General features: G+C 57.4%; 61 protein-coding genes, 5 tRNA genes and 1 pseudogene (1 of these 67 only partly in view). 6 read left to right on the top strand and 61 right to left on the bottom strand.

Annotation, left to right across the window (positions count from 1 at the left end; genetic code table 11):
* Together ACQRAX_RS11140 and ACQRAX_RS11135 are read left to right on the top strand one after the other, a co-directional pair.
* Positions 1-66, top strand: partial view of a DUF3299 domain-containing protein gene (locus ACQRAX_RS11140; RefSeq protein WP_412040165.1) — the 3' portion only. Its footprint begins 447 nt before the window's first position; 66 of the gene's 513 nt are visible here — the last part of the coding sequence; its start codon lies off the left edge, out of view; it ends in the stop codon at positions 64-66.
* A 110-nt stretch (positions 67-176) separates the two neighbouring features.
* Positions 177-860 (top strand): OmpW/AlkL family protein, encoded by a 684-nt coding sequence (locus ACQRAX_RS11135; RefSeq protein WP_045182522.1) that lies wholly within the window; start codon positions 177-179, stop codon positions 858-860.
* 50 nt (positions 861-910) lie between these two features.
* On the opposite strand, the gene ACQRAX_RS11130 is transcribed toward ACQRAX_RS11135, so the two are convergent.
* Positions 911-1,843, bottom strand: a complete 933-nt coding sequence (locus ACQRAX_RS11130) for an NAD-dependent epimerase/dehydratase family protein (RefSeq protein WP_412040164.1) — start codon at positions 1,841-1,843, stop codon at positions 911-913.
* Entirely contained in the window at positions 1,836-2,720 is an 885-nt protein-coding gene (locus tag ACQRAX_RS11125) for a sugar nucleotide-binding protein (protein ID WP_412040163.1), read from the bottom strand. Before ACQRAX_RS11125 ends, ACQRAX_RS11130 begins: the two co-directional genes overlap by 8 nt.
* Positions 2,721-3,049: 329 nt before the next feature.
* Between ACQRAX_RS11125 and ACQRAX_RS11120 the strand changes: the two are divergent.
* From ACQRAX_RS11120 to ACQRAX_RS11110, 3 genes and pseudogenes are all read left to right on the top strand, one after another.
* Positions 3,050-3,303: pseudogene (locus ACQRAX_RS11120) on the top strand (hypothetical protein); the annotation flags it as partial.
* A 17-nt stretch (positions 3,304-3,320) separates the two neighbouring features.
* Positions 3,321-4,115, top strand: coding sequence for a TSUP family transporter (locus ACQRAX_RS11115; protein WP_412040162.1), 795 nt, complete (start codon positions 3,321-3,323; stop codon positions 4,113-4,115).
* A 9-nt stretch (positions 4,116-4,124) separates the two neighbouring features.
* Positions 4,125-4,970, top strand: a complete 846-nt coding sequence (locus ACQRAX_RS11110; protein WP_412040161.1) for an alpha/beta hydrolase — start codon at positions 4,125-4,127, stop codon at positions 4,968-4,970.
* 30 nt (positions 4,971-5,000) lie between these two features.
* Here ACQRAX_RS11110 and ACQRAX_RS11105 read toward each other — a convergent pair.
* From ACQRAX_RS11105 to ACQRAX_RS11065, 9 genes are all read right to left on the bottom strand, one after another.
* Positions 5,001-5,096 (bottom strand) — tRNA-Sec (locus tag ACQRAX_RS11105).
* A gap of 5 nt (positions 5,097-5,101) precedes the next feature.
* Positions 5,102-7,021, bottom strand: coding sequence for a selenocysteine-specific translation elongation factor (gene selB, locus ACQRAX_RS11100; protein WP_412040324.1), 1,920 nt, complete (start codon positions 7,019-7,021; stop codon positions 5,102-5,104).
* Entirely contained in the window at positions 7,018-8,448 is a 1,431-nt protein-coding gene (gene selA, locus ACQRAX_RS11095; RefSeq protein ID WP_412040160.1) for an L-seryl-tRNA(Sec) selenium transferase, read from the bottom strand. The genes selB and selA overlap by 4 nt, the downstream gene beginning before the upstream one ends.
* 81 nt (positions 8,449-8,529) lie before the next feature.
* On the bottom strand, positions 8,530-9,456 hold the full coding sequence (fdhE, locus tag ACQRAX_RS11090) for a formate dehydrogenase accessory protein FdhE (protein ID WP_412040159.1): 927 nt from the start codon (positions 9,454-9,456) through the stop codon (positions 8,530-8,532).
* Between the two features lie 4 nt (positions 9,457-9,460).
* Complete coding sequence (locus ACQRAX_RS11085) at positions 9,461-10,114, bottom strand: formate dehydrogenase subunit gamma (RefSeq protein WP_412040158.1); 654 nt, start codon at positions 10,112-10,114, stop codon at positions 9,461-9,463.
* A complete protein-coding gene (gene fdxH, locus ACQRAX_RS11080; protein ID WP_412040157.1) occupies positions 10,111-11,061 on the bottom strand; it encodes a formate dehydrogenase subunit beta in 951 nt (316 codons plus the stop codon). Before fdxH ends, ACQRAX_RS11085 begins: the two co-directional genes overlap by 4 nt.
* A complete protein-coding gene (gene fdnG, locus ACQRAX_RS11075; RefSeq protein ID WP_412040156.1) occupies positions 11,061-14,126 on the bottom strand; it encodes a formate dehydrogenase-N subunit alpha in 3,066 nt (1,021 codons plus the stop codon). Before fdnG ends, fdxH begins: the two co-directional genes overlap by 1 nt.
* 210 nt (positions 14,127-14,336) lie before the next feature.
* Positions 14,337-14,852, bottom strand: coding sequence for a single-stranded DNA-binding protein (locus ACQRAX_RS11070; protein WP_412040155.1), 516 nt, complete (start codon positions 14,850-14,852; stop codon positions 14,337-14,339).
* 9 nt (positions 14,853-14,861) lie between these two features.
* Entirely contained in the window at positions 14,862-16,256 is a 1,395-nt protein-coding gene (locus ACQRAX_RS11065) for an MFS transporter (protein ID WP_412040154.1), read from the bottom strand.
* Between the two features lie 129 nt (positions 16,257-16,385).
* Between ACQRAX_RS11065 and uvrA the strand changes: the two genes are divergently transcribed.
* A complete protein-coding gene (gene uvrA, locus ACQRAX_RS11060; protein ID WP_412040153.1) occupies positions 16,386-19,220 on the top strand; it encodes an excinuclease ABC subunit UvrA in 2,835 nt (944 codons plus the stop codon).
* Between the two features lie 62 nt (positions 19,221-19,282).
* Here the strand turns inward: uvrA and bfr are convergent, their stop codons facing one another.
* From bfr to birA, 50 genes are all read right to left on the bottom strand, one after another.
* The gene (gene bfr / locus ACQRAX_RS11055) at positions 19,283-19,747 is read right to left on the bottom strand and encodes a bacterioferritin (protein ID WP_412040152.1); all 465 of its coding nucleotides are present in this window, start codon (positions 19,745-19,747) and stop codon (positions 19,283-19,285) included.
* Between the two features lie 155 nt (positions 19,748-19,902).
* Complete coding sequence (locus ACQRAX_RS11050; protein ID WP_412040151.1) at positions 19,903-21,351, bottom strand: catalase; 1,449 nt, start codon at positions 21,349-21,351, stop codon at positions 19,903-19,905.
* Between the two features lie 188 nt (positions 21,352-21,539).
* Complete coding sequence (rplQ, locus tag ACQRAX_RS11045) at positions 21,540-21,926, bottom strand: 50S ribosomal protein L17 (RefSeq protein ID WP_002555463.1); 387 nt, start codon at positions 21,924-21,926, stop codon at positions 21,540-21,542.
* Between the two features lie 42 nt (positions 21,927-21,968).
* Positions 21,969-22,970: a DNA-directed RNA polymerase subunit alpha gene (locus ACQRAX_RS11040; protein ID WP_003186012.1), complete on the bottom strand. Its 1,002-nt coding sequence runs from the start codon at positions 22,968-22,970 to the stop codon at positions 21,969-21,971.
* A 22-nt stretch (positions 22,971-22,992) separates the two neighbouring features.
* Positions 22,993-23,613: a 30S ribosomal protein S4 gene (rpsD, locus tag ACQRAX_RS11035; protein ID WP_412040150.1), complete on the bottom strand. Its 621-nt coding sequence runs from the start codon at positions 23,611-23,613 to the stop codon at positions 22,993-22,995.
* A 15-nt stretch (positions 23,614-23,628) separates the two neighbouring features.
* Positions 23,629-24,018 (bottom strand): 30S ribosomal protein S11, encoded by a 390-nt coding sequence (gene rpsK, locus ACQRAX_RS11030; RefSeq protein ID WP_002555466.1) that lies wholly within the window; start codon positions 24,016-24,018, stop codon positions 23,629-23,631.
* 30 nt (positions 24,019-24,048) lie between these two features.
* On the bottom strand, positions 24,049-24,405 hold the full coding sequence (gene rpsM / locus ACQRAX_RS11025; RefSeq protein WP_028944477.1) for a 30S ribosomal protein S13: 357 nt from the start codon (positions 24,403-24,405) through the stop codon (positions 24,049-24,051).
* A 131-nt stretch (positions 24,406-24,536) separates the two neighbouring features.
* Positions 24,537-24,653 (bottom strand): 50S ribosomal protein L36, encoded by a 117-nt coding sequence (gene rpmJ, locus ACQRAX_RS11020; protein ID WP_002555468.1) that lies wholly within the window; start codon positions 24,651-24,653, stop codon positions 24,537-24,539.
* Between the two features lie 28 nt (positions 24,654-24,681).
* Complete coding sequence (gene secY, locus ACQRAX_RS11015) at positions 24,682-26,013, bottom strand: preprotein translocase subunit SecY (protein ID WP_010220319.1); 1,332 nt, start codon at positions 26,011-26,013, stop codon at positions 24,682-24,684.
* Complete coding sequence (gene rplO, locus ACQRAX_RS11010) at positions 26,014-26,448, bottom strand: 50S ribosomal protein L15 (protein ID WP_412040149.1); 435 nt, start codon at positions 26,446-26,448, stop codon at positions 26,014-26,016.
* 3 nt (positions 26,449-26,451) lie between these two features.
* Entirely contained in the window at positions 26,452-26,628 is a 177-nt protein-coding gene (rpmD, locus tag ACQRAX_RS11005) for a 50S ribosomal protein L30 (RefSeq protein ID WP_010220317.1), read from the bottom strand.
* A 2-nt stretch (positions 26,629-26,630) separates the two neighbouring features.
* Positions 26,631-27,131 carry a 30S ribosomal protein S5 gene (rpsE, locus tag ACQRAX_RS11000; protein WP_010220316.1) on the bottom strand — a complete coding sequence of 167 codons (501 nt, stop codon included), beginning with the start codon at positions 27,129-27,131 and terminating at the stop codon, positions 26,631-26,633.
* A 3-nt stretch (positions 27,132-27,134) separates the two neighbouring features.
* Complete coding sequence (rplR, locus tag ACQRAX_RS10995; protein ID WP_038606178.1) at positions 27,135-27,485, bottom strand: 50S ribosomal protein L18; 351 nt, start codon at positions 27,483-27,485, stop codon at positions 27,135-27,137.
* 10 nt (positions 27,486-27,495) lie between these two features.
* A complete protein-coding gene (gene rplF / locus ACQRAX_RS10990) occupies positions 27,496-28,029 on the bottom strand; it encodes a 50S ribosomal protein L6 (protein WP_412040148.1) in 534 nt (177 codons plus the stop codon).
* Between the two features lie 12 nt (positions 28,030-28,041).
* Positions 28,042-28,434, bottom strand: a complete 393-nt coding sequence (rpsH, locus tag ACQRAX_RS10985) for a 30S ribosomal protein S8 (protein WP_045182484.1) — start codon at positions 28,432-28,434, stop codon at positions 28,042-28,044.
* Between the two features lie 210 nt (positions 28,435-28,644).
* The gene (gene rpsN / locus ACQRAX_RS10980; RefSeq protein ID WP_203479709.1) at positions 28,645-28,950 is read right to left on the bottom strand and encodes a 30S ribosomal protein S14; all 306 of its coding nucleotides are present in this window, start codon (positions 28,948-28,950) and stop codon (positions 28,645-28,647) included.
* A 13-nt stretch (positions 28,951-28,963) separates the two neighbouring features.
* On the bottom strand, positions 28,964-29,503 hold the full coding sequence (gene rplE / locus ACQRAX_RS10975) for a 50S ribosomal protein L5 (protein WP_028944480.1): 540 nt from the start codon (positions 29,501-29,503) through the stop codon (positions 28,964-28,966).
* A 20-nt stretch (positions 29,504-29,523) separates the two neighbouring features.
* The gene (gene rplX / locus ACQRAX_RS10970; protein ID WP_009397501.1) at positions 29,524-29,838 is read right to left on the bottom strand and encodes a 50S ribosomal protein L24; all 315 of its coding nucleotides are present in this window, start codon (positions 29,836-29,838) and stop codon (positions 29,524-29,526) included.
* A gap of 11 nt (positions 29,839-29,849) precedes the next feature.
* Positions 29,850-30,218: a 50S ribosomal protein L14 gene (gene rplN / locus ACQRAX_RS10965; RefSeq protein ID WP_002555479.1), complete on the bottom strand. Its 369-nt coding sequence runs from the start codon at positions 30,216-30,218 to the stop codon at positions 29,850-29,852.
* Between the two features lie 23 nt (positions 30,219-30,241).
* Positions 30,242-30,508 carry a 30S ribosomal protein S17 gene (gene rpsQ / locus ACQRAX_RS10960; protein ID WP_028944481.1) on the bottom strand — a complete coding sequence of 89 codons (267 nt, stop codon included), beginning with the start codon at positions 30,506-30,508 and terminating at the stop codon, positions 30,242-30,244.
* A gap of 2 nt (positions 30,509-30,510) precedes the next feature.
* Positions 30,511-30,702: a 50S ribosomal protein L29 gene (rpmC, locus tag ACQRAX_RS10955; protein WP_002555481.1), complete on the bottom strand. Its 192-nt coding sequence runs from the start codon at positions 30,700-30,702 to the stop codon at positions 30,511-30,513.
* The gene (rplP, locus tag ACQRAX_RS10950; protein ID WP_003255479.1) at positions 30,702-31,115 is read right to left on the bottom strand and encodes a 50S ribosomal protein L16; all 414 of its coding nucleotides are present in this window, start codon (positions 31,113-31,115) and stop codon (positions 30,702-30,704) included. The genes rpmC and rplP overlap by 1 nt, the downstream gene beginning before the upstream one ends.
* A 12-nt stretch (positions 31,116-31,127) precedes the next feature.
* Complete coding sequence (gene rpsC, locus ACQRAX_RS10945; protein ID WP_010220308.1) at positions 31,128-31,814, bottom strand: 30S ribosomal protein S3; 687 nt, start codon at positions 31,812-31,814, stop codon at positions 31,128-31,130.
* 13 nt (positions 31,815-31,827) lie between these two features.
* A complete protein-coding gene (gene rplV, locus ACQRAX_RS10940) occupies positions 31,828-32,160 on the bottom strand; it encodes a 50S ribosomal protein L22 (RefSeq protein ID WP_003103908.1) in 333 nt (110 codons plus the stop codon).
* Between the two features lie 11 nt (positions 32,161-32,171).
* Complete coding sequence (gene rpsS, locus ACQRAX_RS10935; protein WP_002555486.1) at positions 32,172-32,447, bottom strand: 30S ribosomal protein S19; 276 nt, start codon at positions 32,445-32,447, stop codon at positions 32,172-32,174.
* 16 nt (positions 32,448-32,463) lie between these two features.
* Complete coding sequence (rplB, locus tag ACQRAX_RS10930; protein ID WP_136474255.1) at positions 32,464-33,288, bottom strand: 50S ribosomal protein L2; 825 nt, start codon at positions 33,286-33,288, stop codon at positions 32,464-32,466.
* Between the two features lie 14 nt (positions 33,289-33,302).
* Complete coding sequence (rplW, locus tag ACQRAX_RS10925) at positions 33,303-33,602, bottom strand: 50S ribosomal protein L23 (RefSeq protein WP_412040147.1); 300 nt, start codon at positions 33,600-33,602, stop codon at positions 33,303-33,305.
* Positions 33,599-34,201: a 50S ribosomal protein L4 gene (rplD, locus tag ACQRAX_RS10920; protein WP_010220305.1), complete on the bottom strand. Its 603-nt coding sequence runs from the start codon at positions 34,199-34,201 to the stop codon at positions 33,599-33,601. Before rplD ends, rplW begins: the two co-directional genes overlap by 4 nt.
* A 12-nt stretch (positions 34,202-34,213) precedes the next feature.
* The gene (gene rplC / locus ACQRAX_RS10915) at positions 34,214-34,849 is read right to left on the bottom strand and encodes a 50S ribosomal protein L3 (RefSeq protein WP_028944484.1); all 636 of its coding nucleotides are present in this window, start codon (positions 34,847-34,849) and stop codon (positions 34,214-34,216) included.
* A gap of 80 nt (positions 34,850-34,929) precedes the next feature.
* A complete protein-coding gene (gene rpsJ, locus ACQRAX_RS10910; protein ID WP_003186070.1) occupies positions 34,930-35,241 on the bottom strand; it encodes a 30S ribosomal protein S10 in 312 nt (103 codons plus the stop codon).
* 143 nt (positions 35,242-35,384) lie between these two features.
* Positions 35,385-36,578 (bottom strand): elongation factor Tu, encoded by a 1,194-nt coding sequence (gene tuf, locus ACQRAX_RS10905; RefSeq protein ID WP_412040144.1) that lies wholly within the window; start codon positions 36,576-36,578, stop codon positions 35,385-35,387.
* A gap of 30 nt (positions 36,579-36,608) precedes the next feature.
* Entirely contained in the window at positions 36,609-38,756 is a 2,148-nt protein-coding gene (fusA, locus tag ACQRAX_RS10900) for an elongation factor G (protein WP_412040146.1), read from the bottom strand.
* Positions 38,757-38,786: 30 nt separating this feature from the next.
* On the bottom strand, positions 38,787-39,257 hold the full coding sequence (gene rpsG / locus ACQRAX_RS10895) for a 30S ribosomal protein S7 (RefSeq protein ID WP_008089143.1): 471 nt from the start codon (positions 39,255-39,257) through the stop codon (positions 38,787-38,789).
* A gap of 122 nt (positions 39,258-39,379) precedes the next feature.
* Positions 39,380-39,751: a 30S ribosomal protein S12 gene (gene rpsL, locus ACQRAX_RS10890; RefSeq protein ID WP_003186084.1), complete on the bottom strand. Its 372-nt coding sequence runs from the start codon at positions 39,749-39,751 to the stop codon at positions 39,380-39,382.
* 210 nt (positions 39,752-39,961) lie between these two features.
* Positions 39,962-44,161, bottom strand: a complete 4,200-nt coding sequence (gene rpoC, locus ACQRAX_RS10885) for a DNA-directed RNA polymerase subunit beta' (protein WP_045190253.1) — start codon at positions 44,159-44,161, stop codon at positions 39,962-39,964.
* 64 nt (positions 44,162-44,225) lie between these two features.
* A complete protein-coding gene (gene rpoB, locus ACQRAX_RS10880; RefSeq protein ID WP_412040145.1) occupies positions 44,226-48,299 on the bottom strand; it encodes a DNA-directed RNA polymerase subunit beta in 4,074 nt (1,357 codons plus the stop codon).
* A 219-nt stretch (positions 48,300-48,518) separates the two neighbouring features.
* On the bottom strand, positions 48,519-48,884 hold the full coding sequence (gene rplL / locus ACQRAX_RS10875; RefSeq protein ID WP_043861936.1) for a 50S ribosomal protein L7/L12: 366 nt from the start codon (positions 48,882-48,884) through the stop codon (positions 48,519-48,521).
* 78 nt (positions 48,885-48,962) lie between these two features.
* Positions 48,963-49,463 (bottom strand): 50S ribosomal protein L10, encoded by a 501-nt coding sequence (rplJ, locus tag ACQRAX_RS10870; RefSeq protein WP_045190247.1) that lies wholly within the window; start codon positions 49,461-49,463, stop codon positions 48,963-48,965.
* Between the two features lie 200 nt (positions 49,464-49,663).
* Positions 49,664-50,359, bottom strand: a complete 696-nt coding sequence (gene rplA / locus ACQRAX_RS10865; protein WP_028944938.1) for a 50S ribosomal protein L1 — start codon at positions 50,357-50,359, stop codon at positions 49,664-49,666.
* On the bottom strand, positions 50,359-50,790 hold the full coding sequence (gene rplK, locus ACQRAX_RS10860; RefSeq protein ID WP_017901523.1) for a 50S ribosomal protein L11: 432 nt from the start codon (positions 50,788-50,790) through the stop codon (positions 50,359-50,361). The genes rplA and rplK overlap by 1 nt, the downstream gene beginning before the upstream one ends.
* A gap of 119 nt (positions 50,791-50,909) precedes the next feature.
* Complete coding sequence (nusG, locus tag ACQRAX_RS10855) at positions 50,910-51,443, bottom strand: transcription termination/antitermination protein NusG (RefSeq protein ID WP_010220294.1); 534 nt, start codon at positions 51,441-51,443, stop codon at positions 50,910-50,912.
* Positions 51,444-51,452: 9 nt separating this feature from the next.
* Complete coding sequence (gene secE, locus ACQRAX_RS10850; RefSeq protein WP_045190239.1) at positions 51,453-51,821, bottom strand: preprotein translocase subunit SecE; 369 nt, start codon at positions 51,819-51,821, stop codon at positions 51,453-51,455.
* A 45-nt stretch (positions 51,822-51,866) separates the two neighbouring features.
* A tRNA-Trp gene (locus tag ACQRAX_RS10845) sits at positions 51,867-51,942 on the bottom strand.
* A 53-nt stretch (positions 51,943-51,995) separates the two neighbouring features.
* Entirely contained in the window at positions 51,996-53,189 is a 1,194-nt protein-coding gene (tuf, locus tag ACQRAX_RS10840) for an elongation factor Tu (protein ID WP_412040144.1), read from the bottom strand.
* Positions 53,190-53,274: 85 nt separating this feature from the next.
* Positions 53,275-53,350, bottom strand: a tRNA-Thr gene (locus ACQRAX_RS10835).
* Positions 53,351-53,376: 26 nt separating this feature from the next.
* Positions 53,377-53,450, bottom strand: a tRNA-Gly gene (locus ACQRAX_RS10830).
* A 23-nt stretch (positions 53,451-53,473) separates the two neighbouring features.
* Positions 53,474-53,558: transfer RNA gene (locus ACQRAX_RS10825), tRNA-Tyr, on the bottom strand.
* Positions 53,559-53,701: 143 nt separating this feature from the next.
* Positions 53,702-54,130 (bottom strand): hypothetical protein, encoded by a 429-nt coding sequence (locus ACQRAX_RS10820; protein WP_412040143.1) that lies wholly within the window; start codon positions 54,128-54,130, stop codon positions 53,702-53,704.
* Between the two features lie 7 nt (positions 54,131-54,137).
* Positions 54,138-54,884, bottom strand: coding sequence for a pantothenate kinase (locus ACQRAX_RS10815; protein ID WP_412040142.1), 747 nt, complete (start codon positions 54,882-54,884; stop codon positions 54,138-54,140).
* Positions 54,874-55,833, bottom strand: a complete 960-nt coding sequence (gene birA / locus ACQRAX_RS10810; RefSeq protein WP_412040141.1) for a bifunctional biotin--[acetyl-CoA-carboxylase] ligase/biotin operon repressor BirA — start codon at positions 55,831-55,833, stop codon at positions 54,874-54,876. The genes ACQRAX_RS10815 and birA overlap by 11 nt, the downstream gene beginning before the upstream one ends.
* Positions 55,834-56,061 lie beyond the last annotated feature (228 nt).

Raw genomic sequence — 56,061 nt, 5'->3', positions numbered from 1 at the left:
AGCGAACTGGCCGACGCCGGTTACCAAATGGAAGCCGAGAAAATCTACGCCTATGAGCTAGAGTAAACAGCTTTGAATAGTGCCTTTGACGCTTTCATTGAGCTGGGTCAAATCGCCAAATCAGCGGCTCCTTACCATTGGAGGCACTTAACTCTAAACGTCCTCTGGGAGCTTCCATGAACAAGTCCTTGCTCAGCGCCTCGCTTTTCGCCTTGGCGCTCGCAGCCCCTGTTGCCCACGCCCACCAGGCTGGCGACATCATCGTGCGTGCCGGCGCAATCACTGTTAATCCCAACGAGGAAAGCAGTGACATCAAGCTCGACGGCACCAAGGTGTCCGGTACCAAGGCGACTCTGGATAGCGATACCCAACTGGGCCTGACCTTCGCCTACATGCTGACCGACCACATCGGTCTGGAGCTGCTGGCCGCCACGCCGTTCCACCACACTGTCGGCGTCAAGGGCCTCGGCCCTGGCCTGGATGGCAAACTGGGCGACATCAAGCAACTGCCACCGACCCTGTCGCTGCAGTACTACCCGATGGAACCAAGCTCGAAGTTCCAGCCGTATGCCGGTATCGGTCTGAACTACACCATGTTCTTTGACGAAGATCTGGACAGCAACCGCAAGGCTCAGGGCTTCAGCAACCTGAAAGTCAAAGACTCGTTCGGTCTGGCCGGTCAGTTGGGCATGGACTACATGATCACCGACCACTTCCTGGTCAACGCCGCCGTCTGGTACATCGACATCGACACCAAGGCCACCATGGACGGCCCGACCGCTCTGGGCGTCGGCAAGACCAAGGTCGACGTAGATGTCGATCCATGGGTCTACATGGTCGGTGTAGGTTACAAGTTCTAAGGCTGCGGGGCCTCGGAAAGAAAAAAGCGGCGATTAAATCGCCGCTTTTTTTATTCTTTGCCGAGCAATCGGGCCAGGCCAACGGCCAACGGTGTCGGCTGCGGGAGCTCAAATCGCGCCAGCAGCCGCTGGTTGTTCGCCCGTGAGTGGCGAATATCGCCAGAGCGCGCAGGCCCGTGACTGATCGCCGGTAACTCGCCCAATACTGATTTGAGCGCGTCCAGCAACTGATTCAGTGAAGTCGCCTGGTTCAGGCCGATGTTGATTGCCCCCTCTTCAACTTCCCGCAACTCCAGCGCCTGTACCATTACCGCGACCAGATCGGCGATGTAGAGAAAATCACGGGTCTGCTCGCCATCACCGAACAGCGTGATGGGGGTACCGCTCAAGGCGCGCTCGCAGAAAATGCTGATCACCCCGGAATACGGCGAAGACGGATCCTGGCGTGGCCCGAAGATGTTGAAGAAGCGGAACACCACCGGCTCCAGACCATGCTGGCGACGATAGAAGTCCAGGTATTGCTCACTGGCCAGCTTGTCCACGGCATAGGGCGTGAGAGGCGCTTTGGGTGCATTTTCCTCGACCGCCAGGCCTTCGCCGTTGTTGCCATAGACGGCCGCGCTGGAGGCAAACAGCACCCGCTTGATGCCATTGAGGCGCATGGCTTCGCAGACATTCAAGGTGCCAATGAAGTTGCTCTGGTGAGTTTTCACCGGGTCATCCACCGAGGCCTGCACCGAGGCAACGGCGGCCAGGTGCACAACCGCCTGGCATCCCGCAGCGGCTCGCTTGACCAGTTCAGCGTCGGCGACATCGCCTTCGATCAGCTCAAGCCTGGGGTTGGCCATTTGCAGATTGGCGGCTTTGCCAGTGGACAGATCATCGAGAATCCGTACCGCGCAGCCTTTTTCCAGCAATGCATCGCTCAAGTGAGAGCCGATGAAACCGGCACCGCCGGTGATCAGAATTGGAGCATCAGCCATGACGATAGAATCGATCCAGTAGAGGTGGCAAACCCGAGCGCCAGGCGCGGGGCTTGATACCGAAGGTGTGCAGGATTTTCTTGCAGGCCAGCACTGCATGTTGCGGTTCTTCGCTGGCATCCGGGCGCGCGGCGTGGGCCTGCGCGGTCGGTGCGGTAACCGCCAGTTTGTGCAGCTGCGCCGCCTCACTGAGGATAGCCTGACCGAGCGCCAGTGGCGTGGTGGCTTCGTTACCGGCGTAGTGATAAGTGCCCCACAGTGGCGCAGCGCAATCGAGTTGCTTGAGCACTGAGAGAATCACCCGCGCGGCGTCGTCTACCGGGGTTGGATTGCCGCGGCGGTCGTCGGCCAGCAGCAGTTCCTGAGGCTGTTCGGCGCGGGTCAGAAAGCGCCCGAGTACGCCATCGATGCTCTCATCGAGTAACCAGCCAAAGCGCAGCATCACATGCTGCGGACAGGTCGCCCGGACGCTCTGCTCGATCCGCCAGAGTGCCTGGCCACGCTGGCCGAGCGGCACCGGCTCATCCTTCTCGCTGTAGGCGGTGGCACGTGAGCCATCGAAGACCCGATAGCTCGACGGCTGGATCAGAATGATGTTGTGGTGCTGACACAGTTCAGCCAGACGCTCTACCGCACGCTCCTGCTGGGCCAAACGCTTTTCGCTGACCGACTCGGCCTGGAACCAGTCAAAGTAATAGGCCAGATTCACCAGGGCGTCAGGGCGGGTGTCGTCCAGCAACTGGGTCAGGCTGGCCGGATCCCAGCCATGCTCTGGCGGACGCGGTGCCAGAAAGCCGATATCTTCCTCGGCCCCGAGGCGAATCAGCGCTTGCCCAAGGGCATTTCCACCACCCAACAGCATCAGGCGCATTCGCATAGAGTCAGCAGGTCCGATCAGATTGATTGAGGGAAAGGGTTCATTTTGCTTTTTCCGGCTGGGGAAGTCCAACGCTGGCCTGCCAAAGCACTGCTTGCGCCTGGTGTTCAAGCATTTCTACTTCCAAGCGTGCCATTTAGGAATCTACCTATAGCGCATACGGAATCATCTGACTGCCCTAAATAGATTTTACCGAGTTGAATGACGGGTTCATCCATTCGCCGACTGCCAGGCCCTCCGCACGGGCATCCGGTCGACACGGATTTCCCTATAAGATCAACAACAAGGAATGTTTGCTCATGCAGGATTCGGACGTTGCGCACCTGAGTTTCGATCTCGACCAAGCCCATGCCAGTGAAGCAGCGGCCAGCGCATTCGATCGATTTCAGGCGCTGGTGAACGAAACCGCGCCCCTGCGCTTTGTGCTGCAACCAGACTGTGCCCTGCTGATAAACAACAGCCGCGCACTGCACGCCCGAGACCCCTCAAAGACAATCGACGCCTGCTGATACGCCTGTTCGGCTACTCCCGCTTCGCCCAACCGATTGTGATCACACAAGACCCGCTATTGGTTCGTGGCTGACACCGGAGACCGCCCTAATGCTGGAAATCGATATCACTTTGTTACTGACCCTGGCCAGCGTGGCCCTGATGGCTGGCTTTTTCGACGCCATTGCCGGTGGAGGTGGCCTGATCACCTTACCCGTCCTGTTCGTCGCCGGCATTGACCCCTTGGCGGCAATCGCGACCAACAAGTTCCAGGCCGCTTCAGCCACCGTGTCAGCCACCTATGCCTTCACCCGTAAAGGCATGATCGACTGGACGAGCGGCTTGCCCATGGCCGCCATGTCGTTCGCGGGTGGCGCCTTGGGAGCTTTGTCTGTGAGCCTGGTGCCAAAGGCACTTCTTCAGGCCAGTGTGCCGGTGCTGCTGATTCTGGTAGCCGCCTACTTCGCCTTCAGCCCCAAACAGGACGATCACCAGCGTAAAGCGAAGGTCACCATCAGCCTGTTTTGCCTGGCTGTGGCGCCCGTAATTGGCTTCTACGATGGCGTATTCGGCCCCGGCGTCGGCTCGTTCTTCATGCTTGCCTGTGTCATTTTGCTCGGCCAGCCCTTGCTGCAAGCGGTATGTAATAGCAAGCTACTGAACGCGGCCTGCAACCTCGGTGCGCTGTCGGTGTTTTCCCTGAGTGGCGCAATAGTCTGGCCGCTTGCACTGGCGATGGCCGGCGCGGCTTTTGTAGGCGCGCAATTGGGCGCGCGCTGCGCCGTGCATTTCGGTCCTAGACTGATCAAGCCGTTGCTGGTTTGCGTCTGTTGCATCATGGCGCTCAAGCTATTGCTCAGTGCAGACAATCCGCTCGGCGAATGGCTGCATCATCAGTTCCTTTAGGCGGTGTTCATGCAACTCGACACGGATTCGACCCAACGTTCTGCCTGGCAATACGATGAGCCCAGCCCTGGGGTAGAGCGGTTCATCACCGAAACGTTCGACACTTATCAGCAACAGGCCCGATTGCTAATACCCGATGAGGAGCGTGCGCCACCGCTGTTCGTCGTGGGTGGCGCGCAATCGGATTTCACCCGGCTCAACCCCCTGCTCTACCGCCTACAGGCACTGGGTATCGGTTCGCTGACCGCCAATCTGTCAGGGCACAGCCTGGCCAGCGAACCCGGTGCACGCGAACCGTCTCTGACCACCAACCGTGAAGAAGCACTGCGCTTTCACCGGCATATCGCACCGCGTTGCCAAACCGTGATTGGTCATAGCCTGGGCGCTGCAATTGCCTTGAAGCTGGTGGCGCAGCAAACGGCTGTGGATAAGTTGATTCTGATCTGCCCGGCGGTCTACCCGGACAGCGCCCACAACGCACCCTTTGGTCCGGCCTTCAAATCGGCGATCAGCAAACCTTATGGTTTTCTGGACTGCGACAGTTTTGAGTTTCTGCGCCAGTTCCCAGGCCGTGTTTTGCTGGTAGTGGGTGAGTTCGATGGACTCAACTCCGAGCATCACGGCCAAGGTGCCGGTACTTCAGCCGGCACCCTGTGGCTGGCGGGAGCACAGCGCTATAGCCCGATCCCCGAAGAGGTCACTCGCAGCTTGTTGAAATCGGTGCCGCCACCGCACCTGGAGTGCTTGCTGCTCGCAAACTGCGACCACGGCATTGCGGCGCATTTGCGTACCACACCCGTGGTGGCGGATCAGGTGGCGCAGACGGTGGCGCAATTCATCCTGGCCGACAGCTGATCGCACAGGCGAGGTGAAAGCAGGAGAAAATGGCGGAAGGCAGCGGGAGTCGAACCTGCCCGGGAACGGCTGCCGCCCCCAACCGGGTTTGAAGCCCGGCCGCGCCACCGGGCGCGATTGCCTTCCAAGAATCACTCGCCTGGCGATTGTGCCAAGGCGTTGTCGGCTCGAATTTGACGCCGGTCACCCATGCGTCGAGTCAGGCCGATACGATCAAAGTACTCCAGCACTTGGACGCTGCGCTTGCGACCGATCCCCAGCACATCACGAAAGGCAGCCACTTGTACCACCGGATCGTCGCTGGCCAGCTGCAACAGCATAGCTGCCATTTGTCGGATTGTGGCCTGAGGATAGAACAGATCACGCACCACCTGGTGCACCTGCCCTAATCGCGCCAGCTTGCGCAGCAAAAGACGAACCTGTGACTCCTCTTGGGTAACGACTTTGGCCAGGTCGCGCACCCACGGAGGGTCAAATTGCCCTTGCTCAAGCAGCGGCTGTAATTGCAGCCACAGCGCTGCATCGGCATCGCTCAGGCGAATCTGATGTTCGGGTAGATGTAGCCAGGGGCCGTTGCCAACCACGGCGCCACTGGCGAGCAACTCATCGAGCAGGCTGATAAACGCCGGACGCTCCAGCGCCAAGGCGACAAACCGACGCAGCCGGTCCCGATCCGGCCCGAGCTGGTCCGGTTCCTGCTGATGAAACAGCGCCAGCTGTGCCAGTACTGCCTGCTTCAACGCCTGCCATCGTGCGACGGTGAACAGCAGCGGCCCCTGACGGGTGGCGATCACCTGCACATCGGCGGGTAATTTCCAACTGCTGCGCAGACGATTGAACTGGCGCTCCAAACGCGGTGGATCGAGACCTAGTTCGTCATTGGCCAGCAGCGGCGGCAAGGCCTGTTCCAGGCTATCGACACTGGCCAGCGCCTGCAACTGCGCCAGGCGCGCCGCGCTGCGCCGCTGTCGCGCCGGAGGATAGGGATCCAGCACCCGGCCACCGCCGAGGGTCCGCTGGGCACTGTGGTCACGCAGGACCAGGCGATCGCCATGCACTGCCTGCAGCGGCGCGTTGAGTTGCAACTGGGCAAACATGCGGCCACCGGGAAGCAGCAGTTCTCCCTGCAGCAAGGCCACCCGCGCACTGACATCCTGAGTGCCCAAATGCACATGGACTGGGCTGAAATGGGTGAAGCTGCGGATTTCACTGGCCAGTAATTGCAGCTCGATATCCACCCTCTGCGTCGGCCCGTACAACCATTCAGCGAGCAACCAGTCACCGCGATGAATCTGCGCCAGCTCCAGGCGCTCGGCGCTGATATTCAACGCCACCCGTTGACCCGCCCAGGCTTCGGCTACCCGCTGGTTCTGCGCATGCAGGCCGCGTACCCGCACCGGCTTTCCAGCCCTGCCCAGCGCCAATGTATCGCCCAGTTGCACCTGCCCATCGAGCGCGGTACCGGTGACCACAATGCCGGCGCCCGTCACCGCGAAGGCACGGTCGATAGCCAGACGAAAGCCACCTCGGCGACTGCGTTCGCGGACCACACGCTGAGCCTCGATCAAGGCTTGGCGCAGGGCATCGACACCTTCGCCAGTGACACTGGACAGCGGAAATTGCGCAGCATCGGCATAGGGCCCAGCCGCCAGCAAGATGCTGACTTGTGCTTGAACCTCACGGACCCGGCTCGGCTCGACACGGTCGCATTTGCTGATGGCCACCAACGCCTGGGGAATACCCAGCAGTTGCACAATGGCCAAGTGTTCGCGAGTTTGCGGCATTACCCCGTCGTCGGCAGCGACCACCAGCAGCACCAAGTCGATGCCCTGGGCCCCGGCCAGCATGTTGTGGATAAACCGCTCGTGGCCGGGCACGTCGATAAACCCGGTCAAGGGCGCTCCCACCTGCAGGCTCGCATAGCGATAGCCAAGGTCGATGGTCATGCCGCGCTCACGCTCTTCGCGGCGATGATCGCCCGCCTGGCCGGTCAGGGCTTCGAGCAACGACGTTTTGCCATGGTCGATGTGTCCTGCGGTGCCGACGATCACCTCGGTGCCTGCGTCAGGTGCAAGTCCGGCAATTGCGCCAGCCACCCTGCCTCATCATCCAACTGGCGCAAGTCGAGCCACAGGGCGTCATCATCGATGCGTCCGAGCACCGGGATCGGCAGTGCGCGCAAGGCCTCCTCCAGGCCACGCAAGCTACGCCCGCGTAGGCGCTTGGACAATTGCGGGCGCAGGCACAAGGCTGCACTGGGCAGACGCGCCACCGGCTGGCTGCCGCTACCAATCATGCTCAGGGCCGGCACCGCGGCGACATCCCAGTCGGCGCCCAAAAGCTGCCCCAGCTCCGGCGCCAGGCGCTGAGCCTGGGCCAGAATCTCGGCCCCGGGGCGGGTCAACAAACGCAGACTGGGCAGCCGTTCGGCCAGCAGGTCGGGGTTGCGGTAAAGGCCCAAGACGGCTTCTAAAGCGGCGAGCGTCAGCTTGTCGACCCTGAGTGCACGCTTGAGTGGGTTCTTCTTGATCTTCGCGATCAATTCTTTGCGCCCGACGATAATGCCGGCCTGCGGGCCGCCGAGCAATTTGTCGCCACTGAAGGTGACAATATCCGCACCGTCAGTCAGTGCTTGCCTAACCGTAGGTTCGGCAGGCAGCCCCCAGCGCGTGAGGTCCAGCAAACTGCCGCTGCCCAGGTCCTCCAGCAACGGTAGGCCGTGCTGGTGGGCCAACTGTGCAAGCTGTGCAGTAGCAACCTGAGTGGTGAAACCCTGAATGCTGTAGTTGCTGCAGTGCACCCGCATCAGCAGGCCGCTGCGCGGGCCGATGGCTGCTTCATAGTCGCGGGCGTGGGTACGGTTGGTGGTGCCTACCTCATGCAGCTTGACCCCGGCCCTGGCCATGATGTCCGGTATGCGAAAAGCACCGCCGATCTCGATCAGTTCGCCACGGGAGATGATGCCTTCCTTGCGCGCGCCCAGGCTATTGAGCGCCAGCAACACCGCCGCGGCGTTGTTATTGACCACCGTCACCGCTTCGGCACCGGTCAATTCGCGGATCAGCCCTTCAATCAGGTCATCGCGGTCACCCCGCTTGCCGGTGGCCAGGTCAAACTCGAGGTTCAACGGGTAACGGGCAGCCATTTGCACGGCATCAATGGCTTCCTCAGGCAGCAGCGCCCGCCCCAGATTGGTATGCAGCACCGTGCCGGTAAGGTTGAACACCCGCCGCACCTGGCTGCGGTGCTGGGCAACAAGGCGTTCACCGGCGCGGCCGACCAGCACCGCAGGTGCCAGCTCGGCAGCGTCCAGCTGGCCTTGGCGAGTGGGTTCACGTAGATCATCGAGCAACTGACGCAGTGAGGCCAGCACGGCTTCACGGCCGTAGCGGTCGATCAGCGGCTGGCAAGCAGGATGACGCAGTAGGGTATCGATAGAAGGCAGGCGTGCAGGAAGAGCAGTGACATTCGCAGGCATTCAAAAACTCCAGCCAGTTCCACTGTGGGGGCCGGTATTGCCAGCTCCCACCCCACAAAAATCTCAGTGTAGACGTTGAACTCACTCTCCTCCCGGCGCCAGCATCAGGTTCGGCGCCAGTCGCTGATAGCCTTCTTGGTCCAGACGCAGGTCCAAGGCCAGGCTCGCCAGATCCGCCGATAACGCCTCAGCCTCGGCATCACATTCCAGGTAGATTTGTTTCAGATAACTTTTGCACCCCGGACAGCACTCCGCACGCAATGGCTCCTTGCCAGCAGCATGGCGATCATCTTCGATATTGAAATAGGTAAGCCCCTTGCTCTGTTCGCAATAGACGCATTTGACTCGCACCACATGCCACTCACAAGCACACAACGAACACACCAGATAGCGCAGGCCGTTGTACTTGCCACGATGACGGATTACTCCAGCCATTGCCGGCGAACCACAGCCCGGACACTGACAGAGGTTGTCGCCAGCCTTGAGTTCAGTGTTCGGCAGGCTCAGCAGCCAATGACTCCAGGCCGCCTGCAAGGCCGCCCCGAGAAACGGCACCAGGGCTGCTGGCACCGCGCTGAACTGCCCGGTGAGCAAGGCGATGCCCCAGAGCTTGCGCTGTTCGGCACTGGCATCACGTAAGGTGCTCACGGCAGCACCCAGCTCGGCGCTGGCAGGTACGTGATAACGCTGCAACAACGCATCCAGATAAGCCAGCCAATGCCCTTCGCGCACCAGGCTGTCAGCGGCCAGTGGCGGCAAGCCGTGCTCCAGGCACAGGCGCTGACGCTCAGTTTCGGCAGGTGCTGGCACAGGTGGTTGATCGAGCAGACTTTGCTGGATACGACACAGGCTGGCAATCAAGCGCAGGTAATCACCCAGCGCATTGCCCTCGGCGAGGCTGTCCAGCCGCGCCGCGCGCAAGGCGAACAGGTTGGCGGGTGGCAGGTAGAGAAACGGCGGCGTGCTGGCCGCCGCTTCGATCTGCCCAGGTTCAAGAATGGTGCTCAAGTGTTCATCCTTTTTTGCCTATCTGCGAGTCCGGCGGATCTTCGCGGGTTACTTCCCGATACCAGAGCTCATGGTGCTTCTTCGCCCAGGCACGACTGACCCAACCATGCAACATCGCGCTGACCGAACCCCTGATCCAGATCCCGGCGTAGATGTGCACGATGATGCTCAATACCAGCACAAAGGCCGCCAGGGCGTGCAGCAGGGTTGCCAGGCGAATCGAACCGATATCGAAGTACTGGCTGAACCAGGCCCGCCAGATCACTACACCGCTGAACAACAGTACCAGCATGCACAGCAGCAAGGTCCAGAACAGCAGCTTCTGCCCGGGGTTGTACTTGCCGATGGGGGGGACGCCCTCCTCTTCGTTGCGCATTACCCGGTCAATGCGTCGTAGCCACAAGCGATCATTGCCGCTGATGAAGTTGGCACGCCAGAAACGAAACACCAGGCCGAGGAAAAACACGAACATCGCCAGGCCCAGGAACGGATGCAGGATCCGTGTCCAGGGCCCGCCACCGAACAGGTGGCTGAGCCAGAACAGTGCTGGATGAAACAGCGCCAGCCCCGACAATCCGGCAACGATGAACAGAATCGCCACTATCCAGTGATTGGTCCGTTCATTGGCGTTGTAGCGCTGGATGGGTTTGTCGTTCATGGCCGTTCCTCCCCTTGCGCACCCGGCTTGTTCGGGTCGAACACATGCACGGTCGGGTCCACCACATGCACACTGGTGTCCGGTGCGCTCGGGTGCTCGTCCTCCTCGACCCGGTTCGGACCGATGCGCACATAGTGGAAGAACCCAGCGAGTACCGCCGCGCCCATGGCCAGCAACGCCAGCGGTTTGCTCACGCCTTTCCACAGCCCTACCAATGGGCTGATCACCGGCTGGTCCGGCAGACCGGCGTACAGTTTGGGTTGATCGGCGTGGTGCAGTACGTACATCACATGGGTGCCACCGACCCCATCCGGGTCATACAACCCGGCGTTGTCGAAACCGCGCGACTTGAGGTCGACGATGCGTTCGGCAGCGTGCTCTTTCATGTCCTCCTTGGTGCCGAACACAATCGCCCCGGTGGGGCAGGTCTTCACACAAGCGGGCTCGAGCCCCACCGCGACACGGTCGGAACACAGGGTGCACTTGTAGGCTTTGTGGTCCTTCTGCGAAATCCGCGGAATGTTGAACGGGCAACCGGTAATGCAATAGCCACAACCGATGCAGTGGTCCTGGTTGAAGTCGACGATGCCGTTGGCATGTTTGATGATCGCACCCGGGCTCGGGCAGGCCTTCAGGCAGCCAGGGTCGGCGCAGTGCATGCAGCCATCCTTGCGGATCAGCCACTCCAGGTTGCCGTCGGTGTTTTCATGCTCGGTAAAGCGCATCAAGGTCCAGGTTTCTGCGCTCAGGTCATGTGGGTTGTCGTAAGTGCCATAGCTGTGGCCCACCTCGTCACGTAGCTCGTTCCACTCCGAACAAGCCACCTGACAGGCCTTACAGCCGATGCACTTGGTGGTGTCGATCAGCTTGGCCACCTCCTCCTGATGGCGGATCGACGGCGGCGGTGTGGTGGTGGCCGAACGGGCAATGATGTCTTGGCTAGCCATCAGATTTTCTCCACGTTGACCAGGAACGACTTCGATTCCGGCGTTTGGGTATTGCCGTCACCGAGGAACGGCACCAGGGTGTTGGTCAGGTAGCCGTGCCGGGTCACCCCGGTAAAGCCCCAGTGCAGCGGAATGCCAATCTGGTGCACGGTCTGGTTGTGGACCTGCAGCGGGCGAATACGCTTGGTCACCACTGCCACAGCCTCGATATGCCCGCGCTTGCAGGTGACGCGCACCCGGTCGCCAGCAGCAATGCCTTTTTCTTTGGCCAGCACCTCGCCAATTTCGACAAACTGCTCCGGCTGGGTCACGGCATTGATCGGACAGTGTTTGGTCCAGAAGTGGAAGTGCTCGGTCAACCGGTACGTGGTGGCAGCGTAAGGGAAGTCCTTGGCTTGCCCCAACGTGTCCCAGACCGAATCAAACACCCGCCCCGCCGGGTTACTGGTTGCGTTCTTGTTGTTCGGATGCAGCGGGTTGACGCCAATCGGGGTTTCGAACGGTTCGTAATGCTCCGGGAACGGTCCTTCGGCCATTTTGTCGAGGGCAAAGAAACGCGCAACGCCCTCAGGATTCATGATGAACGGATTCATCCCGGCTTCCGGCGGCACGTCGACCTTGAAGTCCGGCACGTCGGTGCCGCCCCAGGTTTTACCGTTCCACCACACCAGGCGCTTGTCCGGCGACCAGGGTTTGCCTTGCACGTCCGCCGAAGCCCGGTTGTAGAGAATCCGCCGGTTAGCCGGCCAGGCCCAGGCCCAACCGAGGTTCTGCTTCATGCCGAACGGGTCGGCGTTGTCGCGCCGGGCCATCTGGTTGCCCTGCTCGGTCCAGCTGCCACAGAAGATCCAGCACCCAGAGGCGGTACTGCCATCGTCCTTGAGCTGAGCGAAACCAGCCAACTGCTGCCCGGCTTTGATCGTCGCCCCGCTGGCGTCGGTGACATCTGCCACGGCGTAACCGTTGAACTCCTTGGCGATTTCTTCCGGGGTCGGCTCGTGGGCCACCTTGTACGGCCAGCTGAGCTTGAGGATCGACTCGGCCCAGGCGCCGCCGTCACGCTGATAACGCTCGCGCAGGCGCAAGAACAGCGCACTCATGATCCACACGTCGGTGCGCGCCTGACCTGGGCCTTCCGCGCCCTTCCAGTGCCACTGCAACCAACGACTGCTGTTGACCAGCGAGCCGTCTTCTTCGGCAAAGCAGGTGGTGGGCAGACGGATGACTTCGGTTTGCACGTTCGTCGAATCGACATCGTTGTACGGCCCGGCATTACGCCAGAACTCCGACGTCTCGGTGGCCAGCGGGTCCATCACCACCAGCCACTTGAGCTTGCTCAGCGCAGCGGTGACTCGGTTCTTGTCGGGCAAGGCGGCAATCGGGTTGAAGCCTTGGCAGAAATAACCGTTGACCTGCTCCTTGGCCATCATGTCGAACATCTTCAACACGTCGTAACCGGGGATATCCAGCTTCGGCAGGTAGTCGAAGGCCCAGTTGTTCTCCGCCGTGGCATTGGCGCCATACCAGGCCTTCATCAGGCTGACATGGAACTTGCCGTAGTTCTGCCAGTAGGACATCTGCCCCGGCCGCAGCGGCTTGGAGGCGCGCTTGGCGATGTAGGCGTTGTAGTCCTGCTCGCCATCCGCCGGTAAGGTCAGGTAGCCCGGCAGCAAGTTGGACAACAACCCGAGGTCCGTCAGCCCCTGAATGTTGGAGTGACCGCGCAACGCGTTAACCCCGCCACCCGGCATGCCGACGTTGCCCAGCAGTAATTGGACCATCGCCGCACTGCGGATGATCTGCGAGCCGATCGAGTGCTGGGTCCAGCCCAAGGCATAGAGAATCGTCATGGTCTTGCCCGGTTTCGAGCAGGTGGCGATCTCTTCCCAGACCTTACGCATGCTGTCCACCGGCATGCCACAGATCTGGCTGGCCAACTCCGGCGTGTAGCGGCTGTAGTGCTGCTTCATCAGCTGGAACACGCAACGCGGATCTTGCAGGGTCGGGTCGACCTTGGCAAAACCGTCTTCACCGATTTCATAGCTCCAACCGGACTTATCGGTGTAATTGCGCTTGGCTGCGTCGTAGCCGCTGAACAGGCCGTCCTCGAAGCTGTAGCCCTGTTTGACGATGAACGACACGTCGGTGTAATTGCGCACGTACTCGTGCTGAATCTGGTCAGTGCTGATCAGGTAATTGATCAAGCCGCCCATGAAGGCGATATCGGTGCCGGTACGAATTGGCGCGTAATAATCGGCCACCGAAGCGGTTCGGGTAAAACGCGGGTCGACCACGATCAGCCGGGCCTTGTTATGGGCTTTGGCCTCGGTTACCCATTTGAAGCCACACGGATGGGCTTCTGCAGCGTTGCCACCCATCACCAGGATCAGATTCGCGTTAGCGATATCGGTCCAGTGGTTGGTCATGGCACCACGGCCGTACGTCGGGGCAAGACTTGCCACCGTCGGGCCATGTCAGACACGTGCTTGGTTATCAAACCCCAGCATGCCAAGACTGCGAATAACCTTATGGGTCATGTAGCCGGCTTCGTTGGACGAAGCCGAGGCGGCCAGAAAGCCTACACTCAGCCAGCGATTGACTGTCTGGCCTTGGGCGTTCTTCTCAATGAAGTTAGCGTCGCGATCGGCCTTCATCAGATCGGCAATACGATCCAGCGCCTCATCCCAGGACACCCGGGTCCATTCCTTACTACCTGGCTTGCGCACTTGTGGGTACTGCAGGCGGTTAGGGCTGTGGATAAAGTCGAGCAGGCCGGCGCCTTTCGGGCACAGGGTGCCGCGGTTCACCGGGTGGTCGGCGTCGCCTTCGATATGGATGATGTTTTGCGCAACGTTCTTGGCCGCATCACCCTGGCTGTACATGATCAAGCCGCAGCCGACGGAGCAATAAGGACAGGTGTTACGGGCTTCTTTGGTATGCGCCAGCTTGAAGTGACGCACCTGCTCGGCGAAGGCCGGTGTCGGGGCCATGCCCAACGCAGCCAGGCTCGAGCCTCCAAGGCCGATAGCGGCGACCTTGAAGAACTGCCGACGGTTGAGATCCATCGTGCACTCCTGATCAGGTGGTGGACGCGCGGGACGTTGCCGGCGTCTCTTGAACGATCACGGTGGTGACGTTTATAGCAGTCACCAGTTGATACTGTAGTCAAGATTCAGGTTGGTGGTGGTGAAAGCAGTGTAATCGCTGCGGCAGGTCAACAAAAAAGGCCTGTAGCGCAAGCTACAGGCCTTTACGATCAGACACTGGGGTGTCTATCAGAACGGAATATCGTCATCAAAGCTGTCGAAATCCGGAGCTGGCTGCGGTGCGGCCTGCTGAGGCGCCGGACGCTGCTGCGGAGCCGACTGCTGTGGACGCGGAGCCTGCTGGCGTGGCGCCTGGTTGTAGTTGTTGCCGCCCTGCGGCTGCGAGCCATCCTGGTTCTGTGGACGGCCGCCAAGCAGCTGCATGGTGCCCTGCATGTCGACGATGATTTCGGTGGTGTAACGCTTGATGCCGTCTTTTTCCCACTCGCGGGTCTGCAGCTTGCCTTCAATGTAAACCTGCGAACCTTTACGCAGGTACTCACCGGCGATCTCGGCAACCTTGCCGAACATCGACACGCGGTGCCACTCGGTGCGCTCGACCTTCTGGCCAGTTTGCTTGTCGGTCCACTGCTCGCTGGTAGCCAGGCTCAGGTTGGTCACAGCGTTACCGTTGGGCAGGTAGCGGACTTCGGGATCCTGACCGCAAGTACCGACCAGAATGACTTTGTTAACCCCACGGGCCATAACGTTCTCCTAGGCTTCGCACGCTGAGGAGGCTGGGTTTACCAGGCGCTCCAGGGTCGTGCGATCCAAAATTTGTGTATCAAGTTTGATATAGATGGCGGCTTCATCGGCCACCACCACTGCGTCGGTCACACCCGGTACGGCCAACAACCGTTCGGTCAGCCCTGCTTCGCGGACCGCCTCGGCCGACAACGGCATGCGCAGGCTGGTCACGTACGGCGGCTCACGCATGCTCAAGGCAACGATCCACCACACTGCACACAACGCCGCGCAGCCCAGGAATACGGTGCTCAGGCCACCGTGCTGGAACAACCAGCCACCGAGAATTCCTCCCAACGCGGCACCAAGGAACTGACTGGTGGAATACACCCCCATGGCCGTGCCCTTGCCACCGGCGGGCGACACCTTGCTCACCAGCGAAGGCAAGGATGCCTCCAGCAGGTTGAAGGCTGTAAAGAATATCACGGTGCCGATCACCAGTTCGTGCAAGTTGTCAGCCGACAGCCAGAAGAACAGCTCGGTCAACATCAATACACTGACCGCGCCCAGCAGGACACGTTTCATCTTGCGCTTTTTTTCGCCGTAAATAATGAACGGGATCATTGCAAAAAATGAGACCAGCAAGGCGGTCAGGTACACCCACCAATGCTCTTCCTTGGGCAGGCCGCCCCGCTCGACCAATGCCAGCGGCAAGGCGACGAAGCTGGCCATGAGGATCGCATGCAGAACGAAGATGCCGACGTCCAGGCGCAGCAGGTCGGGATGACGCAAAGTCGGTCCCAGAGCTTGCTTGGCCACGCCCGACTCGCGGTGTTGCAAGGCACCGTGCGACGCCGGCACGACAAAGGCAACCAGGGCAATGCCGACCACAGCCAAACCGGCCGTGGCCATGAACAGCCCGGACAGGCCGAAGGCACGGGTCAGCAACGGCCCGACCACCATGGCCACAGCAAACGACAAACCGATGCTCATGCCAATCATGGCCATGGCTTTGGTTCGGTGTTGTTCGCGAGTCAGGTCCGATAGCAGTGCCATCACCGCCGCCGAAATCGCCCCGGCACCTTGCAGGATACGTCCGGCAATTACCCCCCAAATCGAATCGGCCTGGGATGCAAGCACGCTGCCCAGGGCAAAGATCACCAAGCCCAGGTAAATAACCGGACGCCGGCCAATTCGGTCGGAAATAACCCCAAACGGAATTTGCAGGAATGCCTGAGTTAGGCCATAGGCACCAATGGCCAGGCCAATCAGCGCCGGGGTGGCGCCCGCCAGGTCCATGCCATAGGTCGCCAGTACCGGCAGGACCATGAACATGCCCAGCATACGGAAGGCGAACACCAGGGCCAGGCCGCCTGCGGCGCGGGTTTCGCTGCCGCTCATGCGTTCGCTGTGGGTATCGTGCATGGATAAACCTCGTGTGAACCGGCGGCGATTCTACCAGTCCCATCGCGTAACGGCATATACGTGACGCTTTGCCGCGTAATGGCCCAGAGCCGTATACTCATCCGTTTATGCCCGCCAAGCGAGGCCGCAGTGGACAAGATTCTGATTCGTGGGGCACGGACCCACAACTTGAAGAACATCGACCTGACCCTGCCCCGGGACAAGTTGATCGTGATCACCGGCCTGTCCGGTTCCGGCAAGTCGTCGCTGGCTTTCGACACCCTATACGCCGAAGGCCAGCGCCGCTATGTCGAATCGTTGTCGGCCTATGCCCGGCAGTTTCTTTCGATGATGGAAAAGCCTGACGTCGATACCATCGAAGGTCTGTCACCAGCCATTTCCATCGAGCAGAAATCGACCTCGCACAACCCGCGTTCGACTGTCGGGACTATCACCGAGATCTACGACTACCTGCGCCTGCTCTACGCTCGCGTCGGTACGCCACGCTGTCCGGATCACGATATCCCGCTGGAAGCCCAAACCGTCAGCCAAATGGTTGATCTGGTATTGGCCCAGCCTGAGGGCAGCAAACTGATGCTGCTGGCGCCGGTGATTCGCGAGCGCAAGGGTGAACACCTGGCGGTCTTTGATGAACTGCGCGCCCAAGGCTTTGTCCGTGCACGGGTCAACGGCAAGCTGTGCGAACTTGATGAACTGCCCAAGCTGGATAAACAGAAGAAGCACACCATCGAAGTTGTGGTCGACCGCTTCAAGGTCCGTGAAGATCTCCAGCAGCGTCTGGCCGAGTCCTTCGAGACGGCGCTGAAGCTCGCCGACGGTATCGCGCTGGTGGCGACGATGGATGACGAGCCGTTCGAAGAGATGATCTTCTCCGCGCGCTTTGCCTGCCCGATCTGCGGCCACGCCATTAGTGAGCTGGAACCCAAGCTGTTTTCCTTCAACAACCCGGCAGGTGCTTGTCCGACCTGCGACGGGCTGGGAGTCAAACAATTTTTCGATACCAAACGCCTGGTCAACAGTGAACTGACCCTGGCCGAAGGTGCGATTCGCGGCTGGGACCGGCGTAATGTCTATTACTTCCAGATGCTCGGCTCGCTCGCCGCGCACTATGACTTCAGCCTAGAAGTACCCTTTGGTGAGCTGCCGGCCGAACAGCAGAAAGTCATCCTCCACGGCAGCGGCAAGCAGAACGTCGACTTCAAGTACCTCAACGACCGGGGCGACATCGTTAAGCGCTCGCACCCGTTCGAAGGTATCGTGCCGAATCTGGAGCGCCGCTACCGCGAGACCGAATCGGCTACCGTGCGCGAAGAATTGGCAAAGTTCCTCAGCACCCAGCCCTGCCCGGATTGCCGCGGCACACGCTTGCGTCGTGAAGCACGCCACGTCTGGGTCGGCGAAAAGACCTTGCCGGCGGTTACCAACCTGCCTATTGGTGATGCCAGTAGTTACTTTGGCGGTCTGAAGCTGACAGGTCGTCGCGGCGAAATTGCCGACAAAATTCTCAAGGAAATTTGCGAGCGCCTGCAGTTTCTGGTCAATGTCGGTCTGGATTACCTGACCCTCGACCGCAGCGCCGACACTCTCTCCGGCGGTGAAGCGCAGCGCATCCGCCTGGCCAGCCAGATCGGTGCTGGCCTGGTTGGGGTGATGTACATCCTCGATGAGCCATCGATCGGCCTGCACCAGCGCGACAACGACCGCCTGCTTGGCACCCTTAACCACCTGCGCGATATCGGCAATACGGTAATCGTCGTCGAGCATGACGAAGATGCAATACGTATGGCCGACTATGTCGTGGACATCGGTCCAGGTGCCGGTGTGCATGGCGGGCAAATCGTCGCCGAAGGCTCGCCAGCCGAGGTCATGAACCATCCAGACTCACTGACCGGCAAGTACTTGTCCGGACGGGTGAAGATTGCCGTGCCGAGCAAACGCACCCCACGTAACAAGAAGCTCTCGCTCAAGCTCAAGGGCGCGCGAGGCAATAACCTGCAAAATGTCGACCTGGAAATCCCGATCGGTCTGCTGACTTGCGTAACCGGTGTTTCCGGGTCGGGCAAATCGACCTTGATCAACAGTACTCTGTTCCCTTTGAGTGCGACCGCCCTCAACGGCGCCAGCACCCTGGAAGCGGCACCCCACGACAGCTGTGACGGCCTGCAGCACCTGGACAAGGTGGTCGACATCGACCAAAGCCCAATCGGCCGCACTCCGCGCTCGAACCCAGCAACCTACACCGGATTGTTCACACCGATCCGTGAGCTGTTCTCTGGCGTGCCCGAATCGCGTTCGCGCGGCTATGGCCCGGGGCGTTTCTCGTTCAACGTCAAAGGCGGACGCTGCGAAGCTTGTCAGGGCGACGGTTTGATCAAGGTGGAGATGCACTTTCTGCCGGACATCTACGTGCCCTGCGACGTGTGCAAGAGCAAGCGCTATAACCGCGAAACCCTGGAGATCAAATACAAGGGCAAGAATATCCACGAGGTCCTGGAAATGACCATCGAGGAAGCTCGTGAGTTCTTCGACGCGGTGCCGGCCCTGGCGCGTAAGCTGCAAACCCTGATGGATGTCGGCCTGTCCTACATCAAGCTGGGGCAGTCGGCGACCACGCTCTCTGGTGGCGAAGCGCAGCGGGTCAAGCTTTCTCGTGAGCTGTCCAAGCGCGATACCGGCAAAACCCTGTACATCCTCGACGAGCCGACCACGGGCCTGCATTTCGCCGATATCCAGCAGCTGCTTGATGTTCTGCACCGCCTGCGCGACCACGGCAACACGGTGGTGGTGATCGAGCACAATTTGGATGTGATCAAGACCGCCGACTGGATTGTCGACCTTGGCCCCGAAGGCGGCTCAAAGGGCGGCCAGATCATCGCCTTCGGCACGCCGGAAGAAGTGGCTGAGATGAAGCAATCGCATACCGGGCATTACCTCAAACCGCTGCTGTTGCGCGACCGCGCCTAGTCTGTTGCTTCCAGCAGACAACAAAAGCCCCGCACTGGCGGGGCTTTTTTCGTTCTGGGATATTACATCTGCGATTGCAGGTAATTCTCCAGACCAATGGACTTGATCAGTCCCTGCTGCTTTTCCAGCCAATAGGTGTGATCTTCTTCAGTGTCGGCCAACTGCACACGCAGGATATCGCGGCTGATGTAATCCTTGTGCAGCTCGCACAGCTCGATGCCTTTGCACAGTGCGGCACGCACTTTGTACTCCAGGCGCAAGTCGGCAGCGATCATATCCGGGACTGTTGCGCCCACGTCCAGATCGTCCGCGCGCATACGTGGCGTACCTTCGAGCATGAGGATACGACGCATCAGGGCATCGGCGTGTTGGGTCTCTTCTTCCATCTCGTGGTTGATGCGTTCGTAGAGCTTGCTCAAGCCCCAGTCTTCGTACATCCGCGAGTGGATGAAATATTGGTCACGTGCCGCCAGTTCGCCCGTCAGCAACGTGTTGAGATAATCGATTACGTCCGGGTGACCTTGCATCGCCCTGCCTCTCCCTGTGTGAAAGTCATAGTTTGAACCAGGATCAGTGGAAGGTCACTTGAAATTGGGCAAAAAAATGCAAAAAAGTCGGTAAACGGTAGTGATATTCATTGAAAAACCGCCCAAATGAGGGCGGTTCTTCTTATCATTTCGACTTAGGCGAGATTTATGCCCAAAGCCTTGGCAATCCCTTCTCCATAGACCGGATCGGCCTTGAAGAAGTGCTGCAACTGACGCTGAACCACATCATCGGATACCCCGGCCATCGCACCGGCAATGTTGCTGATCAGCAGCGCTTTTTGCTCGGTGCTCATCAAGCGGAACAGCGCGCCGGCGTGACTGTAGTAGTCGGTATCCTCGCGGTGATCGTAACGATCAGCCACACCATTGAGGGTCAAGGCCGGCTCAGCGTATTGCGGTGCCTGTTTAGGCGCGTTGGCGTAGCTATTCGGCTCGTAGTTCGGCGCCGCGCCACCGTTGCTGCCAAACGCCATGGCGCCGTCACGCTGGTAGCTGTTCACCGGGCTGCGTGGGGCGTTCACCGGTAATTGCTGGTGGTTGGTACCGACGCGGTAGCGATGAGCGTCTGCATAAGCGAACACGCGACCCTGGAGCATACGGTCCGGAGACAAGCCTACGCCTGGAACCATGTTGCTCGGCCCAAAAGCGGCCTGCTCGACTTCAGCGAAGTAGTTGAGCGGATTGCGGTTCAGCTCCAGCTCACCGATTTCAATGAGCGGGTAATCCTTCTGCGACCAGGTTTTGGTCACGTCGAAGGGGTTTTCGTCGCGGCTATTGGCTTCTTCTACGCTCATGACCTGGATGCATACCGCCCACTTCGGGAAGTCGCCGCGTTCAATGGCCTCAAATAGGTCGCGTTGAGCGTAGTCAGGGTCAGTACCGGCCAGGCGAGCAGCGTCGGCCGGTGCCAGGTTCTTGATGCCCTGCTTGGTCTTGAAGTGCCACTTGACCCAGGTGCGTTGACCTTCGGCGTTGATCAGGCTGTACGTGTGGCTGCCAAAGCCGTGCATGTGACGGTAACCGTCTGGAATACCCCGATCAGAGAACAGGATGGTGACTTGGTGTAGTGCTTCAGGCGAATGCGACCAGAAGTCCCACATCATTTGCGCGCTTTTCAGGTTACTTTGCGGCAAACGCTTCTGAGTGTGGATAAAGTCTGGGAATTTGAGCGGGTCACGGATGAAGAATACCGGGGTGTTGTTACCAACAATGTCCCAGTTACCCTCTTCGGTGTAGAACTTGAGGGCAAAACCACGCGGATCGCGCTCGGTATCAGCCGAACCACGCTCGCCCCCCACCGTGGAGAAGCGCAGGAAGGTCTCGGTCTGCTTGCCGACAGTGCCGAACAACTTGGCGCAGCTGTATTGGCTGATATCGCGGGTTACCGTAAAGGTGCCATAGGCACCCGAGCCCTTGGCATGCACACGGCGCTCAGGGATGTTCTCGCGGTTGAAGTGCGCGAGCTTCTCGATCAGATGGAAGTCATCCAACAACAGCGGGCCACGCGGGCCTGCCGAACGCGAATTCTGGTTATCAGCGACCGGTGCACCGCTGGCGGTGGTCAGTGTTTTGGTCTGGCTCATGTGCTATCTCCCTTTCGGTCTCGAACTGCGTCGGTCTCAAACTGCCGGCTAATCGGCTTTGGATGAGTATCGACCAGAACTGTGACAGCAACAAATTCATTACATGACTTGGATCAATAGATTGTTTCAATACGTACAGGCACAAAAAACCGGGCACTTGGCCCGGTTTTTTGTTTCAGACTGTCGCCTTACTCAGCAGCTTCTACCGAGCCACCGACAGGACGATCAACCAGCTCGACGTACGCCATAGGTGCGTTATCGCCAGCGCGGAAGCCGCACTTGAGGATACGCAGGTAGCCGCCCTGACGGGTGGCATAGCGCTTGCCCAGATCGTTGAACAGCTTACCGACGATTTCTTTCGAACGGGTACGGTCGAAAGCCAGACGACGGTTAGCTACGCTGTCTTCCTTGGCCAGGGTGATCAGCGGCTCGGCAACGCGGCGCAGTTCCTTGGCTTTTGGCAGGGTAGTTTTGATCAGCTCGTGCTCGAACAGCGACACCGCCATGTTCTGGAACATAGCCTTGCGGTGAGAGCTGGTACGGCTCAGGTGACGTCCACTTTTACGATGACGCATGATTCATTCCTTACCAAACACTACGTTCGGTGATTACGACGATCAGGCAGTCGCCTTGTCGTCTTTCTTAAGACTTGCAGGCGGCCAGTTGTCGAGGCGCATGCCGAGGGACAGACCACGGGAGGCCAGAACGTCCTTGATTTCAGTCAGGGACTTCTTGCCCAGGTTCGGAGTCTTCAACAGTTCTACTTCGGTGCGCTGAATCAGATCGCCGATGTAGTAAATGTTCTCCGCCTTAAGGCAGTTGGCCGAACGCACGGTCAATTCCAGATCGTCAACCGGACGAAGCAGGATCGGATCGATCTCGTCTTCCTGTTCGACTACCACAGGTTCGCTGTCACCTTTGAGGTCGACGAACGCAGCCAGCTGCTGTTGCAGGATGGTTGCAGCACGACGGATAGCCTCTTCAGGATCCAGGGTACCGTTGGTTTCCAGATCAATAACCAGCTTGTCCAGGTTGGTACGCTGTTCGACACGGGCGTTTTCCACCACGTATGCGATACGGCGAACCGGGCTGAACGAAGAGTCGAGCTGCAAGCGACCAATGCTGCGGCTTTCGTCTTCATCGCTCTGACGCGAATCGGCCGGCTCATAACCACGACCACGAGCTACGGTGAGCTTCATGTTCAGGGCGCCGTTAGACGCCAGGTTAGCGATTACGTGATCGGGGTTAACGATCTCGACATCATGATCCAGCTGAATATCGGCAGCGGTAACCACCCCCGAACCCTTCTTCGACAAGGTCAGCGTAACTTCGTCACGACCGTGCAGTTTGATAGCCAGGCCTTTCAGGTTCAACAGGATTTCAATGACATCTTCCTGTACACCTTCGATTGCCGAGTACTCATGGAGTACACCGTCAATCTCGGCCTCGACCACTGCACAGCCAGGCATAGAGGACAACAGGATGCGGCGCAGCGCGTTGCCCAGGGTATGGCCAAAGCCACGCTCGAGAGGCTCGAGCGTGATTTTAGCGCGGGTTGGACTGACGACCTGCACATCGATGTGGCGGGGCGTCAGGAACTCATTTACCGAAATCTGCATGGATGCACCTATTTTCTAGCCCTTACTTGGAGTAGAGCTCGACAATCAGGCTTTCGTTGATGTCGGCGGACAGGTCACTGCGAGCAGGAACGTTCTTGAAAACGCCCGACTTCTTGGCAGTATCCACATCTACCCACTCAACGCGGCCACGCTGGGCGCACAGTTCAAGGGCTTGAACAATGCGCAGCTGGTTCATCGACTTCTCGCGAACCGCGACCACGTCACCCGGACGAACTTGGTAGGACGGAATGTTTACAGTCTTGCCGTTAACGCTGATCGCTTTGTGCGAAACCAGCTGACGGGATTCGGCACGAGTAGCGCCAAAGCCCATACGATAAACGACGTTATCCAGACGGCATTCGAGCAGCTGCAACAGATTCTCGCCGGTTGCACCCTTTTTCGAGGCTGCTTCCTTGTAGTAACCGCTGAACTGACGCTCGAGAACGCCATAGATGCGACGTACTTTTTGTTTCTCACGCAGCTGGGTGCCGTAGTCGGACTGACGGCCACGGCGCTGGCCGTGGATACCTGGGGCTGCTTCGATGTTGCACTTCGATTCCAGAGCGCGAACGCCGCTCTTCAGGAACAGATCGGTGCCTTCACGACGAGACAGTTTGCATTTTGGACCAATGTAACGTGCCATTTATCTGTCTCCTGATTACACGCGGCGCTTCTTCGGCGGACGGCACCCGTTATGCGGGATTGGCGTCACGTCGGTGATGCTGGCGATCTTATAGCCACAACCGTTCAAAGCACGAACAGCGGACTCACGACCTGGACCTGGACCCTTGACGTTGACGTCGAGGTTCTTCAGACCATATTCCAGCGCAGCTTGACCAGCACGTTCAGCAGCTACTTGAGCAGCGAACGGGGTGGACTTGCGAGAACCGCGGAAACCCGAACCGCCAGAGGTAGCCCAAGACAGAGCGTTACCTTGACGATCGGTGATGGTCACGATGGTGTTGTTAAAAGATGCGTGGATGTGGGCGATGCCATCAACCACTGTCTTTTTGACTTTTTTACGAGGACGAGCAGCAGGTTTTGCCATTTCTAAATTCCTGTCGATTCGCTGGTGCGATTACTTGCGGATCGGCTTACGCGGGCCCTTACGGGTACGCGCGTTGGTCTTGGTACGCTGACCGCGTACTGGCAGACCCCGACGATGACGCAGGCCGCGGTAGCAACCCAGGTCCATCAACCGCTTGATTTTCATGTTGATGTCACGGCGCAGATCACCTTCGGTGATGTACTTCGCAACTTCAGTACGCAGCGATTCAACCTGCTCGTCGCTCAGATCTTTGATCTTAGCGGCTGGGTTGACCCCAGTCTCTACACAGATTTTCTGTGCAGTAGTGCGACCAACACCATAGATGTAGGTCAGCGAGATAACAGTGTGCTTGTTATCTGGAATGTTGACGCCTGCAATACGGGCCATTCAGTGGGACTCCAATTGACAGCTACCTACGCCCCGGAAGCCAAGAAATAGGGCGCGAGATAATATCGCTGTAGAAACAAATAATCAACCCAGCAGCGCACTAGCTGCTGGGTTTGTAGCGCAAATCACACTCAGCCTTGGCGCTGCTTGTGACGTGGTTCCGCACTGCAAATTACTCGAACAACACCTTCGCGGCGAATAATTTTGCAGTTACGGCACAGCTTTTTCACCGATGCACGAACTTTCATCACCAACTCCTCGAACCTTAAGGGTCTCTCAGCGCAGCAAACCGCTGCCACCGTAGCCTTTCAGGTTGGCTTTCTTCATCAGGGATTCGTACTGGTGCGAAACGAGGTGCGATTGTACTTGGGACATGAAGTCCATCACAACCACTACCACAATCAGCAACGAGGTCCCGCCAAGGTAGAACGGAACGTTTGCCGCAACCACCAGGAACTGGGGAAGCAGACAGACGGCCGTCATATAAAGAGCACCGAACATGGTCAAGCGGGTCAGAACGCCATCAATATAGCGTGCCGACTGCTCACCTGGACGGATACCCGGAATAAAGGCACCGGACTTCTTCAGGTTCTCCGCTACGTCTTTCGGATTGAACATCAACGCCGTATAGAAGAAGCAGAAGAAAATAATCCCTGCACTAAACAGCAGAATATTCAACGGCTGACCAGGAGCGATCGACTGCGAGATGTCCTGCAACCAGCCCATACCTTCGGACTGACCGAACCAGGCACCCAGCGAAGCCGGGAACAGCAAGATGCTGCTCGCGAAAATGGCAGGAATAACGCCCGCCATGTTCACTTTCAGCGGCAAGTGGCTGGTCTGCGCAGCAAAGACCTTGCGGCCCTGCTGACGCTTGGCGTAGTGAACGGCGATACGACGCTGACCACGCTCAATGAACACCACAAAACCGATAATCGCTACTGCCAGCAAACCGATAGCGACCAGAGCGAAAATGTTGATATCGCCCGTACGTGCAGACTCGAAAGACTGCCCGATTGCTCTCGGAAGACCGGCGACGATACCTGCGAAGATCAACATCGAGATACCGTTGCCTACACCGCGCTCCGTGATCTGCTCGCCCAGCCACATCATGAACATTGCGCCAGCCACAAATGTGGACACCGCAACGAAATGGAAGCCAAAGTCAGCAGAAAACGCCACGCCCTGACCGGCCAGGCCAATGGACATGCCAATGGCCTGGACCAGCGCCAGGATTACGGTGCCGTAGCGGGTGTACTGGCTGATCTTACGACGGCCAGCTTCACCTTCCTTCTTCAACTGCTCCAGCTGCGGGCTGACGGCGGTCATCAGTTGCATGATGATCGATGCCGAAATGTACGGCATGATCCCCAGTGCAAAGATGCTCATCCGCTCCAGCGCGCCGCCGGAAAACATGTTGAACAAGCTAAGAATGGTCCCCTCATTCTGTCGAAACAGTTCCGCCAGCCGGTCCGGATTGATACCTGGAACTGGGATGTGTGCGCCTATCCGATAGACGATGATCGCCAGGAACAGAAAACGCAGACGAGCCCAAAGTTCAGACATCCCGCCTTTGCCGAGCGAAGAGAGAGCACCTTGCTTAGCCATTTATTCCTCGAACTTGCCGCCAGCTGCTTCGATAGCCGCACGCGCACCTTTGGTGGCTGCGATACCCTTGATGGTGACTGCGCGAGTAACTTCGCCCGAGAGCATGATTTTCACACGCTCTACGTTCTGGTTAATCACGTTGGCATCCTTCAGGGATTGCACGGTGACAACGTCGCCTTCCACTTTGGCCAGCTCGGACAGACGCACTTCTGCGCGGTCCATGGCTTTCAGGGAAACGAAGCCGAATTTCGGCAGACGACGGTGCAGCGGCTGTTGACCGCCTTCAAAGCCTGGAGCGATGGTGCCACCGGAGCGGGAGGTTTGACCTTTGTGACCACGGCCACCAGTCTTACCCAAACCACTACCGATACCACGACCCGGACGATGCTTCTCGCGACGGGAACCCGGCGCTGGACTCAGATCATTGAGTTTCATCGATTAACCCTCGACGCGCAGCATGTAGTAAGCCTTGTTGATCATCCCGCGATTCTCGGGAGTATCCAGGACTTCTACAGTGTGACCGATGCGGCGCAGACCCAGACCCTTAACACACAGTTTGTGGTTAGGGAGACGGCCGGCGGTGCTTTTGATCAGCGTTACTTTAACGGTAGCCATGATCAACGGATCTCCTCAACGCTCTTGCCGCGCTTGGCAGCAATGGACTCAGGAGATTGCATAGCCTTCAGACCCTTGAAAGTGGCGTGAACCACGTTTACAGGGTTAGTCGAGCCGTAGCACTTGGCCAGGACGTTCTGAACGCCAGCAACTTCCAGGACGGCACGCATGGCGCCACCGGCGATGATACCGGTACCTTCAGAGGCAGGCTGCATGTACACCTTCGACGCGCCATGGGCGGACTTGGTGGCGTACTGCAGAGTGGTGCCGTTCAGGTCAACCTGAATCATGTTGCGGCGAGCAGCTTCCATAGCCTTCTGGATCGCAGCAGGTACTTCACGCGACTTGCCGCGACCGAAACCTACACGCCCCTTACCATCACCAACCACGGTCAACGCGGTGAAAGTGAAGATACGGCCGCCTTTTACGGTCTTGGCTACGCGGTTAACTTGAACCAGCTTCTCGATGTAACCTTCGTCGCGCTTTTGATCGTTATTTGCCATAACTTAGAACTCCAGCCCGCCTTCACGAGCAGCATCAGCCAGCGCCTTGACGCGGCCGTGGTACTTGAAGCCGGAACGGTCAAAGGCAACTTGAGATACACCGGCGGCTTTCGCGCGCTCAGCTACCAGCTTGCCAACCTTAGTGGCCGCGTCGATGTTGCCGGTGGCGCCATCACGCAGTTCTTTGTCCAAAGTCGAGGCGCTGGCCAGGACTTTGCTGCCGTCGGCCGAAAGGACCTGGGCATAGATGTGCTGCGAGGAGCGGAACACGCAGAGACGCACGACTTCGAGTTCGTGCATTTTCAGGCGTGCTTTGCGAGCGCGACGCAGTCGAGTAACTTTTTTGTCGGTCATTTGCTAGGCCCTACTTCTTCTTGGCTTCTTTACGACGGACGACTTCGTCCGCGTAACGCACACCCTTGCCTTTGTACGGCTCTGGTGGACGGAAGTCGCGGATTTCAGCGGCCACCTGACCTACCAGCTGCTTGTCGATACCCTTGATCAGGATATCGGTCTGGCTTGGGGTCTCAGCGGTGATACCGGCCGGCAGTTCGTAATCCACTGGATGCGAGAAGCCGAGCGCCAGGTTCAGCACGGTGCCTTTGGCTTGTGCTTTGTAACCAACACCGACCAGCTGGAGCTTACGCTCGAAGCCTTGGCTTACGCCTTGGACCATGTTGTTAACCAGGGCGCGGGTGGTACCGGCCATAGCGCGAGTTTGTTGATCGCCATTGCGAGCAGCAAAACGCAGCTCACCGGATTCTTCAACGATTTCTACTGACGAGTGAACGTTCAGTTCGAGAGTGCCCTTGGCACCCTTCACCGAAAGCTGTTGGCCGACGAATTTGACTTCGACACCGGCTGGCAGCTTAACGGGGTTCTTAGCGACGCGAGACATGCTTATCCCCCCTTAGAACACTGTGCAGAGAACTTCGCCGCCGACACCGGCAGCGCGCGCAGCACGATCAGTCATCACACCTTTGTTGGTGGAGACGATAGACACGCCCAGACCGCCACGTACTTTCGGCAGATCTTCGACGGACTTGTACTGACGCAGGCCTGGACGACTTACGCGCTTGACTTCCTCGATGACCGGACGGCCTTCGAAGTATTTCAGCTCGATGGAAAGCGATGGTTTTACTTCGCTGCTGACTTGATAGCCAGCGATGTAACCTTCGTCTTTCAGAACTTTGGCTACCGCAACCTTCAGAGTCGACGAAGGCATGCTTACGACGGACTTTTCAGCCATCTGGGCATTACGGATGCGAGTTAGCATGTCCGCTAACGGGTCCTGCATACTCATGGGCTAGACGCTCCTGATACAAGAAAAATTAGCCTCTCGGCTACTACAGTCGCCTGAGCTCGCCAGGTCAAAAAAACCCGGGCTCAGGAGAGCCGGTCATTCTAGACAGATCCCAGAAACGAAACAAGCCCCAGAAGGGGCTTGTTTCGTTGCAAAGTCACCGGTGGTCGGAAGATCGCTCCTCCGCCACCTGGACGCTGCCGGTACGTCTTACCAGCTGGCTTTAACCAGACCTGGAACGTCACCGCGCATTGCTGCTTCACGCAGCTTGTTACGGCCGAGGCCGAACTTGCGGTAAACGCCGTGTGGACGACCGGTGATGCGGCAACGGTTACGCATGCGCGAAGCGCTAGCGTCACGTGGTTGCTTCTGCAGAGCTACGACAGCGGCAAAACGCTCTTCTGGAGTTGCTTCCAGATTAACGATGATCGCTTTCAGCTCGGCACGCTTCTTGGCGTACTTGGCAACAGTGAGCTGACGCTTCAGCTCACGGTTTTTCATGCTCTTCTTGGCCATTTTCCTACTCCAATCAGTTGCGGAACGGGAATTTGAAAGCACGCAGCAGAGCGCGGCCTTCGTCATCGTTCTTGGCAGTGGTGGTCAGGGTAATGTCCAGACCGCGCAGAGCATCGATCTTGTCGTAGTCGATTTCCGGGAAGATGATCTGCTCTTTCACGCCCATGCTGTAGTTGCCACGACCATCGAAGGACTTGGCATTCAGGCCGCGGAAGTCGCGAACCCGAGGCAGGGAGATCGCCAGCAGGCGGTCCAGGAATTCGTACATACGATCACGGCGCAGAGTAACTTTAACGCCGATCGGCCAGCCCTCACGGACTTTGAAGCCCGCGATGGATTTCCGAGCGAAAGTCACAACGGCTTTCTGACCGGTGATCTTCTCCAGGTCAGCAACAGCATGTTCGATGACTTTCTTGTCGCCGACAGCTTCGCCCAGACCCATGTTCAGGGTGATCTTGGTTACGCGCGGAACTTCCATCACGTTCGCCAGCTTAAGTTCTTCCTTAAGCTTCGGAGCAATTTCCTTCCGGTAAATCTCTTTCAGTCGTGCCATGGTCTTCTACCTAGCAGTGTTCAAGCATCAACCGCTTTTTGGGTCGACTTGAAGACACGAATTTTCTTGCCGTCTTCTACTTTGAAACCAACGCGGTCAGCCTTGTTGGTTTCGCCGTTGAAAATGGCGACGTTGGAAGCGTGCAGTGGCGCTTCTTTCTCGACGATACCGCCTTGTACGCCCGACATCGGGTTAGGCTTGGTATGACGCTTCACCAGGTTGATCCCACCAACGACCAGACGGTCATCAGCGAGAACCTTGAGCACCTTACCGCGCTTACCTTTGTCTTTGCCGGCGATCACGATGATCTCGTCGTCACGACGAATCTTTTGCATGTCGGATCTCCTTACAGCACTTCTGGGGCGAGCGAGACGATCTTCATGAACTTCTCAGTACGAAGTTCACGGGTCACTGGCCCAAAGATACGGGTGCCGATCGGCTCTTGCTTGTTGTTCAACAGAACAGCAGCATTGCCATCAAAGCGGATGATGGAGCCGTCAGCGCGACGGACACCGTGGCGAGTGCGGACTACAACAGCAGTCATCACTTGGCCTTTCTTCACTTTACCGCGCGGAATTGCTTCCTTGACGGTTACCTTGATGATGTCACCGATGCCGGCGTAACGACGGTGCGAACCGCCGAGAACCTTGATGCACATGACGCGACGAGCGCCGCTGTTATCGGCCACATCGAGCATGGATTGAGTCTGAATCATAAAATTTCTCCGACCCTTAGCCCTTAGACTTCAACAGCGCGTTCGAGAACTTCAACCAGTGCCCAAGCTTTGGTCTTGGCCAGCGGACGAGTCTCGCGGATGGAGACCTTGTCGCCGATGTGGCACTGGTTGGTTTCGTCGTGCGCGTGCAGCTTAGTCGAACGCTTAACGTATTTACCGTAGATCGGGTGCTTTACGCGACGCTCGATCAGTACGGTGATGGTTTTGTCCATCTTGTCGCTGACGACACGGCCAGTCAGCGTACGGACGGTTTTTTCAGCTTCAGCCATGATCACTTACCTGCCTGCTGGTTGAGCACAGTTTTCACGCGAGCGATGTCACGCTTAACTTGCGAGAGCAGGTGCGACTGCCCCAACTGGCCAGTTGCTTTCTGCATACGCAGATTGAACTGGTCGCGCAGCAAGCCGAGCAGTTGCTCGTTCAGCTGCTGTGCTGATTTTTCACGAAGTTCATTCGCTTTCATCACATCACCGTCCGCTTAACAAAGGAGGTGGCGAGAGGCAGCTTTGCAGCCGCCAAGGCGAAAGCCTCACGCGCCAGCTCTTCAGAAACACCCTCGATCTCGTACAGGACTTTGCCTGGCTGGATCTGGGCAACCCAGTATTCCACGGAACCTTTACCTTTACCCATCCGCACTTCGAGAGGCTTCTTGGAGATTGGCTTGTCCGGGAACACACGGATCCAGATCTTACCGCCACGTTTTACGTGACGAGTCAGGGCACGACGTGCCGATTCGATCTGGCGAGCGGTGAGACGACCGCGAGCAACAGCTTTCAAGGCGAATTCGCCGAAGCTTACTTTGCTACCGCGCAGTGCCAGACCACGGTTGTGGCCAGTCATCTGCTTGCGGAATTTTGTACGCTTTGGTTGCAACATTTGGCGTACCCCTTACTTAGCAGCTTTTTTACGAGGCGCTGGTGCTTGTGGTTTCAGTTCTTCTTGGCGACCACCAATAACTTCGCCTTTGAAAATCCAAACCTTCACACCGATCACACCGTAAGTGGTGTGAGCTTCGTAAGTGGCATAGTCGATATCAGCACGCAGGGTGTGCAGCGGCACACGACCTTCGCGATACCATTCAGTACGTGCGATTTCAGCACCACCGAGACGACCGCTCACCTGGATCTTGATGCCTTTGGCACCAATGCGCATGGCGTTCTGTACGGCGCGCTTCATGGCGCGACGGAACATCACACGACGCTCCAGCTGCTGAGCTACGCTCTGAGCAACCAGCATACCGTCGAGTTCCGGCTTGCGGATCTCTTCGATATTGATGTGCACAGGCACACCCATTTGCTTGGTCAGGTCCTGACGCAGTTTCTCAACATCCTCACCTTTCTTCCCGATAACGATACCTGGACGAGCGGTGTGGATGGTGATGCGTGCAGTTTGAGCCGGACGATGGATATCGATACGGCTAACGGACGCGCTTTTTAGTTTGTCTTGGAGGTACTCACGCACATTCAGATCTGCGAGCAAATAGTCCGCATAAGTCCGACCGTCTGCGTACCAGACGGAGGTGTGCTCCTTGACGATTCCCAGGCGAATGCCAGTGGGATGTACTTTCTGACCCATCTGATCGACTCCGTTACTTGTCCGCAACCTTGACAGTGATATGGCAAGACCGCTTGACGATGCGATCAGCGCGGCCTTTGGCACGCGGCATGATGCGCTTCAGCGAACGCCCTTCGTTGACGAAAACGGTGGAGACCTTCAGGTCATCAACGTCTGCGCCTTCGTTATGCTCGGCGTTGGCTACGGCCGACTCGAGGACTTTCTTCATGATTTCAGCGGCTTTTTTGCTGCTGAAAGCCAACAGGTTGAGCGCTTCGCCCACCTTCTTCCCGCGGATCTGGTCGGCGACCAAGCGGGCTTTCTGGGCGGAGATTCGAGCGCCCGACAACTTAGCGGCTACTTCCATTTCCTTACCCCTTAACGCTTGGCTTTCTTGTCAGCCACGTGCCCACGATAAGTGCGGGTACCGGCAAACTCGCCCAGTTTATGGCCGACCATGTCTTCGTTCACAAGAACTGGGACGTGTTGGCGACCGTTGTGTACCGCGATGGTCAGACCGACCATTTGTGGCAGGATCATCGAACGGCGCGACCAGGTTTTAACTGGTTTGCGATCGTTCTTTTCCGCCGCCACTTCGATCTTCTTCAGTAGGTGAAGATCGATAAAAGGACCTTTTTTCAGAGAACGTGGCACTGTCGTATCCCTCTATTTACTTGCGACGACGGACGATCATGTTGTCGGTACGCTTATTACCACGAGTCTTCGCGCCCTTAGTCGGGAAGCCCCATGGCGATACCGGATGACGACCACCGGAGGTACGACCTTCACCACCACCATGTGGGTGGTCAACCGGGTTCATGGCAACACCACGAACGGTTGGGCGAACGCCACGCCAGCGTTTGGCACCAGCTTTACCCAGCGAACGCAGGCTGTGCTCGGAGTTCGAGACTTCACCCAGGGTCGCACGGCATTCAGCCAGGACTTTACGCATCTCACCAGAGCGCAGACGAACGGTCACATAGACACCTTCGCGAGCGATCAGCTGAGCCGAAGCACCAGCGGAACGAGCGATCTGTGCACCTTTACCCGGCTTCAGTTCGATGCCGTGAATGGTGCTACCGACTGGGATGTTGCGCAGTTGCAGGGAGTTGCCTGGCTTGATTGGAGCCAGAGCGCCTGCGATCAGCTGGTCGCCAGCACTCACGCCTTTAGGGGCGATGATGTAGCGGCGCTCGCCGTCTGCGTAGCACAGCAGTGCGATGTGAGCAGTACGGTTTGGATCGTATTCGATACGCTCGACAGTGGCGATGATGCCATCTTTGTCGTTGCGACGAAAATCGACCATACGGTAATGCTGCTTATGACCACCACCTACGTGACGAGTAGTGATGCGGCCATTGTTGTTACGACCACCAGACTTCGATTTTTTCTCGAGCAGCGGTGCGTGAGGAGCGCCTTTGTGCAGCTCCTTGTTGACCACCTTGACCACGAAACGGCGGCCAGGGGAAGTCGGTTTGCATTTAACGATTGCCATGATGCACCCCTTCCTTACTCAGCACTGCTGCTGAAATCGAGATCTTGGCCTGGCTGAAGGGAGACGATCGCCTTCTTCCAGTCATTGCGCTTGCCCAGACCACGTGCGGTACGCTTGGTTTTACCCAAAACGTTTACAGTCGACACGTTTTCGACTTGTACGCCGAACAGGCCTTCGACAGCTTTCTTGATTTCCAGCTTGGTTGCATCAGTAGCAACCTTGAATACGAACTGGCCTTTTTTCTCAGCCAGAACGGTAGCCTTCTCGGAAACGTGCGGGCCAAGGAGGACTTTAAATACGCGTTCCTGGTTCATCCCAGCAGCTCCTCGAATTTCTTCACGGCCGACACAGTGATCAACACTTTGTCGTATGCGATCAGACTGACCGGATCGGAACCCTGTACGTCACGTACGTCAACGTGCGGCAGGTTACGAGCAGCCAGGTACAGATTCTGATCAACAGCGTCAGAAACGATCAGTACGTCGCTCAGACCCATGCCGTTCAGCTTGTTCAGCAGGTCTTTGGTTTTCGGCGCTTCAACAGCGAAGTCCTGAACCACGACCAGACGGTCGGTACGCACCAGCTCAGCGAGGATGGAACGCATTGCTGCGCGATACATCTTCTTGTTGAGCTTCTGCGAGTGGTCTTGAGGACGAGCTGCAAAAGTGGTACCGCCGCCACGCCAGATTGGGCTACGGATAGTACCGGCACGAGCGCGGCCAGTACCTTTCTGACGCCATGGGCGCTTACCGCCACCAGCAACGTCGGAACGGGTTTTCTGCTGCTTGGTACCCTGACGGCCGCCGGCCATGTAGGCCACGACTGCTTGGTGAACCAGCGTCTCGTTGAATTCGCCGCCGAAAGTCAGTTCGGAAACTTCGATCGCTTGAGCGTCATTTACATTTAGTTGCATGTCAGCTTCCCCTTAACCGCGAGCCTTGGCAGCCGGACGCACAACCAGATCACCGCCAGTAGCGCCAGGAACGGCACCCTTGACCAGCAACAGATTGCGTTCAGCGTCGACGCGCACTACTTCCAGGGACTGAACGGTCACGCGCTCGGCGCCCATATGACCGGACATTTTCTTGCCCTTGAATACACGACCAGGAGTCTGGCACTGGCCGATAGAGCCCGGGACGCGGTGGGAAACGGAGTTACCGTGGGTGTTATCTTGACCGCGGAAATTCCAACGCTTGATGGTACCGGCAAAGCCTTTACCTTTCGACTGACCGGTAACATCTACCATTTGGCCAGCAGCGAAGATTTCTGCATTGATCAAGTCGCCAGCCTGGTAGTCGCCTTCTTCAAGACGGAACTCCCAGACACCGCGACCAGCGGCAACGTTCGCTTTAGCGAAGTGACCTGCTTGAGCAGCAGTCACGCGCGAAGCACGACGCTCACCCACAGTGACTTGCACTGCACGGTAGCCATCAGTTTCTTCGGTTTTGAACTGGGTGACGCGATTCGGCTCGATCTCAATGACCGTGACCGGAATGGAGACACCTTCTTCGGTGAAAATACGGGTCATACCGCATTTACGACCGACTACACCAATAGTCATGTTGTAAACCTCATGAGTGTACGGGGCTTTCACCCGCTATGGCCGCCCATTTCAGAGCGTTACACGACTAAGACCGTGTCTTAGCCGAGGCTGATCTGCACTTCCACACCTGCTGCAAGATCAAGCTTCATAAGAGCATCAACGGTTTTATCCGTTGGCTGGACGATGTCCAGAACGCGCTTATGAGTACGGATCTCGTACTGGTCACGCGCGTCTTTGTTGACGTGCGGGGAGACCAGAACGGTGAACCGCTCTTTGCGAGTAGGCAGTGGAATTGGACCACGCACTTGAGCACCAGTACGTTTCGCGGTTTCCACGATTTCCTGGGTGGATTGGTCGATCAGGCGATGGTCAAAAGCCTTCAACCTGATACGGATTTGCTGATTTTGCATTGGATTTCAGACTCCAGGCTGCTATTCCCACCGGGCGCACTACGCCCGTTAAAAGGAGGCGTGATTCTATAGACGCCCCTATTGGGTGTCAACCCAATAAAAAAAGCCCCCGCTGAGCGGGGGCTTTTTCAACCTATCGAGAATTACTCGATGATTTTGGCTACGACGCCAGCGCCGACGGTACGACCGCCTTCACGGATAGCGAAACGCAGACCATCTTCCATTGCGATGGTTTTGATCAGAGTGACAGTCATCTGGATGTTGTCACCTGGCATTACCATTTCAACGCCTTCTGGCAGCTCGCAGTTACCAGTCACGTCAGTAGTACGGAAGTAGAACTGTGGACGGTAGCCTTTGAAGAACGGAGTATGACGGCCGCCTTCTTCTTTGCTCAGAACGTAAACTTCTGCGGTGAACTTGGTGTGCGGCTTAACCGAACCCGGCTTAACCAGAACCTGACCACGCTCAACGTCGTCACGCTTGGTGCCACGCAGCAGAACGCCGCAGTTCTCGCCAGCACGACCTTGGTCGAGCAGCTTGCGGAACATCTCAACACCGGTACAGGTGGTGGTGGTGGTGTCACGCAGACCAACGATTTCCAGCGGATCCTGAACGTTTACAACGCCACGCTCGATACGACCGGTAACAACGGTACCACGACCCGAGATCGAGAATACGTCTTCGATTGGCATCAGGAACGGCTTGTCGATAGCACGCTCTGGCTCTGGGATGTAGCTGTCCAGAGTTTCAACCAGCTTCTTGACGGCAGTGGTGCCCATCTCGTTGTCGTCTTTGCCTTCCAGGGCCATACGAGCCGAACCAATGATGATCGGAGTGTCGTCGCCTGGGAAGTCGTAGGTGGACAGCAGGTCGCGAACTTCCATCTCAACCAGTTCCAGCAGCTCAGCGTCGTCTACCAGGTCAGCCTTGTTCAGGAAGACCACGATGTACGGAACGCCAACCTGACGGGACAGCAGGATGTGCTCACGGGTTTGTGGCATCGGACCATCAGCGGCCGAACAAACCAGGATCGCGCCGTCCATCTGCGCAGCACCGGTGATCATGTTCTTCACGTAGTCAGCGTGACCTGGGCAGTCAACGTGAGCGTAGTGACGGATCTTCGAGTTGTACTCGACGTGCGCGGTGTTGATGGTGATACCGCGAGCTTTCTCTTCTGGAGCGCTGTCGATCTTGTCGAAGTCGACGACGGCCGAACCGAAAACTTCGGAGCAGACGCGAGTCAGAGCTGCGGTCAGAGTGGTTTTACCGTGGTCAACGTGACCGATGGTGCCAACGTTGACGTGCGGAAGGGAACGATCAAATTTTTCTTTAGCCACGACAGTGAACCTCTTGCCTAAAGGGCTGGATTAGCCTTGTTTTTTAACGAGTGCTTCGACGATATTCGACGGAGCTTCGGCGTATTTGGAGAATTCCATGGAGTAGCTCGCGCGACCCTGAGACATGGAACGAACGTCGGTTGCATAACCGAACATCTCTCCGAGCGGAACTTCAGCACGGACAACCTTGCCGGACACCGAATCTTCCATACCCTGGATCAGACCACGACGACGGTTCAGGTCACCCATCACGTCACCCATGTAGTCCTCAGGGGTCACAACTTCTACCTTCATGATCGGCTCAAGCACTTTACCGCCGCCTTTGGCAGCCAGCTGCTTGGTCGCCATGGAGGCCGCCACCTTGAACGCCATCTCGTTGGAGTCGACGTCGTGGTAGGAACCATCAAACACGGTTGCCTTCAGGCCGATCAGCGGATAGCCGGCAACAATGCCGTTCTTCATCTGCTCTTCGATACCCTTCTGGATCGCCGGGATGTATTCCTTAGGAACCACACCGCCTACAACTTCGTTGGTGAATTCCAGGCCTTCGGTGATGTTGCCTTGTGCGTCCACTGTTGGTTGCGAGAAGCGAATCCAGCAGTGACCGAACTGACCGCGACCACCGGACTGACGAACGAACTTACCTTCGATTTCGACGTTGTCTTTGGTGATCTGCTCGCGGTAGGAAACCTGCGGCTTACCGATGTTGGCTTCGACGTTGAACTCGCGCTTCATGCGGTCAACGAGGATGTCCAGGTGAAGCTCGCCCATACCCGAGATGATGGTCTGGCCGGTTTCTTCGTCGGTCTTGACGCGGAACGACGGGTCTTCCTGAGCCAGCTTGCCCAGTGCGATACCCATCTTTTCCTGGTCTTGCTTGGTCTTCGGCTCAACAGCTACCGAGATCACAGGCTCCGGGAAGTCCATACGCTCGAGGATGATCGGCTTGTCGGCGTTACACAGGGTGTCACCAGTGGTGACGTCCTTCATGCCGATCAGAGCAGCGATGTCGCCTGCCAGTACTTCTTTGATTTCTTCACGCTGGTTGGCGTGCATCTGCACCATACGACCAACGCGCTCTTTCTTGCCCTTGACCGAGTTGATCACGGAGTCGCCCGACTGCAGCATGCCCGAGTAAACGCGCACGAAAGTCAGGGTACCCACGAACGGGTCGGTGGCAATCTTGAACGCCAGAGCCGAGAACGGCTCGTTGTCGTCAGCATGACGCTCGTCGTAGTCAGCTTCAACCAGCTCGTCTTTCGGCTTCTCGATCAGATCAGGGTGGATACCCTTGATCGCCGGAATCTCGGTCGGAGCAGGCAGGAAGTCGATAACGGCATCGAGAACCAGAGGAACGCCCTTGTTCTTGAAGGAAGAACCGCAGACAGCCGGAACGATCTCGCTGGCCAGGGTGCGCGCGCGCAGACCGGCTTTGATTTCTTCGACGGTCAGCTCTTCGCCTTCCAGGTACTTGTTCATCAGCTCTTCGCTGGACTCGGCAGCCGCTTCAACCATGTTGGCGCGCCACTCGTTAGCCAGGTCCAGCATATCGGCAGGAATTTCTTCCTCACGATAAGTGGTGCCCTTGTCGTCGTCGTTCCAGTAGATAGCCTTCATCTTGATCAGGTCGACCTGACCCTGGAAGTTATCTTCCGAACCGATGGCCAACTGAACAGGAACCGGAGTGTGACCCAGACGGTTCTTGATCTGACCTACGACGCGCAGGAAGTTGGCACCGGCACGGTCCATCTTGTTCACGTAAACAACACGTGGAACGCCGTACTTGTTGGCTTGACGCCATACGGTTTCGGACTGCGGCTCAACGCCGGAGGTGCCGCAGAACACAACGACCGCGCCGTCAAGTACGCGCAGCGAACGTTCTACTTCAATGGTGAAGTCAACGTGGCCGGGAGTATCGATGACGTTTACGCGGTATTTGCCGTACTGGCCACGGGAACCTTCCCAGAAGGTGGTGACAGCAGCGGAGGTAATGGTAATACCCCGCTCCTGCTCCTGCACCATCCAGTCGGTAGTCGCGGCGCCGTCATGCACCTCGCCCATCTTGTGGCTCAGACCTGTGTAAAACAGGATCCGCTCGGTAGTGGTAGTCTTGCCCGCGTCAACGTGCGCGCAAATACCAATGTTACGGTAGCGGTTGATTGGTGTAGTACGAGCCATAGAGCCCTCGCAAAAATAGTGATGCCTGAATTAGAAGCGGTAGTGCGAGAACGCTTTGTTGGCTTCGGCCATACGGTGTACGTCTTCACGCTTCTTGACTGCAGCACCTTTGCCTTCAGCGGCATCCAGCAGCTCGCCAGCCAAGCGCAGAGCCATGGACTTCTCGCCACGCTTACGGGCGTAGTCTACCAACCAGCGCATTGCCAGGGCGTTACGACGGGATGGACGAACTTCAACAGGAACCTGGTAAGTGGCACCGCCAACACGGCGCGACTTAACTTCGACCAGCGGAGCGATGGCGTCGAGAGCTTTCTCGAAGATTTCCAGGGGATCGCTGTTCTTGCGTTCTTTAACCTTGTCCAACGCACCGTAAACGATACGCTCGGCAACGGCTTTCTTGCCGCTTTCCATAACGTGGTTCATGAACTTGGCGAGGATCTGGCTTCCGTATTTTGGATCGTCCAGAATCTCACGCTTGGCTGCTACACGACGTCTTGGCATTGATAAGCCCTCAAACGGTCTTCAGGTTAGCCCGGGACAAGTGACCCCGAAGGGGTGCGTGCCCGACCTTACTCTTATCGACTCAATAAAATGAATAACTGCAAATTGCTGCAAACGGCCGATTACTTCGGACGCTTGGTACCGTACTTCGAACGACCTTGGTTACGACCTTTAACGCCGGAGGTATCCAGGGAGCCGCGAACGGTGTGGTAACGAACACCTGGCAAGTCTTTTACACGACCGCCACGGATCAGTACGACGCTGTGCTCTTGCAGGTTGTGGCCTTCACCGCCGATGTACGAGGAAACCTCGAAACCGTTGGTCAGACGCACACGGCATACTTTACGCAGTGCCGAGTTAGGTTTTTTCGGCGTAGTGGTGTACACACGGGTGCACACGCCACGACGTTGCGGGCAGTTCTGCAGCGCAGGAACGTCGGATTTCTCGACGATACGCTTACGCGGCTGACGTACCAGCTGGTTGATAGTTGCCATCTACTAGCTCCACTGTTGTCTTGCGACGCTATTGTCTTGCAAGAAAAGCAAAAATTGGCAGGACGAAGTCCCACCAAATTTAGGGGTACAAGAGTCTAAAGAGGATCTTGCCCCCAGTCAAGACGAGGCCCCAGCCTCCCCCCTCCAGTCATCGGCAACAATTTATGTCGCCAATGACCAGATCGGGTCAGCCAGGGCCCTGTCCTACTTTCAGTTACCGCTGGAGTTCAGCGCTTCAGTCAGTGCGGCTTCCACCTCACTGGCACTTACGCGCAGCGGCTTGTCGGCATCACGGCGGCGCTTGCGCTCGCTGTGGTAGGCCAGACCGGTACCGGCCGGGATCAGACGACCCACGACCACGTTTTCTTTCAGGCCGCGCAGGTAATCGCGCTTGCCGGTTACCGCCGCTTCGGTCAGAACACGGGTAGTCTCCTGGAAGGAGGCCGCCGAGATGAACGATTCGGTGGACAGCGAGGCCTTGGTGATACCCAGCAGTACACGAGTGAACTTGGAGACAAACTTGTCTTCAGCGTTCAGGCGCTCGTTCTCTACCAGTACGTGGGTCAGCTCCATCTGGTCGCCCTTGATGAAGCTGGAGTCACCCGACTCGGCAATCTCAACCTTGCGCAACATCTGACGCAGGATGGTTTCGATGTGCTTGTCGTTGATCTTCACGCCTTGCAGACGGTAAACGTCCTGAATCTCGTTGACGATGTACTTGGCCAGCGCGCTTACACCCAGCAGACGCAGGATGTCGTGCGGATCGCTAGGACCGTCGGAGATAACTTCGCCGCGGTTCACTTGTTCGCCTTCGAAGACGTTCAGGTGACGCCACTTCGGAATCAGCTCTTCGTACGGATCGCTACCGTCATTCGGGGTGATAACCAGACGGCGCTTGCCTTTGGTCTCTTTACCGAAGGCGATGGTGCCGCTGACTTCAGCCAGAATCGAGGCTTCTTTCGGACGACGGGCTTCAAACAAGTCGGCAACCCGCGGCAGACCACCCGTGATGTCACGGGTCTTCGACGTTTCTTGCGGAATACGCGCGATAACATCACCAACACCGATCTGAGCACCGTCAGCCACACCGACCAAGGCGTTCGCCGGCAGGAAGTACTGAGCCGGTACGTCGGTACCTGGCAGCAGCAGATCCTTACCATTGGCGTCGACCATCTTGATTGCAGGACGGATTTCCTTACCTGCAGCCGGACGGTCTTTGACGTCCAGAACTTCAATGTTGGTCAAGCCCGTCAATTCGTCAGTCTGACGCTTGATGGTGATGCCTTCTTCCATGCCCACGAAGGTCACGGTACCTTTCATTTCGGTAACGATCGGGTGGGTGTGCGGGTCCCACTTGGCAACGATTGCGCCAGCGTCGACCTTGTCGCCTTCCTTAACCGAAATCACCGCACCGTAAGGCAGCTTGTAGCGCTCACGCTCACGACCGAATTCGTCGGCAATGGCCAACTCACCGGAACGCGATACGGCAACCAGGTTACCGTCGGCACGCTCAACCTGCTTCAGGTTGTGCAGACGAACCATACCGCCGTTCTTCACCTGGACGCTGTCGGCAGCCGAGGTACGGCTTGCAGCACCACCGATGTGGAACGTACGCATGGTCAGCTGGGTACCCGGCTCACCGATCGACTGAGCGGCGATAACGCCGACAGCTTCACCGATGTTCACCTGGTGACCGCGAGCCAGGTCACGACCGTAGCACTTGGCGCAGATACCGTAACGGGTTTCGCAGCTGATCGGCGAACGCACGATCACTTCGTCGATGCTGTTCAGCTCGATGAATTCAACCCACTTCTCGTCGACCAGCGTACCGGCCGGAACGATAACGTCGTCAGTGCCTGGCTTGAACACGTCACGGGCGATTACACGACCCAGTACACGCTCACCCAGAGGCTCTACAACGTCGCCGCCTTCAATGTGCGGCGTCATCAGCAGGCCTTGCTCGGTACCGCAGTCGATCTCGGTTACAACCAGATCCTGGGCAACGTCTACCAGACGACGAGTCAGGTAACCGGAGTTCGCGGTTTTCAACGCGGTATCCGCAAGACCCTTACGAGCACCGTGAGTCGAGATGAAGTACTGGAGTACGCTCAGACCTTCACGGAAGTTCGCGGTGATCGGCGTCTCGATGATCGAGCCGTCCGGCTTGGCCATCAGACCACGCATACCGGCCAGCTGACGAATCTGAGCTGCCGAACCCCGGGCACCGGAGTCAGCCATCATGTACATCGAGTTGAAGGACTCTTGCTCGACTTCGTCGCCATTGCGGTCAATGACCTTCTCTTTCGAGAGGTTGGCCATCATCGCCTTGGATACTTCGTCGTTCGCCTTGGACCACAAGTCGATAACTTTGTTGTACTTCTCGCCCTGAGTTACCAGGCCGGAGGCGTACTGGCTCTCGATTTCTTTCACTTCGTCGGTAGCAGTACCGATGATGCGGGCTTTTTCATCCGGGATAACGAAGTCGTTAACACCAATGGAAACGCCGGAAATGGTCGAGTAGGCAAAACCGGTGTACATCAGCTGGTCAGCGAAGATAACGGTCTCTTTCAGACCAACCACGCGGTAGCACTGGTTGATCAGCTTGGAGATCGCCTTTTTCTTCATTGGCTGGTTGACCACGTCGTACGACAGACCTGGTGGCACAACCTGGAACAGCAGTGCACGACCGACAGTGGTGTCGACGATACGGGTGTTCTTGACGCTGCCGCCATCACGATCGTTAACGGTTTCGTTGATACGAACCTTGATCTTGGCGTGCAGGGCAGCTTCGCCGGCGCGGAATACGCGGTCGACTTCCTGCAGGTCGGCGAATACGCGACCTTCGCCCTTGGCGTTGATGGCCTCACGGGTCATGTAGTACAGACCCAGTACAACGTCCTGCGACGGAACGATGATTGGCTCACCGTTGGCTGGCGACAGAATGTTGTTGGTCGACATCATCAGCGCGCGCGCTTCGAGCTGGGCTTCCAGCGTCAGCGGCACGTGAACGGCCATTTGGTCACCGTCGAAGTCGGCGTTGTACGCAGCACAGACCAGCGGGTGCAGCTGGATAGCCTTACCTTCGATCAGTACCGGTTCAAACGCCTGGATACCCAGTCGGTGAAGGGTCGGTGCACGGTTGAGCAGTACGGGGTGTTCGCGAATCACTTCAGCGAGAACGTCCCACACCTCTGGCAGCTCGCGCTCGACCATCTTTTTGGCAGCCTTGATGGTGGTCGCCAGACCACGCATTTCCAGCTTGCCGAAAATGAACGGCTTGAACAGCTCGAGAGCCATCTTCTTCGGCAGACCGCACTGGTGCAGACGCAGGGTCGGACCTACGGTAATTACCGAACGACCGGAGTAGTCAACACGCTTACCGAGCAAGTTCTGACGGAAACGACCTTGCTTACCCTTGATCATGTCGGCCAGGGATTTCAGAGGACGCTTGTTGGAACCGGTGATGGCACGACCGCGACGGCCGTTATCCAGCAAGGCGTCGACCGCTTCCTGCAGCATGCGCTTTTCGTTACGCACGATGATGTCCGGCGCGGACAAGTCGAGCAGGCGCTTCAGACGGTTGTTACGGTTGATCACCCGACGATACAGATCGTTCAGGTCAGAAGTCGCGAAGCGACCGCCATCCAGTGGAACCAATGGACGCAGGTCTGGCGGCAGAACCGGCAGAACGGTCAGGACCATCCACTCAGGCAGGTTGCCCGAGCCCTGGAAGGCTTCCATCAGTTTCAGACGCTTGGACAGCTTCTTGATCTTGGTTTCCGAGTTGGTCTGCGGAATCTCTTCGCGCAGGCGACCGATCTCGTGCTCCAGGTCAATAGCGTGCAGCAGCTCACGGACAGCCTCGGCACCCATGCGGGCGTCGAAGTCATCACCGAACTCTTCCAGCGCTTCAAAGTACTGCTCGTCGTTGAGCAGTTGACCTTTTTCCAGCGTGGTCATACCTGGATCGATAACGACATAGCTCTCGAAGTAGAGAACGCGCTCGATATCACGCAGGGTCATGTCCATCAGCAGGCCGATACGCGACGGCAGCGATTTCAGGAACCAGATGTGGGCAACTGGAGAGGCTAGTTCGATGTGCGCCATGCGCTCACGACGAACCTTGGCCAGGGCGACTTCAACGCCGCACTTCTCACAAATAACACCACGGTGCTTCAGGCGCTTGTACTTACCGCACAGGCACTCGTAGTCCTTGACTGGACCAAAGATCTTGGCGCAGAACAGGCCGTCACGCTCAGGTTTGAACGTACGGTAGTTGATGGTTTCCGGTTTTTTAACTTCACCGAACGACCACGAACGGATCATCTCAGGCGAGGCCAATCCGATACGGATGGCGTCGAACTCTTCGACTTGACCCTGGTTTTTCAGCAAATTCAGTAGGTCTTTCAAGGCCTTTCCTCCTGGCGGAGCAGGGAGCGGGCTTTTCAGCCACGCTCCCGATTCGCGTCACGTGTTATTCGGTTTCCAGATCGATATCGATACCGAGCGAACGAATCTCTTTGATCAACACGTTGAAGGACTCGGGCATGCCCGGCTCCATACGGTGATCGCCGTCCACGATGTTTTTGTACATCTTGGTCCGACCGTTCACGTCGTCCGACTTCACTGTGAGCATTTCTTGCAGGGTGTATGCCGCGCCGTATGCTTCCAGCGCCCACACTTCCATCTCCCCGAAACGCTGACCACCGAACTGCGCCTTACCACCCAGCGGCTGCTGGGTAACCAGGCTGTAAGAACCAGTGGAACGCGCGTGCATCTTGTCGTCCACCAAGTGGTTCAGCTTGAGCATGTACATGTAACCAACGGTCACTGGACGCTCGAACTTGTTACCGGTACGGCCGTCGAACAGCTGCATCTGACCGCTTTCTGGCATGTCTGCCAGTTTCAGCATGGCCTTGATCTCGCTTTCCTTGGCACCGTCGAAGACTGGAGTGGCCATAGGCACACCGCCTTTGAGGTTCTTCGCCAGGTCCAGGATTTCCTGGTCGGAGAAGTCTTCCAGGCTTTCCTGACGACCACCGATCTCGTTGTAGACCTCGGTGAGGAACTTACGCAGCTCGATGACCTTGCGCTGCTCTTCGAGCATGCGGTTGATCTTCTCGCCCAAACCTTTGGCCGCCAGGCCCAGGTGGGTTTCGAGGATCTGACCAACGTTCATACGTGATGGTACACCCAATGGGTTGAGTACCACGTCCACCGGCGTACCGTTGGCGTCGTGCGGCATGTCTTCGACCGGCATGATCACAGAGACCACACCTTTGTTACCGTGACGACCGGCCATCTTGTCGCCCGGCTGGATGCGACGACGGATTGCCAGGTAGACCTTGACGATCTTCAGTACGCCCGGAGCCAGGTCATCGCCCTGCTGCAGCTTGCGCTTCTTGTCTTCGAACTTGTCGTCCAGCAGACGGCGACGATCAACGATGTAGGCCTGAGCCTTCTCAAGTTGCTCGTTCAGCGCGTCTTCGGCCATGCGCAGTTTGAACCACTGACCATGCTCCAGACCGTCCAGTACTTCGTTGCTGATGACAGCGCCCTTCTTCAGGCCTGCACCACCATCGACGACCTGGCCGTTCAGGGCAGAACGCAGACGTTCGAAGGTTGCGCCTTCAACGATACGGAACTCTTCGTTCAGGTCCTTGCGGATCTCGTCGAGCTGCATCTTCTCGATCGACAGCGCACGGCTGTCACGCTCAACGCCGTCACGGGTGAAGACCTGTACGTCAATTACCGTACCTTTGGTGCCGGTCGGCACGCGCAGGGAGGTGTCTTTAACGTCGCTGGCCTTCTCACCAAAGATCGCGCGCAGCAGTTTCTCTTCTGGAGTCAGCTGGGTTTCGCCTTTTGGCGTCACTTTGCCGACCAGAATGTCACCAGCGCCAACTTCAGCACCAACATAGACGATACCGGCTTCATCCAGCTTGTTCAGCGCAGCCTCACCGACGTTCGGGATGTCCGCGGTGATTTCCTCTGGGCCAAGCTTGGTGTCACGGGCCACACAGGTCAGTTCCTGGATGTGGATCGTGGTGAAGCGGTCTTCCTGAACCACACGCTCGGACAGGCAGATGGAGTCTTCGAAGTTGAAGCCGTTCCATGCCATGAAGGCGATGCGCATGTTCTGACCCAGTGCCAGTTCACCCATGTCGGTGGACGGGCCGTCGGCCATGATGTCGCTACGCTGAACCACGTCACCCTTGCTCACCAGCGGACGCTGGTTGATGCAGGTGTTCTGGTTCGAGCGGGTGTACTTGGTCAGGTTGTAGATGTCGACACCGGCTTCACCGGTTTCTACTTCGTCATCAGCAACACGTACCACGATACGGCTGGCGTCAACGGAATCGATAACACCACCACGACGAGCCACGACGCAAACGCCGGAGTCACGGGCAACGTTACGCTCCATGCCGGTACCGACCAGCGGCTTGTCAGCACGCAGGGTTGGTACAGCCTGACGCTGCATGTTCGAACCCATCAACGCACGGTTGGCGTCGTCGTGCTCGAGGAACGGAATCAGCGACGCTGCGACCGAAACTACCTGCTTCGGCGAAACGTCCATCAAGGTGACGTCTTCCGGCGCCTTGACGGTGAATTCGTTCAGGTGACGAACAGCTACCAGCTCGTCGATCAGTTGCTTCTTCTCGTTCATTGCGGCCGAAGCCTGAGCGATGACGTGATCAGCTTCTTCAATCGCCGACAGGAACACGATGTCGTCGGTGACTACACCCTCTTTCACCACACGGTACGGGCTTTCCAGGAAGCCGTACTGGTTGGTGCGGGCATAGGCCGCCAGGGAGTTGATCAGACCGATGTTCGGACCTTCAGGGGTCTCGATCGGGCACACACGGCCGTAGTGGGTCGGGTGTACGTCACGGACTTCAAAGCCAGCACGCTCACGGGTCAGACCACCAGGGCCGAGTGCAGAGACACGACGCTTGTGGGTGATCTCGGAGAGCGGGTTGTTCTGGTCCATGAACTGCGAGAGCTGGCTGGAACCGAAGAACTCTTTCACCGCCGCCGCGACCGGCTTGGCGTTGATCAGGTCCTGAGGCATCAGGCCTTCGCTTTCTGCCATCGACAGACGCTCTTTGACCGCACGCTCAACACGCACCAGGCCAACACGGAACTGGTTTTCGGCCATCTCACCGACGCAACGAACACGACGGTTACCCAGGTGGTCGATGTCGTCGACGATGCCTTTGCCGTTACGGATATCGACCAGGGTCTTGAGGACCTCGACGATGTCTTCCTTGCTCAGTACGCCCGAACCTTCGATCTCGGTACGACCGATACGACGGTTGAACTTCATGCGACCAACGGCCGACAGATCGTAACGCTCGGCGCTGAAGAACAGGTTGTTGAACAGGGTTTCAGCGGCATCCTTGGTTGGCGGCTCGCCAGGACGCATCATCCGATAGATTTCGACCAACGCTTCCAGCTGATTGCTGGTGGAGTCGATCTTCAGCGTGTCGGAGATGAACGGACCGCAATCGATGTCGTTGGTGTACAAGGTCTCGATGCGGACAACCTGAGCCTTGGCGATCTTGATCAGCAGCTCGGTGTTCAGCTCGGTGTTGCACTCGGCCAGGATTTCGCCTGTCGCCGGATGAACGATAGCCTTGGCGGTGGTGCGACCCAGGACGTATTCCATAGGAACGTCGAGATGCTTCACACCGGCCTTTTCCAGCTGGTTGATGTGGCGAGCGGTGATACGACGACCTTGCTCGACAATTACCTTGCCGTTTTCGTCATGGATGTCCATGACCGCGATTTCACCACGCAGGCGCTGAGGCACCAGCTCCAGGCTGAGCTTCTCGCCCGAAACGTGGAATACGTTGGTGGTGTAGAAGGCGTTCAGTACTTCTTCGGTGCTGTAACCCAGCGCGCGCAGCAGTACCGACGCAGGCAGCTTACGACGACGGTCGATACGGACGAATACACAGTCTTTCGGATCGAATTCGAAGTCCAGCCACGAACCGCGGTAAGGAATGATTCGTGCCGAGTACAGCAGCTTGCCCGAGCTGTGCGTCTTGCCACGGTCGTGGTCGAAGAACACACCTGGCGAGCGATGCAGCTGGGAAACGATAACACGCTCGGTACCGTTGATTACGAAGGTACCGTTTTCAGTCATCAGGGGAATTTCACCCATGTAGACTTCTTGCTCTTTGATGTCCTTGATCGCTTTGTTCGACGACTCTTTGTCGAAAATGATCAGGCGGACCTTTACCCGCAGCGGAACCGCGTAGGTCACACCGCGCAGTACGCATTCTTTGACATCAAAAGCCGGTTCGCCCAGACGATAGCCAACGTACTCCAGGGCAGCATTGCCGGAGTAGCTGATGATCGGGAAAACCGATTTGAAGGCCGCATGCAGGCCCACGTCGCGGAACTGATCTTTAGTCGCTCCCGCTTGCAAGAATTCACGATACGAATCCAGCTGGATGGCCAGGAGGTAAGGCACATCCATGACGTCCGGCAACTTGCTAAAGTCCTTGCGGATACGTTTTTTCTCAGTGTATGAGTAAGCCATCAGCGTTCCCCAGCTTGGTCACCTGCTTGTTTGGCTTCTCCCGACGGGAGCAGCCAGAAAATCGTGCAAACCCCATGGTTTGCGCCACCGTCATCGGTGGTTACTGCTCGTTATCGATGCCAACCTGGTCGGCCACCAATAACGGAAAAAGGCCGGTGGCAAGAGCCACCAGCCATCAGCCTTTCGCTTATCGCTCGGGCTGGAGACGCACAGTCGAAATTACTTCAGTTCGACGGTAGCGCCTGCTGCTTCCAGATCAGCTTTTGCTTTGTCAGCGGCTTCTTTCGAAACGCCTTCAGCAACGACCTGAGGAGCGGTATCAACCTTTTCCTTGGCTTCTTTCAGGCCCAGGCCGGTCAGTTCGCGAACAGCCTTGATCACGTTTACTTTCTTGTCGCCAGCGGCAACCAGAACAACGTTGAACTCGGTTTGTTCTTCAACAACGGCAGCGGCAGCAGCTGGGCCAGCAGCGGCAACAGCAGCGGTAACGCCGAAGGTTTCTTCCATTGCTTTGATCAGCTCAACAACTTCCAGAACGGTTTTCTGGCCGATTGCTTCGATGATTTGCTCGTTAGTCAGAGACATGACTTAAATCCTGTATTGGGGTGACAGCCTACGCAGCCATCAAATTAAACGTATGATTTCGAAAGGGTTTGCAGTGCCTTAGGCAGCAGCAGCTTCTTTCTGGTCGCGAACGGCTGCCAAAGTACGAGCCAGCTTGCTGGTAGCGCCTTGGATCACGCTCATCAGCTTCGCAATGGCCTCGTCGCGGGTCGGCAGGGAAGCCAACACGTCGATCTGGTTTGCGGCAAGGAACTTGCCGTCGAACGCAGCTGCCTTGATCTCGAACTTGCTCTGACCCTTGGCGAACTCAGCGAACAGACGAGCAGCAGCGCCCGGGTGTTCGTTGGAGAACGCGATCAGGGTAGGGCCGGTGAAGGCGTCGTTGAGGACACTGAATTCAGTGTCAGCAACAGCGCGCTTGAGCAGGGTGTTACGTACAACACGTACGTATACGCCAGCTTCACGAGCCTCTTTACGGAGTCCGGTCATTGCGCCTACAGTCACGCCACGGGCATCAGCCACGACAGCAGACAGAGCGACTTTGGCAGCCTCGTTGACTTCAGCGACGATGGCCTTCTTGTCTTCGAGTTTAATTGCCACGGGTAAAACTCCTGCTTGTTACCGTTTCATCCAGCCGAGGCCGAATGTCGTTTTGGTGTCTGATTCGATACGGAACCAGGGGCACCATCTGCGTAGGCTTGAGGTTTAAGGCTTTCGCCGCCTACGGTCTTGGATAGCCCCCGCCAGGCAGGGACCCCAATTTTTTCAAGTCGACGCGATCGCTCGCGCCGGCTTTTGTCTTACGCGTTCAGCGAGCTCTGGTCGATGACCAGACCTGGGCCCATAGTGGTGCTCAGGGTAACGCGCTTAACGTAGATACCTTTCGAAGAAGCTGGCTTGATACGCTTAAGATCAGCGATCAGGGCTTCAACGTTTTCCTTCAGCTTGCCAGCTTCAAAGCCAACTTTGCCAACGGAGGTGTGGATGATGCCGTTTTTGTCGGTGCGATAACGAACCTGACCAGCCTTGGCATTTTTGACCGCGGTGGCTACGTCTGGAGTTACGGTACCGACTTTCGGGTTAGGCATCAGGCCGCGAGGACCGAGAACCTGACCCAACTGACCTACAACACGCATTGCGTCCGGGGAAGCAATAACGACGTCATAGTTCAGGTCGCCGCCTTTCATTTCGGCAGCCAGATCGTCCATGCCTACACGGTCAGCGCCGGCAGCCAGAGCGGCCTCAGCAGCTGGACCCTGGGTGAAGACAGCAACACGTACGGTCTTGCCAGTACCGTGTGGCAGCACGGTAGCGCTACGAACGACCTGGTCGGATTTACGTGGGTCAACACCGAGGTTGACAGCAACGTCGAAGGATTCGCTGAACTTCACGGTGGACAGTTCGGCCAGCAGCACTGCTGCGTCTTCGAAGTTGTAGACTTTGCCAGCTTCGAGCTTCGAAGCAATGGCCTTTTGGCGCTTGGTCAGCTTAGCCATTACACACCCTCCACGTTGAGGCCCATGCTGCGAGCGGAACCGGCGATGGTACGCACGGCCGCATCCAGGTCAGCAGCGGTCAGATCAGCATTTTTGGTTTTTGCGATCTCTTCCAGCTGAGCACGGGTCACAGTACCGACTTTAACGGTGTTCGGACGTGCAGAACCGCTGGTCAGGCCAGCTGCTTTCTTCAGCAGAACCGAAGCAGGGGTGCTTTTGGTTTCGAAGGTGAAGCTGCGGTCACTGTAAACAGTGATGATCACAGGAGTCGGCAGGCCGGCTTCTTGACCCTGAGTACGGGCGTTGAAGGCCTTGCAGAATTCCATGATGTTCACACCGTGTTGACCCAGTGCTGGACCAACGGGTGGGCTTGGGTTGGCCTGGCCGGCCTTTACTTGCAGCTTGATGTAAGCCTGAATCTTCTTAGCCATGAGCTACTCCAATATCGGGTACGAACGCCTGAAGGCTCCCCGGATTACTTGCGTTTTATCCCAGTGACGACAAAACCCCGCAGCACATAGGGCTGCGGGGTATGGGATGCGTCGTTCTGCTAGACCTTTTCGACCTGGCTGAACTCGAGCTCTACCGGAGTAGAGCGACCGAAAATAAGCACGGCCACTTGGATCCGGCTCTTCTCGTAGTTAACTTCTTCAACAGTACCGTTGAAATCAGCAAACGGACCATCGATAACGCGGACCACTTCACCTGGCTCGAACAGCGTCTTCGGCTTAGGCTTGTCGCTACCATCAGCAACGCGACGCAAAATGGCCTCAGCTTCTTTGTCGGTGATCGGCGCAGGCTTGTCTGCAGTACCACCAATGAAGCCCATGACGCGAGGAGTATCCTTGACCAAGTGCCAAGTTCCTTCGTTCATGTCCATCTGCACCAGAACATAGCCTGGGAAGAACTTACGCTCGCTTTTGCGCTTCTGGCCATTGCGCATCTCAACCACTTCTTCAGTGGGGACCAGAATCTCGCCGAAGCCATCTTCCATGCCAGCCAGCTTTACGCGCTCGATCAGCGAGCGCATTACATGCTTCTCGTAACCCGAGTAAGCATGCACAACGTACCAACGCTTAGCCACGGGACACCCTTAGCCAACAATCAAGGAAATCAACCAACCGAGCAGGGAGTCGAGACCCCACAGCAGCAACGCCATAACCAGAACAACCGCCACTACGATGAGCGTGGTTTGCATGGTTTCTTGACGGGTTGGCCATACGACTTTACGAATCTCGGTGCGAGCTTCCTTTAACAGCGTAAAGAACGACTTGCCTTTAGCAGTCTGCAGGGCCAGAAAGCCAGCTACAGCAGCAAGAGCAAGAAGTGCGAGTACGCGATACAGAATCGGAAAGTCGGAATAATAAATATTACCCACAACACCTACGAATACCAAAGCGACAACAGCCAGCCACTTGAGCAGGTCAAAACGAGAGTCTTGGGCTTCAGCCTTGGGAGTCATCTAGGAAGATCCTGTGAAAAGAAAGCCAGACACACGAGGTGAATCTGGCAGGTCAGGAGGGAATCGAACCCCCAACCTACGGTTTTGGAGACCGTCGCTCTGCCAATTGAGCTACTGACCTAAAAGCTTATCAGGCCGGCCATTATGCCGACCTGATCGAGAGAAATCAACTACTTATTCGATAATCTTTGCTACGACGCCAGCGCCGACGGTACGACCGCCTTCACGGATAGCGAAACGCAGACCATCTTCCATTGCGATGGTTTTGATCAGAGTGACAGTCATCTGGATGTTGTCACCTGGCATTACCATTTCAACGCCTTCTGGCAGCTCGCAGTTACCAGTCACGTCAGTAGTACGGAAGTAGAACTGTGGACGGTAGCCTTTGAAGAACGGAGTATGACGGCCGCCTTCTTCCTTGCTCAGAACGTAAACTTCTGCGGTGAACTTGGTGTGCGGCTTAACCGAACCCGGCTTAACCAGAACCTGACCACGCTCAACGTCGTCACGCTTGGTGCCACGCAGCAGAACGCCGCAGTTCTCGCCAGCGCGACCTTGGTCGAGCAGCTTGCGGAACATCTCAACACCGGTACAGGTGGTGGTGGTGGTGTCACGCAGACCAACGATTTCCAGCGGATCCTGAACGTTTACAACGCCACGCTCGATACGACCGGTAACAACGGTACCACGACCCGAGATCGAGAATACGTCTTCGATTGGCATCAGGAACGGCTTGTCGATAGCACGCTCTGGCTCTGGGATGTAGCTGTCCAGAGTTTCAACCAGCTTCTTGACGGCAGTGGTGCCCATCTCGTTGTCGTCTTTGCCTTCCAGGGCCATACGAGCCGAACCGATGATGATCGGAGTGTCGTCGCCTGGGAAGTCGTAGGTGGACAGCAGGTCGCGAACTTCCATCTCAACCAGTTCCAGCAGCTCAGCGTCGTCTACCAGGTCAGCCTTGTTCAGGAAGACCACGATGTACGGAACGCCAACCTGACGGGACAGCAGGATGTGCTCACGGGTTTGCGGCATCGGACCATCAGCGGCCGAACAAACCAGGATCGCACCGTCCATCTGTGCAGCACCGGTGATCATGTTCTTCACGTAGTCAGCGTGACCTGGGCAGTCAACGTGAGCGTAGTGACGGATCTTCGAGTTGTACTCGACGTGCGCGGTGTTGATGGTGATACCGCGAGCTTTCTCTTCTGGAGCGCTGTCGATCTTGTCGAAGTCGACGACGGCCGAACCGAAAACTTCGGAGCAGACGCGAGTCAGAGCTGCGGTCAGCGTGGTCTTACCATGGTCAACGTGACCAATGGTGCCGACGTTCACGTGCGGCAGACTACGATCGAACTTTTCCTTAGCCATCGAGACAATCCTCAGCAAGAAGAAATAAGCAAGTTAATACGACCATTAAAACAAAGGCAGATATTTTCATATCTGCCTTGTTATATGGAGCTCTTGAGCGGATTTGAACCGCTGACCTCACCCTTACCAAGGGTGTGCTCTACCAACTGAGCTACAAGAGCGTAACACTGTGCAACAGCAGCAAACGTGGAGCGGGTAGCGGGAATCGAACCCGCATCATCAGCTTGGAAGGCTGAGGTTCTACCACTAAACTATACCCGCGGAGCTTGCAGCTCTCGCTAAAATGGTGGAGGGGGAAGGATTCGAACCTTCGAAGTCGTAGACGTCAGATTTACAGTCTGATCCCTTTGGCCGCTCGGGAACCCCTCCTGAGCTGGGCGGCATTTTCAACTCTTGCCGTCCTACTGTCAAGCTTTTTCTCATTAAAATCTTGAGGTTAGCTAATTTGACAGCTACTTCTCAGCGTTGCGACTTAGTGGTCATCGCTGTGAAGCGGGCGCCATTCTATCAAGCTATTCGCCAGTTGCAATACCCTCGCACAACATTATTTTATGTTTTAAGTCTTTGAAATCTCGAGAAAGTGTTCCAAGCAGTGCTTGATCCAGTAATCGCTGGCTCTGCGGCGCGATCTGCAGCCACAGACCCGTCGCATCACCGAGCCGCCCTATCACCGACTTGGCTGCCACATCCAGGGAGAGCAGTCGCTGGCGCAGGGCTTCAAGCTGCTCTTGGGTGCTTAGCCCCCCCACATACAGGCACTCCTCACCCCGCTCGGGTGGGCGCTTACCCTGCCGGGATTCGCTCAACAGATGAATACCTTGCTGACTGCCCTTGTAGAGCGATAGCGGTGCCACTTCCTTGGCCTTCAGCGGTGCTTCCTGCTGACTCCAGACGTAATAGACACCATTGAGCACCAGCAACAACAGAAACAACCAACGCATAGCCACCTCAACCCAAGGGACAGGCCATTGCCAGGCCGACAAATACCAAATCCGGCACCACTTGCGCATTCGGCGCAGCTTCTTGCACCAGAGGCGCATCGCCTCCTGTTAGCAACACCGTAAAATCATCACCCCACAGGGTCTGTGCATGCTCGATCTGGGAACGAACGAAGCCCTGAAGCATATGCACGCAGCCGCGCTCAACCGCCTCTACTGTTGAACGACCAGGAGACATACTCGACAAAGCACGCTCAGCGGAAGCGTCGTCGTAGCGGATGCGCCGGGTATGCGTGCGTAACTGGCTGCGCATCAACGGCATGCCGGGACAAATGAATCCACCCAAGTGCTCGCCATCCGCAGCAACGAAGTCAGCCTTGGCGGCAGTACCAAAGTCCATGACCAGGCACGCACCTTTAGCCAAGCGATAAGCCCCTAACACCGCAAGCCAGCGATCAAGACCAAGGCGCTGATAGTCCTCATAACCATTACGCACACCAGCTACCTCTTTAGCCGGCTGCGCAACCAGCACATCAAGGCCAAAGTGCTCGAGCAACAAAGCCGAAAGACTGCTGGTCTCTTCTTCGCTACGGACGCTCACCAAGCGGCAGCGCTGAGGCGCGTTCGGAAGAACACTGACCGCCGCCAGCAATGCCTGGTCGGAAGCGACCACGCCACCAGCAACGATCGACGCGTCGGCACTACGAATGACGCGCCACTTGATAAAGCTGTTACCGCAATCGAGCTCAAGAATCATCACGCAACCTCAAACTGAGCTCACCACCACTGAAGCTCTTCTCTACTCCATCGACCATAAGGCGCAAAGCCCCCTGGCCATCGATACCTACCACTACACCGTCAATCTTGTTAACCCCGGCAATCAAGGACACCGCCCGACCTTGCCACATGTGGGCTTGCTCCCACTCACGCTGGAATCCAGCAAAGCCGTTCTGGCGATGTCGCTCAAGGTCGATCTGCAAGCTATGGTTGAGCCTGGCGACCAAGATGTTGCGATCGACCGCCATGCCCGCCTCGCGACGCATCGAAGTCCACTGCTGATCAACCTCACTGGTTACCTGCATGTTCACATTGATGCCGATACCCAGCACCACATGACAGACATCCGCAGGATCACCGACCAACTCCAGAAGAATGCCAGCGATTTTCTGATTATTGACCAGCACGTCATTCGGCCATTTCAAGCCAACATCAGCGACGCCGAAGGACTGCAAGGTACGCATGACCGCAAGCCCCACCACCAGACTCAAACCCTCGAGCTGACGCATGCCACCGTCGATACGCAGTACCAGGCTGTAATAGAGATTTTCGGCAAAAGGACTAACCCACTGACGACCGCGCCTCCCCCGCCCAGCTGTCTGGCGCTCAGCCAGGACCAGGAACGGTGCAGCCTGCCCTTCAGCAATTGCACGTAAGGCTTGGGCATTGGTTGAGTCAATGGAGTCGAATACCAGCGTAGGCCAGTGCTCGCCTTGCGAGAACTCGGCAATAGTCGACTCCTCCAGCAAGGACAAAGGCGCTGCTAACTGATAGCCGCGACCACGCACTTTATGAATGGGTAGATTCAATTCGGCCTCGAGGTGCTGTAGTTGCTTCCAGACAGCACTCCGACTTACGCCAAGGGCGACCCCCAGATCCTGCCCGGAATGGAACCGGCCATCCTTGAGGAGCTTCAACAACTTCAGCATGCCAATCTCAACTCGTAATGAGGCTGGCATGATAGCTATGCAGGTGGGGATTGCATAGAAAACTGATGGGATTGAGTGATGTACAGATAACGAATCACCCACTCCCACAATGGCCACACCGGCCTACTGCCGCCGCCAACCCCGAGGCTATAAAAGACAAAACCCCTACCTGCAGATGCAGATAGGGGTTTCGGAATTTAATCTTGACGATGACCTACTCTCACATGG

Origin of the sequence: Pseudomonas sp. UM16, from assembly GCF_050312595.1 — a bacterium.
GTDB lineage: Bacteria > Pseudomonadota > Gammaproteobacteria > Pseudomonadales > Pseudomonadaceae > Aquipseudomonas.
The sequence above is the reverse complement of the archived record's forward strand: the minus strand, read 5'-3'. Positions and strand labels throughout refer to the sequence as shown.

What these genes read in the sequence shown, in the direction of transcription:
- ACQRAX_RS11135 (WP_045182522.1), top strand. Translation starts at nt 177, where the DNA reads ATGAACAAGTCCTTGCTCAGCGCCTCGCTTTTCGCCTTGGCGCTCGCA.
- ACQRAX_RS11130 (WP_412040164.1), bottom strand. Translation starts at nt 1,843, where the DNA reads ATGGCTGATGCTCCAATTCTGATCACCGGCGGTGCCGGTTTCATCGGC.
- ACQRAX_RS11125 (WP_412040163.1), bottom strand. Translation starts at nt 2,720, where the DNA reads ATGCGAATGCGCCTGATGCTGTTGGGTGGTGGAAATGCCCTTGGGCAA.
- ACQRAX_RS11115 (WP_412040162.1), top strand. Translation starts at nt 3,321, where the DNA reads ATGCTGGAAATCGATATCACTTTGTTACTGACCCTGGCCAGCGTGGCC.
- ACQRAX_RS11110 (WP_412040161.1), top strand. Translation starts at nt 4,125, where the DNA reads ATGCAACTCGACACGGATTCGACCCAACGTTCTGCCTGGCAATACGAT.
- selA (WP_412040160.1), bottom strand. Translation starts at nt 8,448, where the DNA reads ATGCCTGCGAATGTCACTGCTCTTCCTGCACGCCTGCCTTCTATCGAT.
- ACQRAX_RS11085 (WP_412040158.1), bottom strand. Translation starts at nt 10,114, where the DNA reads ATGAACGACAAACCCATCCAGCGCTACAACGCCAATGAACGGACCAAT.
- fdxH (WP_412040157.1), bottom strand. Translation starts at nt 11,061, where the DNA reads ATGGCTAGCCAAGACATCATTGCCCGTTCGGCCACCACCACACCGCCG.
- ACQRAX_RS11070 (WP_412040155.1), bottom strand. Translation starts at nt 14,852, where the DNA reads ATGGCCCGTGGGGTTAACAAAGTCATTCTGGTCGGTACTTGCGGTCAG.
- ACQRAX_RS11065 (WP_412040154.1), bottom strand. Translation starts at nt 16,256, where the DNA reads ATGCACGATACCCACAGCGAACGCATGAGCGGCAGCGAAACCCGCGCC.
- bfr (WP_412040152.1), bottom strand. Translation starts at nt 19,747, where the DNA reads ATGCAAGGTCACCCGGACGTAATCGATTATCTCAACACGTTGCTGACG.
- ACQRAX_RS11050 (WP_412040151.1), bottom strand. Translation starts at nt 21,351, where the DNA reads ATGAGCCAGACCAAAACACTGACCACCGCCAGCGGTGCACCGGTCGCT.
- rplQ (WP_002555463.1), bottom strand. Translation starts at nt 21,926, where the DNA reads ATGCGTCATCGTAAAAGTGGACGTCACCTGAGCCGTACCAGCTCTCAC.
- ACQRAX_RS11040 (WP_003186012.1), bottom strand. Translation starts at nt 22,970, where the DNA reads ATGCAGATTTCGGTAAATGAGTTCCTGACGCCCCGCCACATCGATGTG.
- rpsD (WP_412040150.1), bottom strand. Translation starts at nt 23,613, where the DNA reads ATGGCACGTTACATTGGTCCAAAATGCAAACTGTCTCGTCGTGAAGGC.
- rpsK (WP_002555466.1), bottom strand. Translation starts at nt 24,018, where the DNA reads ATGGCAAAACCTGCTGCTCGTCCTCGTAAAAAAGTCAAAAAGACAGTG.
- rpsM (WP_028944477.1), bottom strand. Translation starts at nt 24,405, where the DNA reads ATGGCCCGTATTGCAGGCGTCAACATTCCAGATAACAAGCACACTGTT.
- rpmJ (WP_002555468.1), bottom strand. Translation starts at nt 24,653, where the DNA reads ATGAAAGTTCGTGCATCGGTGAAAAAGCTGTGCCGTAACTGCAAAATT.
- secY (WP_010220319.1), bottom strand. Translation starts at nt 26,013, where the DNA reads ATGGCTAAGCAAGGTGCTCTCTCTTCGCTCGGCAAAGGCGGGATGTCT.
- rplO (WP_412040149.1), bottom strand. Translation starts at nt 26,448, where the DNA reads ATGAAACTCAATGATCTGAGTCCAGCGCCGGGTTCCCGTCGCGAGAAG.
- rpmD (WP_010220317.1), bottom strand. Translation starts at nt 26,628, where the DNA reads ATGGCTACCGTTAAAGTAACGCTGATCAAAAGCACCGCCGGCCGTCTC.
- rpsE (WP_010220316.1), bottom strand. Translation starts at nt 27,131, where the DNA reads ATGGCAAATAACGATCAAAAGCGCGACGAAGGTTACATCGAGAAGCTG.
- rplR (WP_038606178.1), bottom strand. Translation starts at nt 27,485, where the DNA reads ATGACCGACAAAAAAGTTACTCGACTGCGTCGCGCTCGCAAAGCACGC.
- rplF (WP_412040148.1), bottom strand. Translation starts at nt 28,029, where the DNA reads ATGTCTCGCGTCGCTAAGAACCCCGTTAAGCTGCCAGCCGGTGTCGAA.
- rpsH (WP_045182484.1), bottom strand. Translation starts at nt 28,434, where the DNA reads ATGAGTATGCAGGACCCGTTAGCGGACATGCTAACTCGCATCCGTAAT.
- rpsN (WP_203479709.1), bottom strand. Translation starts at nt 28,950, where the DNA reads ATGGCCAAGAAGAGCATGAAAAACCGTGAGCTGAAGCGTCAGCTCACT.
- rplE (WP_028944480.1), bottom strand. Translation starts at nt 29,503, where the DNA reads ATGGCACGACTGAAAGAGATTTACCGGAAGGAAATTGCTCCGAAGCTT.
- rplX (WP_009397501.1), bottom strand. Translation starts at nt 29,838, where the DNA reads ATGCAAAAGATTCGTCGTGACGACGAGATCATCGTGATCGCCGGCAAA.
- rplN (WP_002555479.1), bottom strand. Translation starts at nt 30,218, where the DNA reads ATGATTCAGACTCAATCCATGCTCGATGTGGCCGATAACAGCGGCGCT.
- rpsQ (WP_028944481.1), bottom strand. Translation starts at nt 30,508, where the DNA reads ATGGCTGAAGCTGAAAAAACCGTCCGTACGCTGACTGGCCGTGTCGTC.
- rpmC (WP_002555481.1), bottom strand. Translation starts at nt 30,702, where the DNA reads ATGAAAGCGAATGAACTTCGTGAAAAATCAGCACAGCAGCTGAACGAG.
- rplP (WP_003255479.1), bottom strand. Translation starts at nt 31,115, where the DNA reads ATGTTGCAACCAAAGCGTACAAAATTCCGCAAGCAGATGACTGGCCAC.
- rpsC (WP_010220308.1), bottom strand. Translation starts at nt 31,814, where the DNA reads ATGGGTCAGAAAGTACATCCCACTGGCATTCGCCTGGGAATCGTCAAG.
- rplV (WP_003103908.1), bottom strand. Translation starts at nt 32,160, where the DNA reads ATGGAAGTAGCCGCTAAGTTGTCGGGCGCTCGAATCTCCGCCCAGAAA.
- rplB (WP_136474255.1), bottom strand. Translation starts at nt 33,288, where the DNA reads ATGGCAATCGTTAAATGCAAACCGACTTCCCCTGGCCGCCGTTTCGTG.
- rplW (WP_412040147.1), bottom strand. Translation starts at nt 33,602, where the DNA reads ATGAACCAGGAACGCGTATTTAAAGTCCTCCTTGGCCCGCACGTTTCC.
- rplD (WP_010220305.1), bottom strand. Translation starts at nt 34,201, where the DNA reads ATGCAACTAAATGTAAATGACGCTCAAGCGATCGAAGTTTCCGAACTG.
- rplC (WP_028944484.1), bottom strand. Translation starts at nt 34,849, where the DNA reads ATGACTATTGGTGTAGTCGGTCGTAAATGCGGTATGACCCGTATTTTC.
- rpsJ (WP_003186070.1), bottom strand. Translation starts at nt 35,241, where the DNA reads ATGCAAAATCAGCAAATCCGTATCAGGTTGAAGGCTTTTGACCATCGC.
- fusA (WP_412040146.1), bottom strand. Translation starts at nt 38,756, where the DNA reads ATGGCTCGTACTACACCAATCAACCGCTACCGTAACATTGGTATTTGC.
- rpsG (WP_008089143.1), bottom strand. Translation starts at nt 39,257, where the DNA reads ATGCCAAGACGTCGTGTAGCAGCCAAGCGTGAGATTCTGGACGATCCA.
- rpsL (WP_003186084.1), bottom strand. Translation starts at nt 39,751, where the DNA reads ATGGCAACTATCAACCAGCTGGTACGTCAGCCGCGTAAGCGTATCGTC.
- rpoB (WP_412040145.1), bottom strand. Translation starts at nt 48,299, where the DNA reads ATGGCTTACTCATACACTGAGAAAAAACGTATCCGCAAGGACTTTAGC.
- rplL (WP_043861936.1), bottom strand. Translation starts at nt 48,884, where the DNA reads ATGTCTCTGACTAACGAGCAAATCATCGAAGCAATCGGCCAGAAAACC.
- rplA (WP_028944938.1), bottom strand. Translation starts at nt 50,359, where the DNA reads ATGGCTAAGCTGACCAAGCGCCAAAAGGCCATTGCTTCGAAGCTCGAA.
- rplK (WP_017901523.1), bottom strand. Translation starts at nt 50,790, where the DNA reads ATGGCTAAGAAGATTCAGGCTTACATCAAGCTGCAAGTAAAGGCCGGC.
- secE (WP_045190239.1), bottom strand. Translation starts at nt 51,821, where the DNA reads ATGACTCCCAAGGCTGAAGCCCAAGACTCTCGTTTTGACCTGCTCAAG.
- tuf (WP_412040144.1), bottom strand. Translation starts at nt 53,189, where the DNA reads ATGGCTAAGGAAAAGTTCGATCGTAGTCTGCCGCACGTGAACGTCGGC.
- ACQRAX_RS10820 (WP_412040143.1), bottom strand. Translation starts at nt 54,130, where the DNA reads ATGCGTTGGTTGTTTCTGTTGTTGCTGGTGCTCAATGGTGTCTATTAC.
- ACQRAX_RS10815 (WP_412040142.1), bottom strand. Translation starts at nt 54,884, where the DNA reads ATGATTCTTGAGCTCGATTGCGGTAACAGCTTTATCAAGTGGCGCGTC.
- birA (WP_412040141.1), bottom strand. Translation starts at nt 55,833, where the DNA reads ATGCTGAAGTTGTTGAAGCTCCTCAAGGATGGCCGGTTCCATTCCGGG.